The 55,912-nt window shown below is 68.8% G+C and carries 42 protein-coding genes and 9 pseudogenes; 15 read left to right on the top strand and 36 right to left on the bottom strand.

Annotated elements, in window-relative coordinates; genetic code table 11:
* The first annotated feature begins 94 nt into the window (after positions 1-94).
* Entirely contained in the window at positions 95-361 is a 267-nt protein-coding gene (locus tag ACFXKG_RS36945) for a hypothetical protein (RefSeq protein ID WP_384848596.1), read from the top strand.
* Positions 362-364: 3 nt separating this feature from the next.
* Here the strand turns inward: ACFXKG_RS36945 and ACFXKG_RS36940 are convergent, their stop codons facing one another.
* From ACFXKG_RS36940 to ACFXKG_RS36900, 9 genes and pseudogenes are all read right to left on the bottom strand, one after another.
* Positions 365-853, bottom strand: coding sequence for a hypothetical protein (locus ACFXKG_RS36940; RefSeq protein ID WP_384848593.1), 489 nt, complete (start codon positions 851-853; stop codon positions 365-367).
* A 533-nt stretch (positions 854-1,386) separates the two neighbouring features.
* On the bottom strand, positions 1,387-2,232 hold the full coding sequence (locus ACFXKG_RS36935; RefSeq protein ID WP_384848590.1) for a winged helix-turn-helix transcriptional regulator: 846 nt from the start codon (positions 2,230-2,232) through the stop codon (positions 1,387-1,389).
* A gap of 56 nt (positions 2,233-2,288) precedes the next feature.
* Complete coding sequence (locus ACFXKG_RS36930) at positions 2,289-2,831, bottom strand: hypothetical protein (protein WP_384848587.1); 543 nt, start codon at positions 2,829-2,831, stop codon at positions 2,289-2,291.
* Between the two features lie 107 nt (positions 2,832-2,938).
* Positions 2,939-3,607, bottom strand: a complete 669-nt coding sequence (locus ACFXKG_RS36925; protein ID WP_384848584.1) for a hypothetical protein — start codon at positions 3,605-3,607, stop codon at positions 2,939-2,941.
* The gene (locus ACFXKG_RS36920) at positions 3,604-4,080 is read right to left on the bottom strand and encodes a hypothetical protein (protein ID WP_384848581.1); all 477 of its coding nucleotides are present in this window, start codon (positions 4,078-4,080) and stop codon (positions 3,604-3,606) included. Before ACFXKG_RS36920 ends, ACFXKG_RS36925 begins: the two co-directional genes overlap by 4 nt.
* Entirely contained in the window at positions 4,077-4,952 is an 876-nt protein-coding gene (locus ACFXKG_RS36915) for a glycosyl hydrolase (RefSeq protein WP_384848578.1), read from the bottom strand. The genes ACFXKG_RS36920 and ACFXKG_RS36915 overlap by 4 nt, the downstream gene beginning before the upstream one ends.
* Positions 4,949-5,551 carry a DUF4913 domain-containing protein gene (locus ACFXKG_RS36910; protein WP_384848575.1) on the bottom strand — a complete coding sequence of 201 codons (603 nt, stop codon included), beginning with the start codon at positions 5,549-5,551 and terminating at the stop codon, positions 4,949-4,951. Before ACFXKG_RS36910 ends, ACFXKG_RS36915 begins: the two co-directional genes overlap by 4 nt.
* Before the next feature lie 93 nt (positions 5,552-5,644).
* Positions 5,645-6,547 (bottom strand): annotated as a pseudogene (locus tag ACFXKG_RS36905) (DNA cytosine methyltransferase); the annotation flags it as partial.
* 121 nt (positions 6,548-6,668) lie between these two features.
* Positions 6,669-6,776 (bottom strand): annotated as a pseudogene (locus ACFXKG_RS36900) (DNA methyltransferase); the annotation flags it as partial.
* Between ACFXKG_RS36900 and ACFXKG_RS36895 the strand changes: the two are divergent.
* A complete protein-coding gene (locus ACFXKG_RS36895) occupies positions 6,735-6,917 on the top strand; it encodes a hypothetical protein (RefSeq protein ID WP_384848605.1) in 183 nt (60 codons plus the stop codon). The pseudogene ACFXKG_RS36900 and the gene ACFXKG_RS36895 sit on opposite strands and share 42 nt — an antisense overlap.
* Before the next feature lie 437 nt (positions 6,918-7,354).
* Here ACFXKG_RS36895 and ACFXKG_RS36890 read toward each other — a convergent pair whose 3' ends face one another.
* The 5 genes and pseudogenes from ACFXKG_RS36890 to ACFXKG_RS36870 form a co-directional block, all read right to left on the bottom strand.
* On the bottom strand, positions 7,355-8,524 hold the full coding sequence (locus ACFXKG_RS36890) for a DnaB-like helicase N-terminal domain-containing protein (protein ID WP_384848572.1): 1,170 nt from the start codon (positions 8,522-8,524) through the stop codon (positions 7,355-7,357).
* Entirely contained in the window at positions 8,521-8,769 is a 249-nt protein-coding gene (locus ACFXKG_RS36885; protein WP_384848570.1) for a hypothetical protein, read from the bottom strand. Before ACFXKG_RS36885 ends, ACFXKG_RS36890 begins: the two co-directional genes overlap by 4 nt.
* A gap of 35 nt (positions 8,770-8,804) precedes the next feature.
* Positions 8,805-9,728: a hypothetical protein gene (locus ACFXKG_RS36880; protein WP_384848567.1), complete on the bottom strand. Its 924-nt coding sequence runs from the start codon at positions 9,726-9,728 to the stop codon at positions 8,805-8,807.
* Positions 9,725-11,513 (bottom strand): annotated as a pseudogene (locus ACFXKG_RS36875) (type IV secretory system conjugative DNA transfer family protein). Before ACFXKG_RS36875 ends, ACFXKG_RS36880 begins: the two are co-directional and overlap by 4 nt.
* Before the next feature lie 108 nt (positions 11,514-11,621).
* Positions 11,622-12,926, bottom strand: a complete 1,305-nt coding sequence (locus ACFXKG_RS36870) for a hypothetical protein (protein WP_384848564.1) — start codon at positions 12,924-12,926, stop codon at positions 11,622-11,624.
* Between the two features lie 300 nt (positions 12,927-13,226).
* Here ACFXKG_RS36870 and ACFXKG_RS36865 point away from each other — a divergent pair, with 300 nt between their 5' ends.
* On the top strand, positions 13,227-13,370 hold the full coding sequence (locus ACFXKG_RS36865; RefSeq protein WP_384848561.1) for a hypothetical protein: 144 nt from the start codon (positions 13,227-13,229) through the stop codon (positions 13,368-13,370).
* 586 nt (positions 13,371-13,956) lie between these two features.
* Here ACFXKG_RS36865 and ACFXKG_RS36860 read toward each other — a convergent pair.
* On the bottom strand, positions 13,957-14,940 hold the full coding sequence (locus ACFXKG_RS36860; RefSeq protein ID WP_384848558.1) for a GlxA family transcriptional regulator: 984 nt from the start codon (positions 14,938-14,940) through the stop codon (positions 13,957-13,959).
* Between the two features lie 69 nt (positions 14,941-15,009).
* On the opposite strand from ACFXKG_RS36860, the gene ACFXKG_RS36855 reads away from it, so the two are divergent.
* The gene (locus ACFXKG_RS36855) at positions 15,010-15,984 is read left to right on the top strand and encodes an NADP-dependent oxidoreductase (protein WP_384848555.1); all 975 of its coding nucleotides are present in this window, start codon (positions 15,010-15,012) and stop codon (positions 15,982-15,984) included.
* Positions 15,985-16,487: 503 nt separating this feature from the next.
* A pseudogene (locus ACFXKG_RS36850) lies at positions 16,488-16,709 on the top strand (NADP-dependent oxidoreductase); the annotation flags it as partial.
* Here the strand turns inward: ACFXKG_RS36850 and ACFXKG_RS36845 are convergent.
* Positions 16,710-16,964 (bottom strand): annotated as a pseudogene (locus ACFXKG_RS36845) (arsenic resistance protein); the annotation flags it as partial.
* A 554-nt stretch (positions 16,965-17,518) separates the two neighbouring features.
* On the opposite strand from ACFXKG_RS36845, the gene ACFXKG_RS36840 reads away from it, so the two are divergent.
* Positions 17,519-18,316, top strand: a complete 798-nt coding sequence (locus ACFXKG_RS36840; RefSeq protein WP_384848552.1) for an SDR family NAD(P)-dependent oxidoreductase — start codon at positions 17,519-17,521, stop codon at positions 18,314-18,316.
* 737 nt (positions 18,317-19,053) lie between these two features.
* Here the strand turns inward: ACFXKG_RS36840 and ACFXKG_RS36835 are convergent.
* The 4 genes from ACFXKG_RS36835 to ACFXKG_RS36820 form a co-directional block, all read right to left on the bottom strand.
* On the bottom strand, positions 19,054-20,430 hold the full coding sequence (locus ACFXKG_RS36835; protein WP_384848549.1) for an NtaA/DmoA family FMN-dependent monooxygenase: 1,377 nt from the start codon (positions 20,428-20,430) through the stop codon (positions 19,054-19,056).
* 75 nt (positions 20,431-20,505) lie between these two features.
* Positions 20,506-21,882 carry an MFS transporter gene (locus tag ACFXKG_RS36830; protein WP_384848546.1) on the bottom strand — a complete coding sequence of 459 codons (1,377 nt, stop codon included), beginning with the start codon at positions 21,880-21,882 and terminating at the stop codon, positions 20,506-20,508.
* A 493-nt stretch (positions 21,883-22,375) separates the two neighbouring features.
* Positions 22,376-22,882 (bottom strand): flavin reductase family protein, encoded by a 507-nt coding sequence (locus ACFXKG_RS36825; RefSeq protein WP_384848543.1) that lies wholly within the window; start codon positions 22,880-22,882, stop codon positions 22,376-22,378.
* Positions 22,883-23,000: 118 nt separating this feature from the next.
* Entirely contained in the window at positions 23,001-23,771 is a 771-nt protein-coding gene (locus ACFXKG_RS36820; protein WP_384848541.1) for an HpcH/HpaI aldolase/citrate lyase family protein, read from the bottom strand.
* A gap of 479 nt (positions 23,772-24,250) precedes the next feature.
* On the opposite strand from ACFXKG_RS36820, the gene ACFXKG_RS36815 reads away from it, so the two are divergent.
* The 5 genes and pseudogenes from ACFXKG_RS36815 to ACFXKG_RS36795 all read left to right on the top strand — a co-directional run bounded on the left by ACFXKG_RS36815 (position 24,251) and on the right by ACFXKG_RS36795 (position 30,195).
* Positions 24,251-25,117 carry an MBL fold metallo-hydrolase gene (locus ACFXKG_RS36815; protein WP_384848538.1) on the top strand — a complete coding sequence of 289 codons (867 nt, stop codon included), beginning with the start codon at positions 24,251-24,253 and terminating at the stop codon, positions 25,115-25,117.
* Between the two features lie 294 nt (positions 25,118-25,411).
* Positions 25,412-28,282, top strand: coding sequence for a BTAD domain-containing putative transcriptional regulator (locus tag ACFXKG_RS36810; protein ID WP_384848535.1), 2,871 nt, complete (start codon positions 25,412-25,414; stop codon positions 28,280-28,282).
* A gap of 152 nt (positions 28,283-28,434) precedes the next feature.
* A complete protein-coding gene (locus ACFXKG_RS36805; protein ID WP_384848532.1) occupies positions 28,435-28,881 on the top strand; it encodes a riboflavin kinase in 447 nt (148 codons plus the stop codon).
* A gap of 409 nt (positions 28,882-29,290) precedes the next feature.
* Positions 29,291-29,395: pseudogene (locus tag ACFXKG_RS36800) on the top strand (sulfite exporter TauE/SafE family protein); the annotation flags it as partial.
* A gap of 494 nt (positions 29,396-29,889) precedes the next feature.
* Entirely contained in the window at positions 29,890-30,195 is a 306-nt protein-coding gene (locus tag ACFXKG_RS36795; protein ID WP_384848529.1) for a hypothetical protein, read from the top strand.
* Between the two features lie 242 nt (positions 30,196-30,437).
* Here ACFXKG_RS36795 and ACFXKG_RS36790 read toward each other — a convergent pair whose 3' ends face one another.
* From ACFXKG_RS36790 to ACFXKG_RS36730, 13 genes are all read right to left on the bottom strand, one after another.
* Positions 30,438-32,237 (bottom strand): hypothetical protein, encoded by a 1,800-nt coding sequence (locus ACFXKG_RS36790; RefSeq protein WP_384848525.1) that lies wholly within the window; start codon positions 32,235-32,237, stop codon positions 30,438-30,440.
* Positions 32,234-33,376 carry an AAA family ATPase gene (locus ACFXKG_RS36785; RefSeq protein WP_384848602.1) on the bottom strand — a complete coding sequence of 381 codons (1,143 nt, stop codon included), beginning with the start codon at positions 33,374-33,376 and terminating at the stop codon, positions 32,234-32,236. The genes ACFXKG_RS36790 and ACFXKG_RS36785 overlap by 4 nt, the downstream gene beginning before the upstream one ends.
* 193 nt (positions 33,377-33,569) lie before the next feature.
* Positions 33,570-33,791: a hypothetical protein gene (locus ACFXKG_RS36780; protein WP_384848599.1), complete on the bottom strand. Its 222-nt coding sequence runs from the start codon at positions 33,789-33,791 to the stop codon at positions 33,570-33,572.
* 95 nt (positions 33,792-33,886) lie between these two features.
* A complete protein-coding gene (locus ACFXKG_RS36775) occupies positions 33,887-34,657 on the bottom strand; it encodes a hypothetical protein (protein ID WP_384848522.1) in 771 nt (256 codons plus the stop codon).
* Between the two features lie 97 nt (positions 34,658-34,754).
* Entirely contained in the window at positions 34,755-35,333 is a 579-nt protein-coding gene (locus ACFXKG_RS36770; RefSeq protein ID WP_384848519.1) for a hypothetical protein, read from the bottom strand.
* Positions 35,334-35,604: 271 nt separating this feature from the next.
* Positions 35,605-36,078: a hypothetical protein gene (locus tag ACFXKG_RS36765; RefSeq protein WP_384848516.1), complete on the bottom strand. Its 474-nt coding sequence runs from the start codon at positions 36,076-36,078 to the stop codon at positions 35,605-35,607.
* A gap of 13 nt (positions 36,079-36,091) precedes the next feature.
* Complete coding sequence (locus ACFXKG_RS36760; RefSeq protein WP_384848513.1) at positions 36,092-37,618, bottom strand: ATP-binding protein; 1,527 nt, start codon at positions 37,616-37,618, stop codon at positions 36,092-36,094.
* A gap of 26 nt (positions 37,619-37,644) precedes the next feature.
* A complete protein-coding gene (locus ACFXKG_RS36755) occupies positions 37,645-38,097 on the bottom strand; it encodes a DUF6238 family protein (protein WP_384848510.1) in 453 nt (150 codons plus the stop codon).
* A 34-nt stretch (positions 38,098-38,131) separates the two neighbouring features.
* The gene (locus tag ACFXKG_RS36750; RefSeq protein ID WP_384848507.1) at positions 38,132-39,604 is read right to left on the bottom strand and encodes an SCO6880 family protein; all 1,473 of its coding nucleotides are present in this window, start codon (positions 39,602-39,604) and stop codon (positions 38,132-38,134) included.
* 140 nt (positions 39,605-39,744) lie between these two features.
* Positions 39,745-41,133 carry an ATP-binding protein gene (locus ACFXKG_RS36745; protein ID WP_384848505.1) on the bottom strand — a complete coding sequence of 463 codons (1,389 nt, stop codon included), beginning with the start codon at positions 41,131-41,133 and terminating at the stop codon, positions 39,745-39,747.
* A gap of 28 nt (positions 41,134-41,161) precedes the next feature.
* Positions 41,162-41,851 (bottom strand): hypothetical protein, encoded by a 690-nt coding sequence (locus tag ACFXKG_RS36740; RefSeq protein ID WP_384848502.1) that lies wholly within the window; start codon positions 41,849-41,851, stop codon positions 41,162-41,164.
* Positions 41,851-42,159 carry a DUF6112 family protein gene (locus ACFXKG_RS36735; RefSeq protein WP_384848499.1) on the bottom strand — a complete coding sequence of 103 codons (309 nt, stop codon included), beginning with the start codon at positions 42,157-42,159 and terminating at the stop codon, positions 41,851-41,853. The genes ACFXKG_RS36740 and ACFXKG_RS36735 overlap by 1 nt, the downstream gene beginning before the upstream one ends.
* An 88-nt stretch (positions 42,160-42,247) precedes the next feature.
* Positions 42,248-43,393: a C40 family peptidase gene (locus ACFXKG_RS36730; RefSeq protein ID WP_384848496.1), complete on the bottom strand. Its 1,146-nt coding sequence runs from the start codon at positions 43,391-43,393 to the stop codon at positions 42,248-42,250.
* Between the two features lie 578 nt (positions 43,394-43,971).
* Between ACFXKG_RS36730 and ACFXKG_RS36725 the strand changes: the two genes are divergently transcribed.
* Complete coding sequence (locus tag ACFXKG_RS36725; protein WP_384848493.1) at positions 43,972-44,718, top strand: DNA-methyltransferase; 747 nt, start codon at positions 43,972-43,974, stop codon at positions 44,716-44,718.
* Between the two features lie 96 nt (positions 44,719-44,814).
* Here ACFXKG_RS36725 and ACFXKG_RS36720 read toward each other — a convergent pair.
* A pseudogene (locus ACFXKG_RS36720) lies at positions 44,815-45,734 on the bottom strand (DUF5655 domain-containing protein).
* A 616-nt stretch (positions 45,735-46,350) separates the two neighbouring features.
* Positions 46,351-47,241: pseudogene (locus tag ACFXKG_RS36715) on the bottom strand (transposase); the annotation flags it as partial.
* Positions 47,242-47,350: 109 nt separating this feature from the next.
* Here ACFXKG_RS36715 and ACFXKG_RS36710 point away from each other — a divergent pair.
* Both ACFXKG_RS36710 and ACFXKG_RS36705 read left to right on the top strand, forming a co-directional pair.
* Positions 47,351-48,440: pseudogene (locus ACFXKG_RS36710) on the top strand (IS3 family transposase).
* A gap of 1,938 nt (positions 48,441-50,378) precedes the next feature.
* Positions 50,379-54,263 (top strand): type I polyketide synthase, encoded by a 3,885-nt coding sequence (locus ACFXKG_RS36705; RefSeq protein WP_384848491.1) that lies wholly within the window; start codon positions 50,379-50,381, stop codon positions 54,261-54,263.
* 353 nt (positions 54,264-54,616) lie between these two features.
* On the opposite strand, the gene ACFXKG_RS36700 is transcribed toward ACFXKG_RS36705, so the two are convergent.
* Positions 54,617-55,434 (bottom strand): IS5 family transposase gene (locus ACFXKG_RS36700; protein WP_384848488.1). Its coding sequence is split into 2 segments (ribosomal slippage): positions 54,617-55,086 and positions 55,086-55,434, totalling 819 coding nucleotides; the frame shifts between segments, so codons are not numbered across the junction.
* 91 nt (positions 55,435-55,525) lie between these two features.
* On the opposite strand from ACFXKG_RS36700, the gene ACFXKG_RS36695 reads away from it, so the two are divergent.
* Positions 55,526-55,906: a transposase gene (locus ACFXKG_RS36695; RefSeq protein WP_384848485.1), complete on the top strand. Its 381-nt coding sequence runs from the start codon at positions 55,526-55,528 to the stop codon at positions 55,904-55,906.
* Positions 55,907-55,912: the final 6 nt, after the last annotated feature.

Genomic DNA, 55,912 nt, shown 5'->3' with positions numbered 1-55,912 from the left:
GGGGGGGACGCTGGCGCCGGGAATGGATCGGTCAACGCGGTTGTCCTAGTTGGGTTGCGGCGATGGGCCGCACAGGATCGAAGGGGGAGCAGGGATGACGGAGCCGAGCAGACACTGGGACGGGGCAGGGCTGGAACGCAAGATCCGCGCCGCCGGGCGACCCTGGACGGTGGGCGACGTCGCGATGGTCGCTGACGGCCAGTGGGCTGTCGGTGTCCAGTCCGACGGACGGCGAGACGAGGACGCCGTGGGGGAGGGGCGGAGCGCGGATGGACGTCGCGTCGAGTTGACGTTGGACGACCTGGCCCGCGCCGTGGGCTCCCGTATCTGGGACGCCCACCGTGACGAGGACCTCAGCTGACCATCAGCGGTGCGGCCCCAGCGCCGCCACCGACAGGCCGGAAGCGGCCGAAGGAGCGGGCTGATCGGGTGACTGGCCCAGGGCGCGCGAAGCGTGCCCCGAGCGGGCGACAGCGGCCTGGGCCAGCCGAGCTGCCGGGGCCCGGTCCGCGGTCGCGGCGGATTCACGCGCTTCGATCACATGGCTGATGGCCTGAAGAGAAGTCCGGCTCTCGGCTTGAGCGACGCGAAGGTCCGCCGCTGAGCCGGTGATCCGTTCCAGGTCGTAGAAGGCCGGCACACGGCCGGGCCGCGAGAGGGCGTGCAGACGGTCCTGGTGAACAGCCACGGCGGTGTCGGTGACGACCAAGGACGAGCGGATGTGCATCACCGAGCGCAAGAGGGGGTCCTCGCTGGGGCTACGGACCGCGATGGACTCCAGAACTTCAATCGGGCGGCCCCAGGTTTTCTCGATCATGGTCGTGGCCTGATCAAGCGTGGTGGCGTCAGGCATGGTGAACTCCCGGCATTCGAAGGGCGCTTCGGGCGGACGGGTTGTCGCAAAGGGCCGAAGCGGTCAGCGGCTTTGGCGTGAGGGCGTCGGGTTGGCGGGCGGCCTGAACCCGAGAGCGGGCGCAGGGCTGCTCGACGGTTCTGCGCCGAGGCCCCTGTACGACTGCGCGCGGCCATGACCCGCAGGTCGGCGGCTGTCCGAGGAAAACGTGCGGCCCGGTGGACGGCCTGCGTGACCGCGGTACGGCGCACGTCAAGAGGGGTGAGAGCCCGAGGAACCTGGGGGATGGGCGGGCTGACCGGGGTGAGCGAGACCGAGTGCGCGACCTCGCGATCCGTTCCCGTTGGAACCGGCGAGGTACATGGGGCTGACCAGTACCTCTTGGTAGCGGTACTTGTCATTGGGCTGGGGGTTCATGGGCCAGGCTCCGGGCGTGGGGGAACGCGCCCGCGTGCACAGCGGGAAGGGCTGCTCGGGAGCACGCGGGCGCCGTGGCAAAGAGGAGGCGTGTTCGGCTCTCAGCGCCACGTGGATCACCGGCCCCGTGAGGGCGTCGACTGGGCGGTGGCGGTTGCGGGCACCCGCGGTTGCGGCTGCGGCGCGTGGCTGAACAGGGCGCTCGGCGCGGCGGCGCTCCGGCGCAGGGCGGCTGCGGTTCGAGTGTTGTCCGACGCCAGCGGGACTCCGGTGTGGGTCCGGGTGGCCGCCGCAACAGGGGTCGGCGGTGCTGAGCGGTGCCGCGTGGTGACGGGGCCACTCCAGTGCTCGACGGCTGCGTAGACGGGGCCGAGCACCCGCCCGGCGTCGGTCAGGACGTACGGGTCGCCGTGGCGGGGCCCGGTACGGGCGACCAGGCCGTCGGCCTGAAGCCGGTTGAGTCGCTGCCTGGTCCAGCCGTTGTCCAGGCTGGCCTCCTCGGCGATGTGGACGAACCGCATGGGGCCGCCCGCGTGGAGAACCTGGATCACGGCGGTCGAATCCCGCAGGTGCAGACGCCGCACAGCGTCCTCAACGCGTTCGGCACCGGCTACTCGGCCGCCGAGCGAGAGGTTGGCCTGGGACCAGTCGGAAAGGGCGTCGTGCACCCGAGACAGCGATTCGCCGAAAGCGGTGAGCTGATACGGAGCCCCGTGGCGGTCGCCGACTCGGGTGACCAGCCCATCAGCGTGCATCTGGGCCAGCCGCTTGCTGACGAGCTGCTCGCTGACGAAGGGGAGCCTGGCGGCGACGTCGCGCACACGCATGGGGCTGCTCTGTTGCGCCAGGGTCTGCGCCGACCAGGTGGTCCACTTCGGTGCTATCAGGGAAAGAGCGTCCTCGACACGCTGGGCATCGACCGAGCCGATCGTGGTGGCGGAGGAGGAAGAGGTGGCGGACATGGGATGAACTCCATTGAGGCAGAGCGAATTGTGGGATCTGTGACTCGACCGGGTGGTCAGCGGAAGGCGCTCTCGGCTCGAAGCCTCTGGAGCACGACGCCGAGGCGGCGGTTGCTGACGGGGACACCGCGCTTGCGCAGGCCACGCCGCAGGGCCTCGCGGTTGAGGCGCTGCAGGCCGGCAGCGACCTCGCGGGCGATGTCCAGCAGCTCCCGATCGTCAGGAGCAGGGGCGACTCGATGGGCCGACGACCGCCGAGCGGAACTCCGGTCCAGGAGGAGGCGGACATCCAACAGGTCCCAGACCGCTTCCGCCTCGCTCTGTTCCTGGCGTTCGAGGTCGACGACTTCGGTCGCGTACAGGAGAACGAGATCCTTGAAGGCGGGTTCGCCGGAGCGGTGGCCCCTCCAGGCTGCTTCGAGGTTGCGGCGGGCTGACTGGGCATCGGCGCTGGTCTGAGCGAGTCCGTCGAGCCGTCGCAGCAGGATGGGCAGGACGGGGTCGTCGGACCGGCCGGAAGCGAGGCCGCGGTGCAGCTTCTCCAGCGGGTGGCCGTAGCGGTGTTCGACCAGACGGCGTGTGTAGATCACGGTGGACATGGGGGGCGCCCTTTCAACGGGTATCTAGCGGGAACGGAGCGGCCTGGCGGTCGGGCTTGTCGCAGGTGCGGGCGGCGCACCGGGCTGCGCAGTGGCGTTCTGCGCGTTCACTGAGTTGCCTCCATCCGCGCGAGCAGGGAGCGGACCAGGGTGGGCAGGCTCTCGGGTCCGTCGCCGATCGAGACCTGATCGGTCGCCTCGCCGAGGACGTATGCGGCGTCTTCCAGCAGGCCGCTGGATATCTCCATGCAGGCGTCGGTGATCCTGGAGGCGGAGAGCAGGGACTCGGAGAGCACCTCGACGTAGTCGACCGGCGCGAGGCCGGCGGCCTCAGCCGCGGTACGGATCGCCGCCAACTCCAGGGCGCTGAAGGTGAAGTCGAACTCGGCGTTCTGCTCAACACTGGCCCGTGCGGCGAAGGCCGGCTCCGGCGGCTGCGTGGGGATACCAACGCGCGTGCAGATGCGGTCGACCGAGGCGGTCAGCTCCGCGAGGGACTCGGTGAGCCATCCCAGCGCCGATGCGTATGAGGCCAGGGTGAACAGACCCGCTGGCGTGGTGGGAAGAGGATCGTCGGCCACGAAGCCTTCGAAGCGGTCGCTCAGCTCGCAGACGACCCGGGGCCCGGCGGACAGTGCACCGAGCACAGGGTGCAGGTAGGAACGACTGGCGGCCGTCGGGTACTCGGCAGTGAGGATGCTGGAGACGCTGTGCGCAGCCTCGGTGAGGAGGTCGGCCAGTTCGGTACGGGCCAGGGGGGTGCGGTCGGCGGTCATCGCTGGGGAGCCTTTCGAGGAGCGGCAGCAGCGGGTTGGACTGCTGCGGCAGGAGTTGCCGGGACCGCAGTCGGCTGGTCGACTGCGCGGGGCGAGCGGGATCGGGCGGCCCGCACACGCGCCTGGGAGGCGGAGGCTGCCTCGGCGTCCTGGTGGGGGCCGGTACGCAGGTGCGCCGCGCGGTAGACCGCATAGTCCTTCCTGCTGCCGGCGGCGACGAGGTATATCTCGCGCTTGTGGTGCGAGGTCGGCGGAGCCGGGCGGAACTGGATGACCATCCGGTAGGAGACGGACGGATCGACGTACACCTTGTGGAAGCCCGCGAGGCGTCCCTTCAACGGCAGGCAGTCATCGCTGCCGTGAACCAGGTTCTGCAGTTCCAGCAGAGCCAAGTCGCGCATGTCGTCGGGAAGTTCCCGGAGGTCCGCGATGGCATCGGGATGTGCGGCGAAGGCGAAACGGGCGCGGCTCACAGCAGCGGCCCCTGGCCGGGGCGCTGTGCTGGCCCCGGCGGTGGCGTACGGGAGGTGTCGAGTCCCGCCCCCCGCGTCGCGGAGGCACCTGTCGACCGGGCGAGGGCGATGCGGACGACACGGGCCCGGACGACGGCACCGTTGTGATCGCTGTACTCCGGCGGCTCCGGGAGCGGACCGCTGCGGTCGTCCAGCCAGGAGCGGGCGGCACCCTCATCGGCGAAGGCGCCCTCGCGCATCGTGTACGTGTGGGCGTCCGCGTCGCCCTCTTCGAGGAAGACTCGAATCGGTGCCTGGTCGGTGCTGGAGTCCCGGGTCAGGGTCCAGGTCTCGCACGGGTCGAAGTCCGAGGTCTCGCTGGCGAGGACCTCGTACCGGGCGCCCGACTCCCGTATCTGCTGCTCGATCTGGACGGTGAGGTCGTCGGCGGGCTTCATGAAGTTCCCGTCGACCTGAGCGATTGGCCCGGGTGGGCATCCGCGTTTGATCAGCCAGTTCTGCGCGAAGGCCACGGTGGCGTGGTAGGTCGACTCGAAGGTGAACGTGTCCAGGCTGAGATCTCGCGCGACCATGATCGCGACTACCTGCGGATCGCCCGGAATACCCCAGGTCATGGATCGGTCGTGGGCGACGACGAAGGTGTGAGAGCCGTGAGGAACGGTCTGGTGTTTGGCCATGACCGTCAGGTCGTCCGGCCAAAACGCCTCCGCCGCGAGCTTGGAGGCCGCGTCGGCAGGCTCGAAGTCGTCGAGACGGAAGTCGAGTTCGCTGGCCGCTGGGTCGGCGGGCCAAAACCACCCCAGCTCGGCGTTCGCGGAGTCCGCGTCGCCGAGCGCGGAATCGTAGGGGCCGAAGGCTGGTTCGTTGCTCATGCCGCCAGCCCCAGTTGCTCGGGCGCGGGGGTGGTCAGCACGCGGTGGTTGGGCCGGGTCGGGCTCGTCGTGCAGGCGGCGAAGGGGCCGTCGGGAGCGCGGAGATGGACGAGCGTCTGGTCGAGGTGGTCGCGGTGCCACACCGAGGGACCGGACAGGCCGGCCTCGGCGTCGGTGAGCTGCTGCCACGCGAGCCAGAGGGCGTGCAGTCGGGCGACGGCCTCGGGGTGTTCGTGCCACTGCGCGCACCACGGGCGGCTGGTGCTGATCTCCCGGCCGTACACCGGGAGGAACAGGTAGTTCACCCAGTCGCTGAGCGCGGCGATCTCGATCGCGTACGCCTCGCCGCCCAGGGCGAGGACGAACACCGAAGCGGGGCCATCGCCCTGCGCGAAGTCTGCCGGGGCGGCCGGAACGCCAACAGGTGAAGGAAGCTCGGCGGAGGCGGGGGCGGGCTCGGAGCCCAGGCGGTCGAGGATGACGCCGTGCTGCCTGACCTCGGCCATCGTCTTGGCGAGGGTGCTGGCGAGGTCGTCGAGGTCCCCGTCGGGGACGCGGAACGGCTCCGGGTCGGGGGCGGTCGTGCTGGTGTCGGACATGGGGGCGTGCTCCATCTGTGAGACGGCGACATGAGGAAGAGGATCCGGAGAAACCGCGATTTGGCCCGGCCGGGAAAACCCGGTAGTGGGGCGCTACGCCGTCGCGCAGCGAGGGCAGCGCGGGAAGGGCGCAGCCAGCAACTGCACTGCTCGGTGGGCCTGTTGAGGCACAACGCCGTTGCCCAGCGCGGTGAGTTGAGCCGGTCGTCCGAGCCCGGGGGTGGCGGTGACCCAGCCGGGCTCCAGGCCCTGCATCCACTCCACGAAGTCGGCGCGAAGGCGTCCGGCCGCATCGGTGGGCGGGGGCGCGGGGCGGGTGAGCATCTCCCATCGGGTGATGGCGGCTGCGTACGCTCCCCATCGCTGGTCGGTCCTCCGGGTTCCGGAGCCGATTCCGTCCAGAGCGGCAGAACCACTGCCGACAGCGGAGGGCGCCATCCCTTGCCCGGTCGGCGTCCCGGCGTGCCCGTGTCGCGGGCCCGCGGGGTGGACAGCAGCGACGCCGCCGCGCTCGGCAGGGTCATGTCCCCATTGCCGTGGCGCTGGTTGGGCGAGCCCTTGATTCCGTCCGACGCCTTTGGAGTAGGCAGGAGCCACTCCACCTCGTCGGTCAGGTTCGGGCCGTGTCCTCCGCTCTTCCTCTTTGAAGGGTGTTGCGAGCCGCCGTTCTTCGCGATGTTGCTGGTCGGCGTCTTGAACAGCGTGTTCGGCGGGCCAGGCGACGAGGAAAGTGCGCTCGCGCCGGTGCGGGGCTCCGATATCGGAGGCGCGAAGCACGAGCCACTTCGCGTCGTACCGGAGGTCGGCCAGGGATCCGAGTACGGCACCGAGTGCCCGCAGAGGAGGCTGGCCTGGGGTGTTTCCCAGACACCACGGGCAGAATTCCACGTCGCCAGGGGAACCGGCGGGTGAGGTGAGGAGGCCGCGCACATTCTCGATCACCACCAGGCAGGGTCGGAGGGCTTCGACCGCACGGGCGACGTGCAGCCATAGCCCGGAGCGGGTCTGGGCGTTGAGTCCGGCCCGACGGCCGGCGACCGAGACGTCTTTGACAGGGGAAGCCCGCCGTCAGGACGCACACCCGGGGCACGACGGCCCAGTTGACGGTCGTGATGTCGCCCAGGTTCGGAACGCCGGGCCAGTGGCGGGCCAGGATGCGCGAGGCGTTCGGATTGACCTCCGCGTGCCAGGCCAGCGTGCCGCCGAGCGCGGACTGGACGCCCAGGTCCAGCCCGCCGTACCCCGAGCAGAGCGAGCCGATCAGCGGAGGGCCCGCGGCGGTGGTCTGCATGTCACCGACCCCGAGCGATCTGGTCCGCAGGAGCTGCTGCTCCCGGGACGGCAGGCGAAGGCGAAGCGGATGTGAGACCCGCGGTCGCGGACCGGCTACGGGCTGTCTGCAGCCGATGGGACGGGGGCGAGACCGTCGCCGACGTGGCGTGAAGGGAATCGGCGGCTTCGCGTAGGGCCGTGTTCGCCAGGCCGAGCGCGTCATCCGTGACCCGCACAGCAGCCTCCCGCGTGTCCCGGGCATCGGGCTGGTCGCGAAGGTGCTTGGTCTGGTTCAGGAACGCAAGCTGGTGGGCCACTGTCCCGAGAGCGGATGCCGCTTCGCCGGCGGGTCCATGGGCGGCGGCGAAGCCGGTGATGACCCGCGCACTGTGGGGGTCTCCGGGGACCGGGAGCTTGCCGCGCTGGGCATCGAACGCGGAGGCGGTGGCGAGCAGGGCCAGGGCGTCGGAGACCGGGGTGTTGTTCATGGTGAATTCCAAGGGGAAGGACGAGCGACGTAAGGGGGGAGGGTCAGCCGTGTCCGCGAGATGGCGGTCGCACGGCGGCCGGGCTGGGGGCAGACTCCGGCCGTGCCGAGGATGGCGAGGTTGGGCGCGGTGCGCTGCGGGCGAGCGCCGCGTGCACCTGCGCAGGGGGCGGCCCGGTCGGCGAGCGGGCCGGGGCCGTCGGCGTCGGTGCGGGGTGGCCGTTCGCCGCCTGCCAGCGGGAGCGCACTTCATCGAGGGGACCGAGCGCGTGCAATGCGTGATTGATGAGCCGCCCGGGGGCCAGAGCTTCGTTCTCTGCCAGGGCCCGGATAGCACGTGCGGAGGTCGCCGCCGTGCGGGTGACCGACGAGCGCATCACCAGCTTGCCGAGCCATTCGGTGCTGCCTGGGCCCACTCCGTCGCAGATGTTGGTGAGCCGATCGCCGGAGAGCGTCCCGTCGGCCAGAAGCCCACGTCGCTGGGCCTCCCAGAGCAAGGTGACCCGATCGATGGGCTCACCTCGGTGGTGCAGCGCGCCGAGGCAGTGGTAGAGCTGCCCGTGGGCGGGGTCGGCGAAGTCGTCAGGCCGCAGCCAGCCGACGACCTCGTCCACGGCGTTTGGCTGCTCAGCGAGGACGGCGAGAAGGAACCGCTCGTCCTCGGCGACCTGGTCGGCCCGAACCGGCGGTGGCACGGCTGGGACGGTGGTCGGCGGAGCAGTCGGTGCGACCGGGCGTGGTTCGGTGCCCCAGCGCTGAGCGAGATCGCTGAGCACGCCGGTAAGGACATCCGCGTAATGCAGGGCTCCCTCGACTTCGCCCTGCAGGGCGTCGGCGCGAGCCGCCTGGTGAAGGCGGATCGCGTGTTCCGTGACGCTGCGATGGATCGCGCCCTCCAGCACCATGCGGCCGTACACCGGAGCGTGCGCGGGACGCGGGCAGGCCGAGATCAGGGAGTGGGCATACACCGCGGTCAGCCCCCGTACGTGGAGGCCGGCCTCGTTGACTGCATCGGTCACCCAGGAGAGCGGTACGGACTCTTCGGCCAGGGCGGGGTGGCCGTCGTCCCGGAGCTTGCGCAACGCGGCGAACAGCGCCCGGTGAATCGGCCGGTAGAAGTGATCCGGTGCGAGCCAGCCCAGGTGCGAGAGCTGATCCGGGTCGAGCAGCACGGAACCAAGCACCGCCTGCTCCGCACGGAGTAGCGGCGTCACCGCGCACCCTCGATCCAGACACCAGACGGCGTGAGGTATTGCTCGTCGAGCCGTGCGACGGCGTGGTCGGCGGCGGCCGTCAAGGTGGCGAAGCCGTCCAGCGTTCGGCTGAACTCCCCATCGTTGATGGGGACGGAGCCGATGCCGCTGCGCAGGCACCAGACGCCCTGTCGACGCAGGGCGGCCGAGCCAGCCAGCTCGACGTCGTTCGGTGGCTGAGGTGTTGGGTGATGGAAGGAAGACATGGGTGGTCCTGATCGGTGATAGGGGCGGAAAGGTTTCAGCTCGCGAGGTCGAGGTCGTCCCTGACCGGGGTGCCGGAGCGGCAGGACCAGGGTGAGCAGCCCTCGACGTCGCCGTTCTCCAGTTCCGTGTCCGTGATGGCGTCGAAGAGGTCGCCCTGGCGGCGGGACCACTCGTGCGCGGTGACGCGGTCGATGGGCGCCTGGCCGAGTGGCCGGCGGGAGCGGTGCAGGTACGCCTGACCGAGCAGCGGGTTGCCTTCGGCGGTCGCCCTGGCGTTGCCCGAGCGGATCGCGGCGTCGAAGGCGACGACGTCTTCCCATTCGTCGGGGGAGTCGTCCCGCAGCGCCCTCCACTGGGCGTTGCCGTGATACGGGCACCCCAGACATGCGCTCCGGGGAGTCGATGCGAGGCCGCGCGAGCGCAGCAGCCGTAGACAGTCCGCTCGGGAGAAGTTCTGCTCGATCAGGGGGAACCGGTTCTTCATGTAGGCGACGTCAGCGTCTTTCGCCCGGTGGAATTCGTCTACCGAGATGCCGATCCACTGCTCGACGAAGATCCCGGCGGGGATCCGCCGCGGATGCGGGTAGCCGAGCAGCTCGCGCACCTTCTCCTTGATGGGCCGGAGTTTGTACTGACCCGTGCACTGCCTACGCGACATCCCCTCAGTCCCTGCTGGGTTGAGGATGTGCAGCGGCATGGAAGCGAACCGCTTGGCCGGGTCCAGGGCGTCGGAGCGGATGTTGCCCGAAGACACCCGCAGGATCGGTATCCCGGCCGGCGCGGCGATCTCCCGGTCGATCCTGTCGAGGTGCTCGTAGACCGCGCGCGGCTCCCAGCCGGTGTCGGCGAAGACGGCCACGTCCAGTCCGGGCAGGTGCCCTTCGGTAGCCATCAGCAGCAGGCACGTCGACTGCACGCCGGCGCCGAGCGACAGCACCTGCAGGGCGGGGGCGCTCATGCCGACAGCCCGAAGTCGTCACGGCCGTGGGTCTTCGCGAGGGCCCGTTCGGTGATCGCCTTCGTCGCACGGGCCGAAGCCGGGCCGACCACCTTGGCGGACGGCTCCTTGTACCAGGGCCGGAGGTCGAGCATGGCGACCCGGATGCCTGTGGCCAGGAGCAGCGCCTTGCCCTTGGGCAGAGCGCGGATCGCGTCGGGCGGCAAGATCCGCTCGGTGCGCATGCTCACGGAGGTGGACTTGCCGCCGTCGCTGGTCGACACCGAGGTGGTCTGCACGTCGTGGTCACCGACCTGCCTGCTGAGCCGGTCGGCGAAGTCCGCGTCGTCGATACCCGAACCGATGATCTTGACGGTGGCGGCGGACCAGAGGGCGTCCATTCCGGCCTCGCCCCAGCAGCGCTGGCCCTGCCGGTAGGACTGCAGGATCGTCATCGGGATGACGCCCCGGCTGCCCAAGTGGCTGTACAGGTCGGGGAGATCGCTGATTTTGCACACGTTCGCGGCCTCGTCGAGGACGCACAGCGCGGGCGGGTCCAGCCGTCCGCCGGAGCGCTCGGCGACGACCACGGCCGCGCGCATCACGGCGTCGGCCGCTGCTGCGATGATCGCGCTCGCGCTTCCGCCGCCGTCCTTGCTCAACAGGTACAGGGTGTCGCGGGACGTGGCGAACGCGAAGGGCTTGAACTCGGGGAGGTCCTTGGCGGGGGTGACCCACGCTGCGACGTCCGGGTCGAGCAGGCAGCTCGCGTACTGCCGCGCCGTCTCGAAGATTCCGTCGCGGGTTTCCGTCGCGCCGGAGACGGTCCCCTGGAGCTGGGCCGCGACCGCGTCGTGGCCGGCATCGGTGAGCAGGTCGACCGGGGTCCGGTCGGCGGGGGACGCGAGCCAGGCCAGGACGTCGGTGATCGGGCGGTGGTGGCTGGCGGCGGCGAGGAACAGCGCGCCGAGCGTGTTGCTCGCGGCGGTGGACCAGAAGTCGGAGCCGTTCGACTCGTCCACGCTGGCGGCGACGAAGTGCCCGGCCAGACGTTTCGCCCCGGCGAGGTCGCGGGCGTCGGCCAGGATGTCCCACCACATCTCGCGCGGGTGGTGGGCGATCTGCTGCGGGTCGAGCGTCCAGATCGCACCGACCTCGCCCCGAGCGTCCACCGTCGCGGTGAAGGCGTCGTTCGCGGCCTTGTTACTGGTGAGCAGGACCGGGCCGGGCGCCGCGAGAATCGCGGGAATCGCGAGCCCGGAGGTCTTTCCGGAACGCGGAGCCATGATCGCGACGATCACGTCCTCCCAGGACGCGCGGACATGGGCCCGTCCCGGGGAAAGGGCGCCGAGAAGGATGCCGCGGTCGGCAGGGGCGACCTCTTTTACACTCCCGGCCGCTCAGGGACGGCCGCAGGCTCCTGGCCTTGGCGGTGCTCTCCTTGTCCAGCAGGGGGGCGAGGTCGGCCTTCCGGGCGAGGCCGTTCTTCGGGCCGCCGCGCAGGCGCGTCCACAGCACCAGGCCGAGGACGGTGAGGCAGAGGGACAGCAGGCCGGGGATGATCCGGGCGCCGACCAGCAGGGCGGTGGGGCTCAGGTTCGGCCACAGCGCTTCGGGATGAAGAAGTGCGTCAGTGGCCCTGTACGGAGACCAAGGCCCGCTCCCAAAGGAGGAGTTGGTGAGATTGCCGCTCAGCCAGGCCAGCGATCCGAAGGCGAGCGTGATGCCGAGTATGCCGAAGAGGGGGTAGAGGAGCGCGTCCGACCCGGTGGTGGTCGAGGGCGCGCTGGTGCGCGGTGCGGGCATGGTGAGTCCTGGAAGTGAGCGAAGGCGAGTAACGGTGGCGGGGCGCGCGGCGCTCTTCTGCTGGTCATCGAAAAAGCTCCTGTTCAGGAAGGGGGTCGGTGGTCTGGGCTATCGAGTGCGAGGGGCTCGGGGCGGCGGAGTGCTCGGAGCCGCGTCGGCGGAGCCGACCGGCGACCTCGTGCGCTGGGCGGCAGCCTTCGGTGAGGAGGTACGGGCAGCACGCTCCATGGCCGCTGCGGGCGAAGTGGCGAGAGCGGCGGCTTGGGGGCCGGGGAGCCCCGGAGACTGATTCCCTGCCTCGGTCTGGGGCTGCTGCGTGCCGCCGATACCGAGCAACTCGACGTGTGAATCATGGAGTTCCGACTGGGCCGAGCTGACGAACTCCGCAGCGAACCCAAACCGGTCGGCGAGTTGACACGCCTCGTCGTCGAGGTCGGTGATCTGTTCGCCTGCCGCCTCCAGCGCTTCCCGCACACGCTCCAGTGCGCCGTGTTCGGGGTGAAGAAGGTGGTCGACCGCCCGCCGAAGGTCGTCACCGTTCTCGGCTGACCTGATCTGGTCGGTGAGGCGGAGGAGTTCCGCTCCGGCGGTGTAGGGCGCGAGCGGGTTTGCCGGTGTGGCCGTGAGGCCGGAGTCGAGGGAGGGGTCGAGGTCGACTCCGTAGCGGGCGGCACGAAGCATCTCGGCCGCGTGGGTGGCGATGGCCGCGCGGTCGACGGCGGGGGTCGTGGTGGGCAGGCGGTGGCGGCGGCCGTACCAGTCCTGGATCTGCTGGAAGCCGGCGTGTTTGAGGAGGGTGGCGGAGAGGTCGTCGCTGGCGCCCTTCGCCGAGACGCTGCCGCTGGGCTCGGCGGTGATGGTGATGGAGGGGGCGGGCACGTGGGTCTCCAGGGCTTGGGATATCGGTTCTGGTGGGGTGGTGAGGTGACCCAGTTCGGTGGCGATTCGGCGGCACTCCGTTTGGAGGCGGAAGGCGTCGCGGTAGGCGTTGTGGAGGCTGCCGTCCTCACGAGCGAGGGTGGCCACGACATGCACCTGCCGGGGCTGGTTGCGCAGGGCGATCCACCGGCACGCGTCCGGATCGCCGGCCGGGGCGATGCCGGTGGCGGCCACCAGGCGGCGGGCGACAGCAGCCCACTGCGAATCGGTGAGGTCCGGCCGGCACGGGTCGGAACGGACCGAGCAGATCCACGTCGGCCGCTCGGGGGCACGGGCCCCCAGACGTTCGACGGGCGTGTCGAGCGCGTGGGCCAAGTAGGTCAGCGAGTCGGACTCGGCGAGCAGATCGACCGGTGCCCCGTGACCGTCCCCCGCGATCAGCCGGGGGTCGGAGTGCTGGCCGCGTTCGCCAGGCCCGTACAGGTGTGTGAGCAGGCCAGCGGTGTTGCTGGCGCGCTGCAGGCGAGCGATCACGGCATCCACCTCGGACGGGAGTAGCGAGAAAGACCCGAGTGCTCGGGCCGGCAGAGAGAGAATCCGCAGAATCCGCGATTTGGCTCGGCCGGAGATCGCTGGTAAAGACTGCCGCTCGCTTCGGGGCGCCGACGTCTAGGCCGACTACCGCTGGTTTGGCCCAGGAGTGATGTCCGGCGAACCGCATCAGGCAGGTGGGACCGGTGCGGCGCAGGTACCTGCGGGCGTACTCCAGCGCGGACGGGTGACCTGCGAGGGTGTCGCCGATCTGCCGGTCCTGGGGTGCGCGAGGCTCAGGTCATGACGAAGGAGAAGCCCCCAACGTCCGAGAGCCGACTCGACATCACCGCCCTGAATCTCTCGTTCGCCGATCTGCCTATCTCCACTGCGTGTACCAAAGTGGTGCGCGGGTGTGGCGGCGACTTGGCCGAACTTGAGGAATGACTAAAAGAGCGTTTTGTCCTGGCGGGGGTGTTTGGTAACTGGCGCGATGTCAGCGGCTTGGGGCGGCCCGTGCCGGCGTGTGAGGGATCCGCTTTGTGGAGTGTGATGTGTGTGGGCGGCCGATGTGGCGGTGGCCGGTGTCGCCGGCGGCCTGGGAAGAGGAGATCTGGTCCTGTTCCTGGTGCCATGCCGCCACTCATGTGGGCGGCGAGTGGTTCGAGATCTCGCGACCGCCGTACCTGCCCATGGAGATGCGCTGGGAGAGGGCTGTCGCGGATGGCCTTCCCTCTGGTGTCTCCCACGCCTTCGGCATCTTCGACAGGACGCTGTGCGGGATCCGGGAAACCGGCATGTCGCCGTCCGGCCACTGGTGGCTGCCGGAACGGGAGAATGCCTGTAGTGCCTGCCGGGAAGCGGCGGGTGTCTTGATGACCGCTGGCCGCAGGCGATCAGAGGTGAGGACGCGCGGGTCAGTGTGGCCCGGGAGCCATGAGTCCTTCCAGTTCGGATGGTCAGCGTCGGAGTGGCAGGTTGCGTCTCACTCCGACTCGGACGCGTCCGCCGTCCATGCTCGACCCCGTAGTGATCAAGCCGCCCCCTGGGTCTCCCCGGCATCCGTGGAGCGGTGGTCGGCGCGGAAGGTACGCCGGTAGGCGATAGGTGACACACCGATGGCGGCATGCAGGTGCTGCCGCAGGGACGCGCCGGTGCCAAAGCCCACACAGCGGGCGACCTCGTCCACCGGCAGATCCGTGGTCTCCAGCAGCCGGCAAGCCCTGTTGACACGCTGTTGGATGAGCCAGCGCCCAGGGCTCATACCGACCTCGTCGTTGAATCGGCGGGCGAAGGTCCGGAGACTCATCCGGGCGTGTCCGGCGAGGTCACCCAGCGTCAGTGGTTCGTCGAGGCGTTCGAGGGCCCACTGGCGGGTGGCGGCCGTCCCGTGCCCGGTGGCGGGGGGGACGGGCTGCTCGATGTACTGCGCCTGACCTCCGTCCCGCCACGGCGGGACCACGCACTGGCGCGCCACATGGTTGGCGAGCTCGCTGCCATGGTCCCTGCGCACGATGTGCATGCACACGTCCACACCGGACGCGGCACCGGCCGAGGTCAGGATGTCGCCGTCGTCCACGAACAGCACGCCGGGATCCAGTGCCACCTCGGGAAACCACTGCCGGAAGGTGTCGGCCACCGCCCAGTGCGTGGTGGCGGGACGCCCGTCGAGTAGTCCGGCCGAGGCGAGCACGAAGGCACCGGTGCAGATGGAGACGGTGCGGGCGCCCGACGGGATGAGGGCGAGTGCGGCCGACACCCGCTCGGGCAGCTCCCTGGCGATACGTGCCGGATCGAAGGGCGGGATCACCACGGTACCGGCCGTGGCCAGCACCTCGGGGCCGTGCGCCACATCGACCGAGAAGTCCGAGTGGGTTTGCACGCTCCGCCCGTCGACGGTGCAGGTCAGCACCTCATACCGGCCGTCGGCGGCTCCGAACACCCTGCTGGGGATGCCCAGTTCGAACGGATAGACACCGTCGAGCGCCAGGACCACCACCCGATGCGCAGCTCTCATGGCGCGATCCTATCGAATAATGGCATTCATGCCATTGCTGCGGTCGCTGTCATCCAGCAGTCTGGACGCATGAGCACATCAGCACCACACAGTGACTCCACGGCCGCACCGACCATGCGGGCCGTGCAGCAGCAGTCCTTCGGCGGCCCCGAGGTACTCCAGGAGGTGGAGCTACCCCGGCCGGAACCGGGCGTCAGCCAGATCCTTGTCGCCGTGCACGCGGCCGGGATCAACCCCACCGACTGGAAGAACCGCGCCGGCGGCCCCTCCCTCACCCCTCTGCCGCTCGTCCTGGGCTGGGACGTCTCCGGCGTCGTCCAGGCAGTCGGCTTCGGCGTCACCCTTTTCAAGCCGGGTGACGAGGTCTTCGGAATGCTGCCGTATCCGTACGGGGTCGGTTCGCACGCCGAGTACGTCACCGGTTCGGCCCGTGCCTTCACCCACAAGCCCTCGGGCGTCGACCACATCCAGGCGGGTGCGCTGCCACTCGCCGCACTCACCGCCTACCAGGCGCTCGTCGACACCGCCGACGTCCAGCCCGGGCAGCGGGTGCTCATCCACGCGGCCGCCGGTGGCGTCGGCCATCTCGCCGTACAGATCGCCAAGGCCCGAGGCGCCCATGTGATCGCCACGGCGAGTTCGGGCAAGCATGCCTTCCTGCGGGAGATCGGCGCCGACGAGGTCATCGACTACCGCGAGGTGGACTTCACCGAAGCGGCCCACGACATTGATGTGGTGCTGGACCCGCTCGGCGGCCGGACCCGGAGCCGGTCGCTCGACGTCCTGCGCAAGGGCGGCATCGTCGTCTCGGTGGTCCCCGGCGATCCCGGGGACGCGAAGAAGGCCGCCGACCTGGGCGTCCGGGAGGCGACCCTGCTCGTTGAACACGACCACGCCGGTATGCGCGCGATCGCCGGCCTCGTGGAGGCGGGAGAACTGCGCGCCCACATTGAGGCCACCTTCCCCCTCGCTGAAGCCGCCAAGGCACACGCGCTGGGCGAGACGAACCGCACCACTGGGAAGATCGTCCTCGTCATGAGGTGAACCGCAGGCCCTGAGCAAAGCAGTGGGTGGCAGTCCGGACCGGTTCGCTCAAGCGGCGGGCTCCGGGTTCCACCGCTGCCGCCGCCGCTCGTCGACTTGCTCTCCTTCCGGTCTTCACGCTGGTCGGACGGGCGGATCTGGCGGAGGTGATCGGGTCAGCCCTGGCTGCTGAGCCCCGCTGACCAGCACATCGCCGGTCGCGGCGCTCCAAGGACGAGTCGTACACCGCCGCGGCCTCCTCGCCGGGCAGAACGCCTGCAGGTCCGCGGCGCCCGCTGGGTCGGCCAGATCGGCCTCGGGCGACCCGCGCTCACCGGCTCAGCCAGGCCGATCTGGCTGTGGAAGGCCTGGTTGTCCCAGAACAGGAACTCCTCGTCCATGGTGCCCTGGCGGTTCCAGATGCCGACCGTGGCCATGTTGATGGCGTACTTCTTGCCGGTCGGCTGGATGAAACCGCCGTTCCCGTCCGGCATGGGGCGGGTGAAGGTGCCGTGCATCACGCGGTCTTCGGAATGCTCCCCTACCCCGGCGGGGTCGGTTCGCACCCCGGGTACGTGACCGGGGCCGCCCGCGCGTTCACCCACAAGCCCGCCGGTCTCGACCACATCCAGGCAGGGGCTCTGCCCCTCGCTGTGCTCACCGCCTACCAGGCACTCGTGGACACCGCCCACGTCCAGCCCGGGCAGCGCGTCCTCATCCACGCGGCGGCCGGCGGGGTGGGCCATCAGGGCCAGGGGGAGGACGACAAGGGAGTTGCGGGTCGCGCCGGTGAAGACGATTGCCCGGCCGGCGGGGGCATCGAGGCGGAACAGGCGGGCCACGGCCTTGCCAGCGAACGCCATGACGACGAGGAACATGGCGTAGAAGGGGACGACGGCGGCGATGTCGGCCAGGCTGTCGCCGAGCTTGGGGACCGGGGAGGCGACCACGACCAGCAGGGTCGCGGCCATCAGAGGCACCATCGTGGTGGTCGTCGCGTCAGGGGGATTATGAGGTGAGCCAAGAAGCCACCAGTTACTGATCTTTGGATCCGGCTGGCTCGTTACGGGGTCTCGCCTGTGAGGGCGCTGACGCTGGTCGTGTATTCGCGGGGGGCCTTGCGGTGGGGCGTCGCTGATCGAGCATCGTCTGTTAGCCTGCTCGCGGTCGTCACCACGGCGATGTTGGTCGCTCTGCGCGCAGCGGGCGGTCCGAGGCTCGAAACCTCCGTAAGGGTTCTTCCCACGGAGGTTGACCAATGCCGGTGTCGAGCGTGGCTCCCCCGATGGATTCGACTGCTGACGGCCGCTCTCCCACATCTGGGCATCATCCGGGTCGTGCGCCTTTGGCCAGCCCGGAAGCAGCCACGGCTTCCCGGTTCTCCTCCTCGTCTCAAGGCCCGCCCGGGCGTCTTTGGATGACGGGTTTCGGTGCCTGTTGCCGCGCCCCGCCGACCTGGGAGTGCGTTGCGTGACACTCCCAAAAGACTTCCGTCAGGCGCCCATCTCCCTGCTTCTGCGCCTGCCCCACCTGCCTGCAGACAACAAGGAATGCAATGACTTCGCTCGACATTATGCGCACGACACATCTCCCGACGGCGCGACCGCTGGACGGGATGGTGGTGATCGTCACCGGCGGCGGCCGCGGTCTTGGCGCGGCCATCAGCACGGATGCGGCGCACGCCGGCGCTGATGTGGTACTCGTCGGCCGCGATCGCGGCTCGCTGGAGAGCCATGCCCGCGGCCTGCAAGGCTCCCCGTTCGTATGCAACGCCGACCTGACCGAGGCCGGGTCGGCGGACTCGATCGTCAGCGCGGTGATGGGGCGCTTCGGCCGCATCGACGGACTCGTCAACAACGCAGGGTCCGCCCATTTCGGCCCGGCGGCGACCATCAGCGAGGCTGAGTACGACGCGATCCTCGCTCTCGACGTCCGTGCTCCGCTGATGCTCGCCGGGAGGGCGGCAGCAGCGATGGCGCATGGCGGGAGCATCGTGAACATCTCGTCTGCGATGGCGTCAGTCGGCCAGCCCGGGACGACCCTGTACGCGGCGAGCAAGGGGGCCATCGATGCAGCGACACGGTCTCTGGCCGCCGAACTGGGGGCGACGAACGTACGGGTCAACGGGGTGCGCCCGGGGCTCACGCGTACTGACGCCACCGCGTACGCCTACCAGGACAGCGCATTGCTGAATTCCTACCATCGCAGCGTTCCACTCGGACGGACCGGAACAGCGCACGAAGTTGCCGAACTCACCACTTTCTTGCTCTCGTCGGCGGCATCGTTCATCACCGGCCAGACGGTCACAGTTGACGGCGGGTACACCACATCCAAACTGATGAACCCTATGTGATGCATGGTCCCGGCTTGGGGCCCATCCTGCCTCGCGCGGCCCGTGAAGCACGCTTCACGGGCCGCGGGGCATCACCGATCTGACCGCCGCGCCGCGGGACCTCCTGCCGCTCGTCGACATCGACGTCCGACCGGCACGACGCAGAGGACCCCGGCGTGGCTGACCGCCGGAGTCCTCTGCCGTTCAACCCGATCGAGGGCTACCGCAGTTCTGCGGTGGCCAGTGCGTCGCGAAGGTCGGCGGGAAGCGTGGGGTGGTCCTGCCAGACGACGCAGGTGTTCAGCATGCTCCGCCAGATTGAGCGGGACGCTTCGGATCGGCTGCGCGGAGCTGTTCCAGGGTGGCGGCCTGGCCGCGAAGCGGCGCGGTGAGAGGGACCTGTCTCACCGGTCCGGTTCCCAGGGCGGTGATCTTGTTGATTACCAGGAGCAGGGCCGAGGGCGTTTCCCGGCACGGAGGCGGCCGGTGCCCAGGAGCTGCAGGCGTCCTGCGCCCGTGCCGAGGATGCGTGCCCGCTCCTCTTGTCGAACTGACCGTGCGACGAAGCGGGCTTGGATCGTGTCCGCCCAGGGCGCCCCCGTTACCAAGAGCTGGTCGGTCAGATGACGACGGGCAACCCGGTGTGCGCGGCCGTGGGAGAGCTGGCTTGCCGAGAGTCCGGAGGTGGCACACGCCGCAGAGCGGAGCAGGGCGCCCCTTTGCGACGGCAGCAGCCGCAAAGGGGCGCCCTTGGGGGGTCAGCTGCCGTTGTGCGGACGGCGCTGACGGGCTGCGGGGTGCCGGTCGTTGAGGCGGGGGCCGGTGGTGCCGTCGAACATCTTCTCGCGGAAGGTGCCGGGGCCGTACTCGGACTGCATGAGGCCGCGTTCCTGGAGGACGGGCACGGCGTGCTCGAGGAAGGCGTAGGTGTCGTCCGGGCCGGTGATGCTGCCGACGTTGATGCCGCGGACGCCGGCGTCTCGCCACTGTTCGAGTTCGTCGGCGATCTGCTCGGGGGTGCCGACGATCCGGTTGGTAGTCATCGCCATGACGACCTCGCGGAAGGTCCAGCTCTTGTCGGGAGCGGCTTCGGCGAGGGCCCGGAACTGGCCCTGGAGCGCGTTGGTCTCGAAGTTGCCCACGGGGGAGTCGAGGTCGATCTGGGAGAGGTCGGTGCCCATGGTCGAGCTGCTGAAGGCGAGCAGTGCCTCGGAGCTGAGGTACTCGTCGGCTTCGGCGCTCTTGCGTTTGGCCTCTTCCTCGGTGGAGCCGACGACGATGTTGTGGTGGACGAAGAAGAGCACGTCCTCAGTGCGGCGGCCGAGTTCCTGGAAGCGGGAGCGGACGTCGGTGATGACGGAGCGGGCCGCGTTCGGGTTGTGGGCGAAGATGAACAGCGCCTCGGCGTTGCGGGCGGCGAAGGCGCGGCCGTCCTTGGAGGTGCCGGCCTGGAAGAGGAACGGCACGCGCTGCGCGGACGGTTCGTTGGTGTGAATGCCCGGCACGTTGTAGTACTTGCCCTGGTGCTGGATGGGGTGCACCTTGGCGGGGTCGGCGTAGATGCGCTCTTCGAGGTCACGGACGACCGCGTCGTCCTCCCACGATCCTTCGAGGAGTTTGTAGAGCACGGTGAGGTACTCCTCCGCCTGCTCGTAGCGGGCGGAGTGGCCGCCGACCTGGTCGTGTCCCAGGTTGCGCCAGGCCGAGGGCTGGAAGGAGGTGACGACGTTCCAGCCGATGCGGCCGCGGGTGATGTGGTCCAGCGTGGACAGGCGGCGGGCGAAGGCGTAGGGGTGGTCCTGGATGATGTTCGCGCTGAAGGCGAAGCCCAGGTCCTTGGTCGACGTCGCCAGTGCGGCGGTGAGGGAGAGCGGGTCGCCGAGGGGGAACTGCATCGCCTCGCGCACGGCCGTGGTGTAGGAGCTCTGGTAGACGTCGTGGACGCTGCTGTGGTCGGCCCAGAAGAAGCCGTCGAACTTCGCTGCCTCCAAGGCCTGGGCGAGCTTCACCCAGTGGTCGATGTTGAGGTAGTCGAAGTCGCGGGCCTTGGGGTGGTCCCACATCGGCCCGGGAGGGCCGGCCGGCGCGAAGCTGGTGAAGTGGGTGAAGCGCAGACGTTCGGGGGTCACGGTCATTTCTTGTCCTTGTTGCTGGTGTACGGATTTGAGGGGTGCCGGGCCGGCGGTGCCAGGGCATGGCCGGCGGTCGGGTCAGGGCTGTGCGACCTCGACGGCAGGGGCAGCGTGCTCGTCGACGAGGTGCTTGGGCGCGAGGAAGAACCACAGCGCCCCGAGCCCGAGCATGATCACTCCGCCGGTGGCCAGTCCGGAGGTGATGACGTGGTGCGGGATGGCGCCCGAGGCGTCGGGCACGAGCATGGCCAGGACGACGGCGGTGGAGATGGAGATGACGATGTTGCCGCCCGCGTACTGCAGTCCCACGGTGATCGCGATGTTGTCCTGACGGCCGGAGGCCGTGGTCAGGGCGAAGCCGGCCACGTAACAGGCAAGCAGTCCCAGGGCGTAGACGAACACCCAGGCGGTTACCAGGAGGATGCTGCCGTGGAAGAAGGCTTGGCCGAAGAAGCCTGCCGCGCCGAACACGGCCCCTCCCCCAAGCACCCACCGGGGGCCGACTTGCGCGAGGACGCGTCCGAGGGAGAGCTGGATGACGGCGGCCGCGGGAATGAGCATGGTCAGCGGCAGTGACGAGGCTAGGACGTCCAGGCCGAATCCGTAGCCGGTGGACGCGGGTGCCTGAAGCAGGATGGGCACGAAGGTGTACATGAACGTGGCAGCGATGTAGATGGACCAGACACTCGTGTAGCCGGACACCATCTGGCGCAGTTCACTGCGGCGGAAGGCCATCAGGCGGTCGGGAGTGCGGATCTGCTGAACCGTCCACAGGGCGAAGACCACGACAGACACGGTGAGCGAACCGGCGACCCGGGCTGACGTCCAGCCGTAGGAGGGTCCGTACGACAGGCCGAGGAGCAGAGCGACCAGCCACAGGGCCAGTCCGATACCGCCGTACCAGTCGATGCTCACCGCGCGGGAGGAGACCCTGGGTGCTTCGGGAACCGTCCAAGTGATGGCGAAGGCAGTCAGGAGCAGCACGGCGCTGATCCAGAAGAGTGCCTGCCAGGGAGCACCGAGGCGCAGGAGCCATCCGCCGAGGACCAGAGCGAGTGCGACGCCGGCCGCGGCGGAGGTGCCCAGCAAGAACGACAGCCGACGGTTCTCGTCCTGGGTTGCCCGGGGCCGGATCAGGCCCCAGATCAGGGCTACCGAGGGCACGATGAATCCGATCAGGACGCGGCCCACGATGAGCAGCAGGAAGCTCGACGCGAGCGCGCAGATGACCGATCCCACCAGGGAGACGCACAGGACTGGCAGGAGCACGCGCCGCGGCCCGGCGGCGTCGCCGAGCCGGGACAGGATGCCAGCGCAGGCGGCGCCCATGAGTGTGTATCCGTTCAGGATCCAGCTCACCTGCGCCGCCGTCAGGTGCAGATCGGTGCTGATGGTCACGACCAGGGGGTTGAAGGCCGTGCCCTGTACGTCGGTGAGGATGACCGTGACGATCATGAGAGCTGCCAGGGTGCGCAGCAGGTGGGGAGTATGGACGGCTGGACCGGTTTCGGCTGCGATCCGGGCGTCGGCTGTCACTGCTGAGGCCGTTGTTCGTCTCTCGCTGTCCATGGCGGATCTCTTCTCTGTGACCGGGGACTGCGGGCTGCGCGCAGCGGGGTGCCGCTGGATCAGTGCGGCCCCACGCGGCTGGCGTCGGGATGTGATTCGCCCGGAGTGGTGCGCCCTGCTGTTGGCGCCGCGCAGTGGAGTGCGCTGTGAGCGTGCTGCACTGGCGAGTTGCGGCTTCTGAGCCGGTTCGGCTCAGATGGGGCCGGCACGGTAAGAGGAGGGGAGATGCGGGCGGGCAGCGAGGCGCTGTTCGTCGCGCCTGCTCTTACGGTGCGGGCCGCAGACGCTTCGGTGTACGCGCCCGTGCCTGGTCCACGCGGTCGGCGGCCTCGGGACGGGTATGGTGTGCCGGCGCTCTGGTCGCCTCTGCTCCGGCAGGTCAGCCGGCGAGCGGCAGGCTGTGGAAGCCCCGGCGGAAGTAGACGGCGGGGAGCGAGTCTCCCAGGGCCGTCTTCTCGACTTGGCCGATGAGGATGCTGTGGTCGCCGCCGTCGCTGCGGGCGTACATGGTGCAGTTCAGGGTCACGCAGGCATCGCGCAGCACGGGGTTGCCGCGGTGGTCGGCCTCGAAGGCTTCATCGGTGAACTTGTCGGCTCCCCGGGTGGCGAAGCGGTAGGCGAGTTCGGTGTCTTCGGGGCGGATCACATGGATGGTGAAGTGCTCGGCGCGTTCGAAGACGGGGTGGCACTCTGCGTTGCGTGCGAGGCAGACGAGGACGAGCGGTGGGTCCATGGACACCGAGCAGAACGAGGATGCGGTGAAGCCCCACCACTTTCCGTCGTCGTCGCTGGTGGTGACGATAGTGACGCCGCTGGGGAACGAGGCCATGCCCTGCTTGAAGGCCAGGGACGGGTCGTAGGTGGCGGCGCTGGCGGTCGCGTTCATTGTGGTGCCTTCCATCTTGCTGGACGGGGCGGGCGACGCCCTGGGCCGCCCCGCCGTTGTTCGGTGCGCGGGCTGGCGCCGTGGATGCCGTCCGGCCGCTGGAGGGAGCCGTCAGCTGTCAGGCGGACTGCAGGCTCTCGATGGCCTTCGTGCGGCCGGTCAGGGCCGCGGACTTGAGGAGGTTGAAGTCGCTCTCCACCGACCCGAAGTCCGCGTTCTCGAAGCCGTAGCCGAGGGGGGCTCCGATGTAGGCGCCCGCGCTGTGCACGACCTCGACGGCCTTGTTCCAGATCTCGACGAGCTGGTCGGCGTCGTCGTACATGTCGATGCCGAGGTCCTGGGAAAGGTCGGCCAGGCCGAAGAAGACAAAGTCGATGCCGTCGACCGCGACGATGTCGCGGAGGTTGTCGATGCCAGCCTTCGTCTCGATCAGCGGGATGAGGATGACGTTCTCGTTGGAGCTGGCGCGGTGCGTCGTCCAGGTGCTGCCGCTGGCCCATCGGGCGCCCTCGACGGCCGGGCACATGCCCCGGCCCCCGGGCTGGTAGCGCGTGGCGTTCAGGGCGGCGGTGGCTTCGGCGGCGGAACCGATCTTGGGGACGATGATGCCGTGGGCGCCGGCGTCGAGGGACGCCTGGATCTGCGAGGCGTTGTGCTCCAGGACCCGCACGATGGGGATCGTGCGGTTCGCCTCGGCCGCACGGATGTGACCGAGCGTGGACTGGATGTCGTTGGGTCCGTGCTCGCGGTCGATCACGACGAAGTCGTATCCGGCGGAGGCGATCGTGGCGGTCACGGCTGCGTCGGTGGACATCACGAACGAGCCCACGGGGCCGCGCCCATCGGCGATCATGGACGTGAAGGTGCTGCGGGCGATAACTCGGGACACAGGCCGTTCCTTGTCTGTCGCGGGGTCCTCTGGAAGGGGACCCCTCCTGAGTGCGGCGACACCACGGCCAGCGCCAGGGTCGCCTTCGACTCTGCTTCGAAGTCTGCAAGTGGCATGGTGAACGGCCCGTGATCACGCATGCCGTCGGACCGCTGGGGCACCTCGTGGTGCCGGTCCACGGTCAGGCGAGGTGTGCGCGGGTCACGCTCGGTTCACGCAGAGGCGCCGACACTGCAGGACACCGCCCTTCCCGGGACTCACACGTACCTGCGTCACCGGTGGCGTCGGTTCGCCAAAAGGACAGCCGGGCTGCCCCAACGCCTACCTTGCGGCATCCGACAACCGGCTGCGGCGCAGGCGGGCAGGACGGAGCCCGGGCCACCGTGCGGCGGCAGACCGACCGCTTACGGCCTGCCGCCGCACCCGGTGTGTGACACGGCGCAGCCGCGCGCCGTGAGCTGCAGAGTAAGGAAAAGATCATGAAGACTCCGAGCTGGACCATCGGCAACGTCCACGTGGGCCAGGTAGTGGAGAGCGTCACCGCGCTGCCGGTGGATGCCGTCTTCCCGGCAGGCACGCCGCAGAAAGTGGACAAGCACCGGGACTGGCTGCGGCCGCACTTCATCGACGGCGACGGCCAGCTGCTGATGACGATCCGCTCGATCCTGATCGAGTCCGACGGCAAGAAGATCGTCGTCGACACCTGCATGGGCAACGAACCGCCGGCGGCGTTCGCCGTGGGGGCCGTCCCAGGCACGCAGTACCTCGACGACCTGGCGGCGGCCGGATTCGACCGGGAGTCGGTCGACTACGTCCTGTGCACCCACCTGCACGTGGACCACGTCGGCTGGAACACGATGCGGACCGCGTCCGGCCGTCAGGCGACGTTCCCTCACGCCCGGTACCTGTTCACTGAGCCGGCGGTCGCCGCGTGGCGGGACCAGGACCCGACCGAGATCGCGGCCCACGGGGACCGCGAGGCGATCCAGCCGCTGCTGGACGCCGGACTCGTCGATCCGGTGCCGCTCAACCACCGCATCACCGACAGCGTCCGGCTCATCTCCACCCCTGGCCACACCCGCGGTCACGTGTCGGTGCTCATCGACTCCGAGGGCCAGCAGGCACTGGTCACCGGAGACATGACGCACCACCCCGTGCAGTGGGCCGAGACCCATTGGGGACAGGCCACCGACGTCGATGTCACCGTCTCCACCGCGACCCGCCGCCGGATTCTCGACGACTACGCCGACACCGACGTCCTGATCATCGGGACACACTACGCCGGACCGGCCGCCGGGAAGCTGACCCGCAACAACGGCGGCCGCTTCATCCCCCTCGCCCAGTGAACGGAACCGCAGCCGCCCTCTGGGCACCCAGCCCATCAGGCCGTCATTTCAAGCCTGCCAATGGCTCGTTTTCTATGTGAGAATTTACTTCCTTACCCGCGTCCCCCGGCCGGCGGCCCGAGGCACTTCGGCTGGGGGACGCGCCCGAGGGATGGTGAAACGGTGAAAGCGACCCCTCTTCCCGAGCGGCCCCTCATAACCTCCAAGCTGATGGCGCCCGCAGCCGACGAGTCTCACCTGCCGCGCCCCCGCCTCCAGACACAGCTGTGCACTCTCCTCGCACAACACCGCCTCGTGTCCGTCATCGCGGAGGCGGGAGCCGGCAAGACCACGGCCGTCGCCGACGCGGTCCGAGCACTGGACCGTCCCACCGCCTGGCTCAGCCTGGAGCATTCGGACACCGACGCGGACCGGTTGCTGTCCTACCTCGAAGCGTCCCTCGCCCGGGCCGTCCCCGCAGCTGCGGGCATCGCCGTAGACGCCCTGGCCCAGGGCATCGCCCAGCCGGAGGCGGCGGGACTGCTCGCCGAGGCAGCCAGCGCCCACCGTCCCATCGTGATCCTGGACGCCGTCGAGCGATTGGGCCAGTCCGCACAGGCCTGGGCTGTCATCGACTCCTTCGCCCGATATGCACAGCACTCGACGCTGGTGCTCGTGAGCCGCACACCGATACCCGGCCACCTTCTCGATCCCCCCGGCGGGCTGATAGCCGCCCGTCTTGGCCCACGCGATCTCGCCCTGACCGATAACGAGGCGGCCGACGTGCTGCACCGTCTCGGACGCAGTCCGGGCGACACGGAGCGTCTCGTCGCATCCACCGGCGGCTGGGTCGCCGGCATCCTGCTCGGCGACCTCGACTCCGGCGCCACCCAGACCTCCCCCCTGGACCAGTACCTCACCGACCAGGTCTTCGAGCGCCTCCCGGCCCCCTTGCGCACCTTCCTCGTCACCACCGCCCTGCTTCCCGAGATCGACACCGACGCCGCCACAGCCCTGGGCGTGACCGACGCACCCCAGCAGATGGCCGCCCTGCGCACCGTGTGCGTGCCGGGCACCTGGCAAGCCCGTCAGCACGCGTTCCGCTGCCACCCCGCCTTCCGGGCCTTCCTCCTCGACCATCTGGAACGACGCCCGTCCAGCGAACGCGCAGCCCTTCTGCTCGCCCACGGCAGCCTGCTACTGGCCAGCGGCGACAGCGAATCGGCCGTCGACGCCTTCCTCCGGGCAGGCGCCCCCGAACACGCCCTCACCGCAGCCCGGCACGCCATAGCCGCCGTCATCGACCGCGCCGATCTCGACATCGCCGAACACTGGCTCGACGCCCTGGCAGACGCCGAGTCCCCCACCAGTCCGGGAGAACTCACCGTCGCACGTCTCGCCGTCGCCCTCGGCAAAGGCGACTACCGAAAGGGCGTCGCCCTCTGCGACACACTCCGGGACGCCGACACCCTCCGCCAACTCGCGTACGATTCCGAGCGGGCAGCCGGACTCATGGCCTGGCTGTACGGCCTGTCCGCGCGCTGTGACGACGTCGACGCAGTGGTACAAGCATCACGCCCCGAACTCGCGATCACCTACGGCCTGGAACTGAGCGACCCGCAACGACCCTGCGCGCGGCCCAACCTCACAGGCGGCCTGATCGACGCCTACGTCCTCGAATGCGACTACTTCCACGGCCGACTCACCGAACTCATCAGCCCCTCCGCGTCCTCCTGGGCACGCACCGTCACCGGCCCGTACGGCATCGCCGCCCTGCGCGCCCGCGGACACACCGCCCAGGCACTGGAGGCCTACCGCAACTACGCCTCCCCGTTCGGCCAGCTCTCGATGCAGGCCTTCATCGGCCCCGAAGTCCTGATCGACGCGGGCCACACCGACGAGGCACGTCACCTGCTCGTCACCGGACGCCGCAACGCCGCCGAGGCCGGCGCCCGCCTCTACGAACTGCTCAGCCTGGTGACAGAGCTCAAGCTCGCTGCCCGGCACGACCGTGACACCGCCGCCGTCCAGACCGCCCTCGACCAGATCAACGCCTCCGGTGTCATCGACCAGTACTGGTGCATCCGCGAAATGGCCACCGTCTGGCACAGCCTCGCCCTGCTCCACGGCGGCCAGGATGAGGAAGCGGCCAGCCTGCTGCGGCACACCGTCACCACCATGCGCTCCAGCGGCGGCGCCCTGGAACTGCCCACCGCCGCCGTGTACCTCGCCGAGGCCGAGTGGAGACTCGGCAACGAGGAAGCCGCGGACACCGCCGCCGACATCGCACTGGAAGCAGCCCACCAGCAAGGCTCCAACCACCTGCTCCTACAGGCCCTGGCAGACTTCCCCCTGGTCGCCTCCCGGCGTCTGGACGCCGAGCCCGCAGCCGAAGCGCCCTGGCACGTCCTGGGCCGATCCCTGAACCTCCAGAGCAGGTACAACCCCGCGTCCCTCTCACCCGCCACGGACATCGTCTTCCACGACCTGGGCAAGCCCCTGGTCACCGTCAACGGCGAAGCAGTCCGGCCCCGCATCGCCAAGGCCTACGAACTGCTCGCTTTCCTGCTGACCCAGCCCGGCCGCACCGCGACACGAGACGTCCTGCTCACCGTGCTCTTCGACGGACGGGCCGACGGCGCCAGCCGGGCCTACCTGCGCCAGGCCACACGATGGCTCAAGGTACTGATCCCCGGCGACGACACCGTTCGAGCCGACCGCTCCTCGGTCTCCCTGGCCCCCCACGTCGCCGTGCTCAGCGACTCCGCCTCCTTCGAATCCACCGTCGCCGAAGCCAGCCGGCTCGGTGAAGGCCGCCTCTTCCAGCCACTCGGCCAGGCCCTGCAACTCACCCAGCGCGGAACCTATCTGGACGGAACAGGATCGGCCTGGGCGGCCCGCCGCCGCCAAGAACTACGCAGCCTGGAAGCGGAGACACGGTTCACCCTCGCCACCCACCTCTACCGCGACGGCCACCTCACCGAGTCACGCCAACAGATCGAAGCAGCCCTCGCCTGCGAGCCCCTCAAAGAATCAGGCTGGCGCCTGCTCATGCGCATCGTGTCCGAACTCGGTGACCCCGACGGCGTGATCCTCACCTTCCAGCAGTGCGAGGAAGCACTCGAAGTCATCGGCGTGAGCGCATCCCCCGCCACCCGCCAACTCCTGGACAACCTGCTGGCCTGACCGCCCTCCAGCAGCACCCCCCGCGAAACACCGCAGACGCTTACCAAAAGGCCGCCTGACCCGGGTCACGCCGTGTTCACGCACCCCGGCCAAAACTGTGACACCAGCCACGGCCCACCCCGAATGCCCCTCCGGGCAGACAAGAGACCTCCATGCCCCTCAGCACTGGCATTGCCGCACCCCCTGCCCCCGCAGAACCCCACCTGATCGTGACCGGCATCGTCCAGCACGGCGACGCACGAGGACGCCTCCTCGGCTTCCCCACTGCCAACCTCGCCATCGACGACACCCCGGACCTGGACGGCGTGTGGGCCGCACTCGTCACCACACCCGCCATAGCCTCCCCCTGGCCCGCAGCCGTCTCCATCGGCCGCCGCACCACCTTCTACGCCCGCGGCGGCACACGCCTCCTCGAAGCCCACCTCATCGACACTCAACTCGACCTCTACGACCAGCACATCACCGTCCTCCTGGTCAAACGGCTCCGCCACCAGCGCCGCTACCCCGACGCAGCCCACCTCATCAAACAACTCCAACACGACATCGACGACGTCCGCACCTGGGCCACCTCCCTCACCAGCCCCGCCACCACGGCATGAGCGCCCCAAAACCGCCCCGATGGGCCCAGCTACGCGTAGCCCAAGCCGTAGCAGCACAGCACCGCGCAGGAAACACCGTCATCGACATCCGCCGCATTGCGCAGCAGGTCGGGCTCAGCCGAAGCCTGACAACTGCCTGCCTCACTGCGGTCAAGACCCAAGCCCCTTGAAAGAGTGCCCCTACCTGCCCTGCTGTGACAGACAGTGTCAACGGACGCCTGACCGACACGGCACCCGCGCACGCTCAGGATGTGGCTGACGAAGGTGAGCGGATCGTGGTGCTGCTCGTGAATATCTCGTTGCCGCTTCTTCCTCCTGCCACCGGCTCCGCCGATACTGACCGGGCGATCAAGGAGCGGTGGAGTGGACGGTCTGGGCCGGGTTCGCGGGCGGCCTGTTGATCTCGACGATGACTGCTCCGGTCGGCGTTTCCGGGGCGGTCTTCCTCCTGCCGGTCCAGCTCAGCTTCCTCGACGTGCCGAGTCCCGCAGTCACGCCGACGAACCTGCTGTTCTTATCTGGACAGTTTTGGGTACCGTGGCGGGAAGTTCCTCCCTTCGGGTGTCATTCGTTGGGTGTGCCGTTCAGGCTTCATCGTCCAGCGCTTCGTGGGGCTCGCCGAGGTCGTCGAGCATGTTCCGTAGAGGATCGGCGATGCGCTGGTGGCGCTCGATCTCGCGCTCCGGTGCTGGACCGCTGGCCGGACGGGACGCCCTGCCTGTTCCCCCGCCAACGCGCCAACGTCTCGGGGAATCTCCCGCTGGCGGACGGCGCTTAAGGAGCGTTTTGTCCTGCCAAGTGTGTTTCTTTGTATTTCAGGTGGCGGAGCGGTTCGGGTCGGCTGAGGTGGTGGACGTCTGTTGTGGCGGGTGGGGTGTGTGACGGCCGTGGAGAGTCCGCTTCGGTCTCTTCGCTCCTGTCTGATCCCCACACGCCCCCGGTCACACCCGTTTGGACCGCAGAAACCAGGCACGCGAATCCTGCCTCCAAGGCGAAGATCTGCGTGCGGTGGCGGCCAAGCACGGGGCCGGGGGCGTCGACCAGCTGGTCCGCCACCATCGGGCTCAGCTCGCCGAGTGGTACGACGCCATGGACGAGCTGCTCCGTGCGGTCCAGACCGCTCCGAACCTCGCCAAGTGGGCGAATGCGGTGGCCAAGGACGAATTGCTGGACTGGCACCGAACCCGTGAGTACCTGACGAGCGCCGTGCTCCAATACCACCACGGTGACGCCGGGCCACGCCCCGAAACCGTACGGGGCAATCTGCGCTTCGACTTCTCGACGGTCTCGATGGAGCTGGTGCCCGATCTCTAACTCGTCAACGGCCACGACAACACGGACTGTGCCCTTCCGCCGCTGTTATGTGTGAAGTGGATCAGCCTGCCGTCGCTGGCCGAGCCCCGCCAAGGGCAGCGCGGACCGAGGCGGGGCATCGAATCGTCAGAAGTGAGGGTTCTCGGTCGGCCGGTCGGCCTCGCTGGCTGCCTGGAGCAGTTCGGTGAGGTCGTCGGGTTCGGAGGAGCGGTGTCTCGGGGACTTCCGTCTTCTGTGTCGTCTCAGCGTGTCCTGCGGATGGCGTTTGTGGCCGCCGTGGCGATGGCGGCGGGAGCGCTGGAGGGCTGGGTCAGGTGCAGCAAGGTGGTCCCCGGCAAGTGGTGGGACGCGGCTGTGAGGGTGAGCTGGAGTACGGCGCAGCCGGCGGTCGTGAGCTGCTTGACGCGGGTGAGGGCTTGAGCGGTTTCGTCGGGGGTGTAGATGGCGTCGGTGACGATCACGAGGAGGCGGCCGGCGCCGGGGCGGCTGAGTTCGAGGCCGTGGTCGAGCGCGTCCAGGGCGTTGGCGAGGTTGTGACTGCTGCCGTTGGCGCCGAACGTTGTCACGCGCTCCGGTGCCCGGTGGGTGGGTCGGGTCAATGCGGTCAGGTGCGTGTCGTAGGCGATGGTGGCGGTGAGGGAGTCGGGGTCGGTCAGGGCTGCTGCGCGGGCCACGATCCAGGCAGCGGACGCGACGGGCGCGCAGGCGGCACGCATGGAGCCGGAGACGTCGACGGCGATACCCACACGCAGGGGTGGGGTGGGGGTATTCCGGCGGCGGGTGCGGGTGAACGGTTCCGCGGTGGGGACCGACCCGGCCGCGCGCTGAGCGTCGCGGGCGAGGGCCGCGCGCATGTTGAGGCGGCCGGGCGGGGTGGGGCTGGTGGTCCGCTCCTCGGTCCGCTCGCGGTAGGCGGCGGCGCGCAGCGCGCGGCTCAGGCGCGCGGCGGCGCTCTGCTCGGCGGCGGTGGGCCTGCGGGTGCCGGTGACCGGGTTGCCGTAGGGCGCAGGTGTGCCGTCGGGGGTGACGGTGGTGCCACGCTTGTTGAAGACCGACTTGGCGGTGGCGGCGGCTTTGCGTCGCCGGCCGGCCCGCTGGGCGCGGTCCTGAGCCTGTGCATTGGACTGCGCGGCGATGGCGTTGGTCGCCGCGGCCTGTGCCGCGAGGTCGGCGGCGTCGGTGGCGGCCGTGCTGTCCATGACGACCCCCACGGCGCCGGACAGCAGATCGGCGAGGTTCTCCGGCACGGGCAGGGCGGGGGCCGCGGCGTCCAGAGCGTCGCACCATTCTTGAGCGTGCGCGAGCATGCTCTGGGCGTCGTGGTCGGCGCACTGATGGGCTGCGGTCCAGATGCGGGTGAGGGTGGCCAGCAGGTCAGCGCCCAGCACCTTTTCGCACAGATCGGCGACTGCCCGGGTCTCGCCGGCATCCAGGATGCCGACGTCACGGCGGCCGAGGATCAGGGCCGCCACGCCGGCGGCGTGCTCGATGCCCTGGAGGGTGGGGCGGGCGATATCGGGCATGACCAGGGTTCGGGCACTGGTGCGCAGGTACGTGCGGTCCGTGGGCCGCCTGATCAGGTGTGCGCCTTCGACACGGCTCTCCTCCAGCAGGAGCGCGGCCTCGACGACACGGGGGTCCGCTCCGGCAGGCGGTGTCCAGACGGAGTGGGCCGCGTGCGCGGCCTCGTGGACGAACACTCCCCAGGCCGCGGGATACCGCTCCTCGTCGCCCACGATCCGCGGATTGATCTCGTGGGGCTGGAGCGGGGCGAACAGGCGGGCGTCGAACTCGACCTCGCCCAGCGTGGGGAAGAACGCGGCCGGTGCGCCGCTGCGCGTGCCGGGGCGGCAGGTGACGAGGAGGTCTGGGCGGCCGGAGAGGTCGACCAGCCGGTCGCCGAGTTCGGCTCCCACGCGCAGCCACGCGTCCGGGGAGGAACGGGGCTGCGCGGGCGGGGCGCCGTCGTCGTCCCAGCGCGCGAGGTCGGCGTCGTCGTCCCGGGTGGTGGCGGGGGACTGGACGTGGTGGTGGGCGCTCATCGCGCGTGGCCCCGGTGCGCGGAGCCGGTGCTGCCCGGGGGCTGCCGGGCAGCACCGGCGGGGAGCTGCTTGCCGAGGGTGAGGGGCGCGATCTTCTTGACGCCGGCAGCCTTGATGACGGCGGCGGCGACGGCGTCGCGATCCTCCACAGGAGCGATGCCGACCAGGTTCGCGAGCGCGGCATTGGTGCCCAGGACGGCCTCGGTCTTCTGGTAGCTGAGCAGTTCCCGCAGCTGGGGCGCCCAGCCCAGCTCACCGAGTTCGACCTGGTGGGCGAGGTGTCGGGCGACCCGGACAACCCGTGCATCGATCCTCAAGGCCAGGGCGAGGTCGTAGTCCGTGCCGATCTGGATCTGCACGCTGAACCGGGACGACAGCGCCTCCGTCAACACCGCGCCGTGGACGCCGGGATTGTGGCCCGCCACCACGTAGAAGCCCGGCTCGGCCTTGATGGTCTCGCCCTTGTGGGCCTTGACCTGGATCTGCCTGCGCCCGTCCATCGCGGGATACAGCGCCGCCAGGACCTTCGGTGAGATCAAGGTGGCATCGTCGATCAGCAGGGCGCGGCCCTCGGTCATCGCGGTGACCAGCGGACCGTACTGGAAGACGTAGGCTCCCGCGTCGTCCTGCGTGTACTCGCCGATCAGGTCGCCGACCGTGGTGTCGCCGTCGCCGGCGACGGTGAGCAGGTCCGGGAACGCCGCCTCGACCAGACTCGTCTTGCCGGTGCCCGGAGGGCCGTAGAGCAGCACCGGCACGTCGGCGTCGCGCAGACGGTTCAGCGCCTCGACGTCGGGCAGATCGGCCAGCTCCCGGGGGTGGTAGAGCTGACCCCCCGCGCGGCGGATCGGGCCGGTCTGCTTCGGCGTGGCTGCGGCGGTGATGGTCGTGCGGGCCGTGGCCGCCTGGACGCGCGGAGAGTGGGTGCCCGGTGGACTGATCACAGCGGTCTGCGCGGCTGCGGTGGTCTTCGCGTTCGCGCGGAACTCCGGCTGTCCGGTTCCGCCTTGGTCGGCCTCGCCGCGTCGCACCAGGGTGAGGGCGGCGTTGCGGACGGCGCCGTGGGAGTGGCCCAGCTGCCTGGCCATGTCCCCGATGGTGAGCGTGTCCGCCGGCCGGTCGGCCAGCAGTCGGGCCACCTTGGCCCGTAGTTCGCCGCCCTTGGTGCGCGCTGGACTGGTAGGCCGTCCGGGTGTGGTCACAACGAGGGTCCTTCAACAGGTCTGGGTGCGGGCGGGGTTGGTGATGCGTGGGAGAGGCTGGCCGCTCTCGGAGGGATCACGGACTGTGCCGGCATCGGCGACCGGGCCAACTGGTGCGTACCGTCGGCGCTCACCGGCCGACCCCCGGCTCGGTCCAGGTGCAGGGGATGGCCGGCGACGAGCAGCTCGCCGGCTGCCGAGCAGGCCCGTGCGTCCGCTCCGTACCGGGTTCCGTCGCCCGGCAGGCGCAGACGGGCGCCTCTTCGAAGCCGGCCTGGAGCAGGATCCGCCGGGCGGCGGCGTTATAGCCGGTGGTCGTGATCTCCCCGGTGATGGCGTGCCGGATCGCCATGAACGGCTCCGCTGGAGCTTCGGGCACGGCGGATCTCCTATCGGAGGTGGCGGGAAAGCGGTGGGGTGTTGGGCGAAGGCGAGGCGGGCCTTGGGTCAGCGGTTGCGGGAGAACGCGACGCGCGGGTCGACCGGCCGGGCCGCAGGAGCAGACGCGGCGGGAGTGGGAACCGGAGCCCTGCCCGGGACGCCGGCGCGGGCAGGGCTGGCGGCGAGCGCGGCGGCGCTGACGGGGAACTTGCGGGTGGCCAGACCCTGACCGCGCTCGTGACGTGTGGCTGGCGCGGGCGCAGGAGGGCGCCGGGCCGCAACGTCCTGGGCGAGGCGCGGCTGCACCGCGACCTGAAGGTCGGATCGGTGCATCGACACCGTGGCGTTGGCGACCTTCTCCAGGGCCTCGCTGCGGTCGACGGTGGCGGGCAGCGTGTAGATGTCCAGATCCGGGTTCAGCCGCCAGCCGTGTTCCTCCAGGACAAGTCGACCGCTCAGTGAGGAGGAGTGGTCGCTGGTAGCGGCGACGATGCCGAGTTGCGGGTGCTCGGCGATGGCGACATCAGGTTCACCATTGGGGCCCCGGCTGGGGACCGGTGCTGCATCGTGCACCAGAGAGGGGTCGAGCGCGGCGTCCACGTCGACTCGGTAGCCGGCCCTGCGTAGCAGCTCGACTGCTCGGGTCGTACGACCTTCACCGTCACGGTTCTGATTGGCCAGCGTGTACAGCGTCGGCTGGTCTGGGACGGGCTGGAAGTCGAAGCCCTTCAGCATCCATGTGCTGGCTGCGAGGTTCTTCGGGTTCGCGGCGACGATGCCGTAGACGGGGTGGCGGCCGAAGGCCAGGTCGGGCAACACGTCGTAGTGGCTGGGCATGGCAGATCCATCCCGTGGAAGCTCGGTGGCCGGGGCGGTCGAGGGTCGGGATGGTTCTGGTGGGGCGGGCCATGGTGGACTCCGAGGCGGGAAGCGGTCAGCGACCGGGGGCGGACGAGGGGCGGTTGGGCGGCAGCGCCGGGCGCATGGCCGACGCGGCTGGCTGTGGTGCCGGTATCGTGCGCTGGGCGGTCGGCGAGAGCGCGTGAGCGGCGTTCGCCCGTGGCGAGGCAGTGTCCGCCCGGGGAGTCACGCCGAGTTGATCAAGGCGCGAGTCGATCGCGGCGAGCAGACTCGGAACACTGCCGCCGTGCCGGGCGTGGGGGCCGTCCGGCTCCGAGTCGTAGATCACTTTGTGGACTGCGGAGTCGTCGGGGTGCCCACGGGTCACCAACCAGCTCTCCGGATGGCCGGGTGGATGCTCGGTGGACGGCTCCTGGGGTGGCGAGATGATCAGCGCGCTGCCGTCGGGCAGTCCGACGTGGACGATGTAGTCGCTGAGGCCGTATTCGACGGTGCACTCCAGGCCGCGCTGCCGAAGGGGGGCGGTTACGTGTCCGTACCCGTGCTCCCGTTCCACGGATGCCGCTGCGAAGCGCAGCGGAGGATCGCTGACGTGCGCGGTGACGTGAGTGCCCTCGGTATCGAGGGAGACCAAAGGCTGGTCAGATTGCATGGACCTCTCCTTGACCGGGTGCCCCAGCGGTCGACGGCGCGAACCGACGGCCGAGGGACGGTGAAGGTGTTGGCGTTCCACGAGGATCTGGAGATCGGCCGGTTTGGTGGTGCCGGAACTCTGTGTTACCAGCGTCAGCGGGAGCGACGCGGGGGTGACTGATTGGACGCAGGCGGTGCAGGAAGCGAAGCGGCGGGAGTGCCGCGGTTGCCTGGTCTTCGTTGGGTGCGGAGATTTCGGGCACGGTAGATCCTTCTTCCTGCGCCTTTGCTTACCGCGAGCGCGGTTGTGAGCGGACGGCAGAGGGCGAGATGAGGTCGGGGGCCGGGGCTTGCCGACCCATGGGGTGGCCGCTGACTGCCACGGCTGGGGAGACGCGAGCTGCTGCTGCCGTTCGACGGGAGCGGGAGTGGATCTCGTGGTCGAGGCTCTCCCCCCCCACGAGGTGCAGCTCTTCGCCGAGATCGGTCAGGCGGTCGGTCAGGGTGTCCAACTCGGAGGCGCTGCCCCGGACCCCGTGCGTGCGACACCACTCCGACGCCGCTTCGAGCATCTGGTGCAGCCGGGCCACCGCGCCGAAGTCGTCCGTGAGGGCCCGGTGGAACACCGAGGCGAACTCATCAGGTCGGGCGGCGGCAAGGCGGTCGGCCCAGCCGTCGGCCGGTGCCGTGCTGCGCGGACTCGGGCCCGAGTCCGCGCCCTCTACGTGGACTCGGTCGCCCCGTCGCGGTACGGTCGACGACATGTCTCAACTCCGTTTATTTAATGACTAGTTGAGCTATGTCAGACATCCGGGCATCGGTGTCGAACAGCTCTCGCTCGGCGGGGTGCAGGATGTGCTGGGTGATGAAGCTGCGGCCTGCGACCTTCCACAGGCCCCGGCCCTTGGTCAGGGCGGACACGGCCTGGGTCTCGACGCCGGTCAGGCCGAGCAGGGAAGCGGCAGCAGTGAGCTGGTCGGGTTCCTGCCGGTAGATGATGCGGGTCGAGCAGTCGGCCAGCAGGCCCTCGGCGAGTACCCGCCCTCGCGAGCCGGCATCGCCTGCGCTGAGCAGGTCGCTGAGGCGGTGGATGACCATGAGGTTCGCGATGCCGAGGCCACGCGACAGCTTCCACTGCGACTGCATGCGCTCCAGCAGGCCGACGTGCCGCATCACCCGCCATGCCTCGTCGTAGATCACCCAGCGCCTGCCTCCGTCCGGGTCGGCGAGGGCGGACTCCATCCACGCCGAGGCGCAGGTCATGGCCAGGACCAAGGCGGTGTCGTCGCCGGAGCCGCCGAGGCGGGAGAGGTCGATGGACAGCATCGGGGTGGTCGGGTCGAAGGCCACCGTCGAGGGGGCGTCGAACATGCCGCTCAGGTCGCCGTGCACCAGTCGGCGAAGGGCGTGGGCGAGGTCCTGTGAGGCGGGTCCCATACGTCCGGCCTGGTCGCCGAGGGCCCGGTCGAGGCGCTCGGGCGATCCGAGGGCGTGCGCGATCTCGCCGAGCAGCGGCACGGTTCCCCTGGCGTCGGCCTCGGCGACCACCAGGTCGAGCGCGAGGTCCAGGGCGGTGTGTTCCATCGGCAGGAGGTCGCGCTTCAGCACGGTGCGCGCCAGGCCGGCAAGGAGAAGGAGGCGGCGCTTTCGGACCTCGGTCGACCAGTCGCCCTCGCTCACGGAAGAGGGTCGGGCCGGAGCGTCCAGGGGGTTCAGCCGGCCTGGAAGCCCCGGTCCGAGCGCGATGCTGTAGCCGCCGAGGGCATGTGCGACGGCCGTCCACTCTCCCTTGGGATCGCAAGGCACGTAAACCCGGTAGCCATGGGCGATCGCCCGGGTGGCTATCGACTTGGCCAGCGCGGACTTGCCCATGCCGATGATCCCGGCAAGGACGGCGTTCGGGTTCGTGAAGCCCTCGATCCGTCCGCTGCTGTACAGCGAGAACGGGTCGTAGCAGAACGCGGCCTCCGCGTGTACGTCACGTCCGATGAAGATTCCTTCGGCACCCAGGCCGCCTTCGGCGAGAAACGGATAGGCGCCGCTGACGGTGGCCGTGGTCATGCGGTGGGAGGGGAGGCTGAGCTTGCCGCCCCGAGCCGAGGAGGAGCCGGGGCGTCCGGAGGGCGGATACGTCGGACGCAGCTCCGGGGCGAGGTGCTCCTCGGCGCGGTGCTTCGGCGGTGCTCCGGCGCGGCGGGCCTGGCGGCGGGCTTCGGCGAAGCCTGCGCGGGCGGCACGCTGCTCGGCGCGTGATGCCTTGCGGGGGACGAACAGGTGGGAGGCGCTGGCGCGGGTACGGGGCATGAACGTTTCTCCAGATGGAAGGCGGGTCAGCGGCGGACGAGACCCGTGAATGGGGAGTGCAGGTCGGCCGGGGTGGTGCGGCGGCGCACCAGGTGCGCGGTGCGCTGGTGGCGCTGGCAGATGGTCAGTTCTGGTGCACCCTCGGGAAGGCCGGCCTGGCATGCCTCGCGTTCGGGCACCTCGCCGGAGTCCGGCCGGGGTGCCGCGTGGTACGCGGCGTGGACGTGGTCGGCTGCCTGCCAGATCCGGGTGCGGGTGGCCCGGAGCTGGTCGCCTTCGACCGGCACGAGCTGGCCGGTGCGGGCGGCGTGGGCGTCGAGCAGGCCGTGCAGCGATACGAGGTGGGCGTGCAGGGCGTCAAGCTCGGCGCGGGCGGTGACGAGGGGGCCGCCCGGAATGTTGAGCGCGCGGTGGAAGTCGAGCGCGGCAGTGGCGAAGGGCACGAAGTCCTGCGCGGGCGGGCTGGCGGTGCGGGACATGGGGGTGCTCTTTCGGGGGGAGGGAGGGCCGGCATCAGGCGGCGAGGGCGAGCGGCATGGCGGCGACGGTGAACGCTTCGGCCTGCTGCCAGGTGAGCGGCCGGAGGTCGAGCTGGGCTCCGACGGCCGCGGTCTCCACGACGGCGCAGGCGGAGCGGAGTTCGTCCTCCGAGTCGGCCGAAACCGTCAGCAGGCCGGTCAGGGCGACATCCGCGTGGCCCGCGATGAGCTGGCGCTCCCGGGACTTGATGTCCTGGTACTCGATCGAGTCCGCCTCGGAGTCGACCTGGCCCCGCCGGGCTCGCTCGGCGGCATCGGCGATCACGCTGGACTTCTTCCGCTGGACGTCGCGCAGGGCTGCGTCCAGCCCCTTCGGCTCGTAGGAGAGCGAGAGGGTGCGCCGGACCCCGGCGGTGAACAGGAGCTGGTGCAGGAAGCCGGCCGAGGTTTCGGTGCGGGGCCAGTTCTCCACCCAGTACGTGGCGTGGACGGCCGAGTCGGTCGCGATGTGGTCAGCCTTCTCGACGACCACGACCGGACCGGCAGCAGCGGGCTCGGCCTCGGGATGCCCTGCTGTGGACCAGCGGTCAAGCGTCGCGAGGGCCTTGGGGTCGTACGCGGTTCGCACGACGGTCGCGATCTCGCGGGCGGTGAGCCAGCCGGTGGGGTTGAGCCCTGCGGTTCGCGCGGCCTGATCGAAGGTCGAGGTCAGCTGTGCAAGGACGCTGAAGGACCCGGTGAGGCCGCCTCCGGCCTGGTTGATCAGCCGCCGTGCGGCCTTGGCGTCCAGGGACACCGCGACGTACGCCTCGTGCGGCGCCGCCGCCGGGCCGGCGCTCTGGATCAGCTCGCTGTAGATCGCACCCGCCATGGGGGCATGGGGCTGGCCGTGCTCCTCCCAGTACCGGCGCAGCGCGTCACCCGAGTCCGGGACGGTGCGCTCGATCACCTGGATCCGGGCGACCTGGCCCGTGCGGGCGAGCGCGGCCAGCGCGCGACCCCATCCGTTCACGTTGGCGTTCTGGGTGCCCGGGTCGAGCAGCGCGTAGGCGCGCGAGGAGACCTTGACCACGGCGGTCAGGGTGCCGGTGTGGGGGTTGTGGACCGCTCCGTACCGGCGGTCGGGCGCGGTGACCACGCGCAGGCTCGCCGCCGTGCCGGGCAGGTGGAGCAGACCTTCGCGGATCGGGCGGCGGGAAGGCCGGGTGAGCCAGACCAACTGGCCCCGCATTCGGCGCAGGGTGTACCGAGTGACGATCGGAGCCCAGTCGGCCAGGGCGCGGCTCCGGTGGCGGACGAAGACGAGGAGGGCGATGGTGGCCCAGACCGGGATGAGTTCGAGGGCGCCGACCACGCCGCGGGTGAGGATCACGGCGAGCAGGAGCAGGCCGGTGAGGCTGACGACGATCAGCTGCGAGGCGGTCAGGCCGAGCAGGATGCCGCGCCGCGAGCGGTGCGGGAACTTCACGGTGGCCGTGGTGGCTTCGGCCTGGTGCTTGTTGGACATGGTGGTTCCAGACGGTGGGAGCGGGCGGGGGCGGGGCGCGGGGCGTTCTTCTGGAGGTCATGGGGCTCCGTTTCTGGTGATCGGTGGTGCGGGGCGTTGGGGGCGGGCTGCGGGTGCAGCCCGCCCCCGGAGGTGATGGGTCAGGAACCCGAAGGCGGCTGGCTGGGATGCACCCAGTTCTTCGGCGTCGGGGAACCGGTTGCCGAAGGCCCCGTGGAGGACGGCGGTGCTGCGGCGGGGGCCGCCGGTGGCGCGGCGCCAGCGCGGTTCATGCTGTTGCCCCCAGCCGGAGCGGCAACGAACTGGCCGCCCGCTTCTCCTTCGACGCCCCCCGATTCGCCCTCACCGGGTCGGGTGATGAGCGGCGGGATGCCGGGGCGCTGGATCAGGGCCCGGCCCTTGTCGCCGGAGGCGTTCGGGTCCTCGCCGTACCGGAAGCTGGTCTGCTGCTTGGGCGGTCCGGCGTCGATGCCTTCCTTGCTGAGGTTGCCGCCGGTGGGGTTGATGCCGGAGGCGACACCGTCGCTGCCCGCGCCGGGGACCTGGCTCGGCCCCTGCGGTGCAGGGGTACCGGTACTGGCCTGCATCGCCAGACTGCCCGCGGTCTTCGCGGCACCTGCGGCGACCGCCATGCCGGCGACGCCGGTACGGTGCACGTCGTCGTGCCCGCCTCCGTCGCTCGCCCAGTGGACGAACTTGTACGTCGCGTACGGGCAGAGCAGGACCAGGATCATCACGACGATGCCCGCCATCGCGTCGGACAGCGCGGCCATGCCGTCGGTGGCATCGGACTTGCCCATCGCCGAAACGCCGATGAGGAAGACGATGGTCATCAGGAGTTTGGAGACGACCAGAGTGGCGGTGGCCTCGATCCAGCCTCGGCGCCAGCGTTTGGCGACTTCCCAGCCGCCGCCGGCTCCGGCGAAGACGGCGAGGGAGACCATGATCAGGACGCCGACCTTGCGGGCGACCATGACGCCCCAGTACAGGAACGCGCCGATCGCGCATCCTAGGGCGACCAAGGCTGGGACGCCCCAGCCCAGGCCGTACATCGCCCCCAGTTCGGTGACCTTGATGACGCGGCGGATCGCGTCCTCCACCGAACTGTTGGCCGCCTGGAACAGCCCGTCGGACAAGGCGTCGACCACGGTGATGGCGACGGAAGTGAAGGCGATGGCGCAGAAGCTGAACAGGACGCCGGTCATGGTGCCGATCGCGGCCTGGGCCAGGGCGCGTTCGTCCCGCCGCCAGGCCGCGAACATCAACTGGATGCAGAACGTGCCGACGGTCAGTGCGAGCCCGATGGGCAGCAGCAGTTCGTAGTTGTCCCTGAACCATCCGGCGTTGAGATCGATGGCGGTGGTCTCGTTGACGGCCTTCGCGGCGAGATCCGCAGCGGTGGCGGCCAGTTCGCCTGCGGACTTCGCGATCCATGCTCCGATGCCGTCGGTGACGGCCCCGCCGGGGTTGGTGGCGAAATCGACAGCACCGCACACCTGGTCCATGAGCGGTAGGTCGCAGACAGCCATGGCGATACCTCCTTTCTGGATGGAACGGTCAGGGCGCGACGGACGGCATGACACCGGCCAGGGCGCAGGGGCGGGAGGGGCGGCACTGGACCGCGAGGGTGGTGACGCGGTTCTCCGCACCACCGGCAGGCGAGCCCTTCCAGGCGATCGACTGTTTCCCGGAGACGGTCACGGCGTAGACGTACGCCTGCGTGATCGTTCCGGGATTCGCCTGGAGGGCCTGGGTGAACGAGTCGGGGAAGTGGCCCTCGTTGACCTTGGCGGTGGCGAACTGATCGTTGGCGGCCATTTCCTTCCACAGAGCGGCGGAAGGAACGACCGCGTCGACCGAGTCAGGATCGGCGTACTTGACCTCGGCGGTCAGCCACCCGTGCAGAGCGGTCCGCAGCTCCGCCTGGGAGTACGCGCGGGTGTCGTAGGACCACAGGGCGTCGGCGGCGGCCTTCCCGAACGCGATCGGGTCGTGGGTGTCCGGTGGAGCCGGGAGGGACCAAGGGTCTGACCTCGGCGGGGGAGACCCGGACGGGGAGGCGCTCGGCGAGGAAGCCGAGGGCGAACTCGCGGGTGGAGCATCGGCTTCCGAGGAGCCCCTGCCATCGCGGGTGAGGTAGGCAGCCAGGCCGGCGAGGGCGACGAGCACCATCAGTACGGCGGTGCCGAGCAGCGCCCGGCGGCGCACGCGAGATGCGCCGCCGGGGTTCGAGGAGTGGGAGGGCATCAGTGGACCTGCGTCCCGAGCGTGCTGAAGAACGCGACCACGCCGTTCGCGGCGCCCAGCAGGAGGGCCGCACCAGCGCTGACCAGTACACCCTTCTTGCCGTTGGCCTCGGCCTGGTGGCCACCGGAGTGGTGGCCCCACGCCCACACGCCCGCGCTGACGGCGAGCGCGCCCACCACGGCGATGATGCCGAAGAGGTTGACGGAGCCGATCACCTGCTTGAGGACCGCGAGGCCCGGCAGGCCGCCCTCGTTCGGCTTGATCCCGGGATCGTAGGCGAGCTGGATGACCTTGTCGGCGAGAAACATTACGAACTCCAGTTCGATTTAATGCACGTTGAAGCCCGAGAGGGCGGAGCGGGCGGTGCAAGAAGAAGGGGGAAAGGAGAAGCGCCGGTCAGACGACTCGGCGGACCGCGAGAATCTGCGACTTCCACGACGCGCGGGTCGCGATACGGACCACGTCACCGGTGCGCGGGGCGTGGACGATCAGGCCCTGGCCGATGAACATGCCGACGTGCTCAGGGACGTCGGCCGTTCCTTCGGTGAAGACGAGATCACCTGGCTTGAGGGCATCGGCCGAAGCCGCCTTGCCCTCCTTGACCTGGGTGTACGTCGTCCGCGTCAAGGTGACCCCGGCGGCCTTGTACGCCTGCTGCATCAGGGAGGAGCAGTCGCACCGGCCCATGGGGTCGGGTCCGTGGGAGTCGGTGCAGCTCCCGCCCCACTGGTACGGCGTCTTGAGCTGGCCGAGCGCCCAGCGAATCGCCGTCTGGACCTTCGCCGGCGCATCGGCCGGGATCTTGTACCCGTCCGGTACCGCGCCCGGAGGGATGATTCCGAAGTCGGTTCCGTCCCCGCCGGCCGTACAACCGCCCGCAGTGTCCGACGGAGCGGTTTCGGTGTCAGCAGAGCCAGACGGAGACGGGCTCGGCGCCGCGCCGTCGGACTTCGGCAGCAGGGGCGCGATGGCCTTCTGCAAGGCGGTGGCCAGCGGCTCCCACTTGGCGTACGCCTCCGGGAACCCGGACCTCTGTACGGCCTGAGCGGCCTGGGTGATGGACAGGGACTCCCAGCCCGAGACCTTCCGCAGCCCCTCGTAGAACTTGGTCGAGGCGTGGACCGGATCGAGAATCTCGTTCGCCGTGCCCCACCCCTGCGAGGGACGCTGTTGGAACAAGCCCAGGCTGTCGCGGTCACCGTAGGTCAGGTTCCGCAGGCCGCTCTCCTGCAGGGCGGTCGCCAGGGCGACGACCTGCCCCCGCGCCGGAATGTGCATCGCGACCCCGGTGGCCTGGATCGTCTTGGCGTTGGGCACCTGGTCGGCCGGGGCGTCCAAGCCAGGCACGGAGACCGAGCCCTTCTCGCCGCCGTCCAGGATGGCCTTCACCTGCGAGGCGACGGCGGCGGTATCCACAGACTGTGTACCGTCGGTTGAGCAGGAAGCTGAAGCCGTCCCGGCACCGACGGCGAGGATGGGCACGGCCAGCAGAAGCGGGCCGGACGCGAAGAGACCGAAGACGGCTCCGGTGGTCTTCTTCATCGCCGCTGCCGTTCACCGGTACGGCGGTGCCCGCCGGACAGCGGTGTTGGGTCGGGGCGCGGGGGTGTCAGGGCATGCTGCATCGCAGCGGCTCCTCGTGGTTCGTAGGAGGCGCGGTGCCGACTTCTCGTGCAAAGCCGTCGGCACCGCGCCGAGGTGAATCCGCCTCTCAGGGCGGGCCCGGTTCAGAGGAGTTGGTAGCTCCTGGACAACGGTCTTGGGTCAAGCGCGGCAGCCAGCCGCGCTCCTAATCTCAGGCGGTACACCGGGTCTCCTCACGGTTGTTCGGACGGGGCGCCAATGTGCCTATCGCGCTGCTCATTTGGACGAAGCAGCACGGATAAGCACAGGTCATCAGGGGTGGAGCGCTGCTCTGCCCCGGTGATATGGCGAGACAGTAGACCGGGAATCCGGCCGCACCAAACGGCCCTCGGCAGCGGCCTCGGCCAGCGACACGGTTGTTAGGCGCGGCCGGATTTCGCGGCTAACCTCCGGCGCAACCCCGCTCGACGCGACCGCTGTTGAGCGACATCCGGAACGGGTCCAGTCCCCGCCGTGCCCTGAAAGAGGCCCCGCACATGAGCTACACGCTGCACCGAGGCGATGCCCTCACCGTACTGAAGACCCTGCCGGACGAGAGCGTCAACGCCGTGATCACCGACCCGCCGTACAACTCCGGCGGACGTACCAGCTCAGACCGCACCGGTCGTACCGCACGAGCCAAGTACGTCACCAGCAACTCGGCACACGACCTCCAGAACTTCCCCGGAGAGAACCGCGACCAGAGGAGCTATCGGAGCTGGCTGACCGCGCTGCTCACCGAGGCATACCGGGCCTCTACCGAGCACTCGGTCGCCATCGTCTTCTCGGACTGGCGCCAGGAGCCGACCACGTCCGACGCCCTGCAGATGGCGGGCTGGACCTGGAGCGGCACGATCCCGTGGATCAAGCCCGCCAGCCGGCCTCGCAAGGGAGGGTTCAAGCAGTCGGCCGAATTCATCACCTGGGGCGTCAAGGGAAGCCTGGCCAAGGACCGGGACCTGTACCTGCCGGGCCACTTCATCGCCTCGCAGCCGCGCAAGGACCGGGTGCACATCACGCAGAAGCCGGTCGAGATCATGCAGCAGCTCGTGCAGATCTGCCCTGAGGACGGGACCGTCCTCGACCCCTTCACCGGCAGCGGTTCCACGGGGATCGCGGCCCTCCGCGAGGGACGCCGGTTCGTAGGGGTCGAGCTGTCCTCGCACTACGCCGACGTGGCGGAGCAGCGGCTCCGCGCGGAACTGACGCAGCACGACTTCGTCCTGGCGGGACCGGAAGAGTGATCACGAGAGCGCAGAGCCCGGGGCCCGGGAACCACAGACGCCAAAGGGCGGCTGGCGCATCGAGTAACCGATGCACCAGCCGCCCTTCTGTCTGCGTCACGCCGCCTCGAACGCACGCCGGATGAGAGGGGCAGCCTTCTCCAGGTCGGCCGCCGAGGCGAGGCGGACCTCCAGGTCCCCGGTTCCGAGGTGTCCGATGCCGCGCATGTCCCGGGTGAAGCCCTCCTCCAATGCGACGGTCTCCGGGGCGAGTCTGAGGTAGACGAGGATCGCCTCGTGCTTCGGACGGAAGATCACGGAGGCGACGTTCGCCAGCCGCCGGTAAGCGATGTAGTGCCTGAGCGGCGCCACCTCGACCTCGCCCCACGCCGTGAGTGCGTCGTCCAACTCTGAGTACAGGTCCCGCAGGCACGCCGGGACGAGACCCGCGCCCGACGCTGCGGAAGGCACCGGGACTGACGGCACGCTGACGGCCGCCGTCTCCCGTTCCCGGTTTCGCCGAGACGAAGCAGCGTTCGCCGAGCCGGGTGAGGAGTCCACGAGCAACAGGCCCAGCAGATTGCCCTCGAAGATGCGGTAGCGCACCAGGTCGATCCGCTCGCCACGCGGTCGTGGTGAGAGAAGCCGGCCGCGATGCAGACCATCCGCGGTCGACGCCAGTCGATCGACTCGGCGGCCTCCGCGCCCAGCACCTTCCGCACGAGCGCCTCGAACTCGTGGTGCGCCGACTCCAGCCAGGACAGATAGGAGACGGCCTGCGACAGCACCCCGCTGTCGGAGCCCTTCTTGAACTCGATAACCACAGGGGTGTTGTTCTCGTCAAGACCGAGCGTGTCGATCCGACCCCGGTGCCACGGCCCCGTCGGGTACTCGGAAGCCAGAAGACGGATGCCGAGCATGGACTTCAGCCCCGCCTCGATACGACGCTGGAGTTCCACCTCCAGTGCCACCGTGGAGCCCCGAAGCTCGACATCCCGGCCATCGGTGTCCAGCCGGAACAGCTTCAGATCGGTCACCAGCGTCCCCTCCCGTGATCGCTACAGGAGTAGCAATGGAACTCGGCCTGTGGTTATTCCGTCGCGTCGAAGCTGAGGATGGGAGCTTCGTACGGGTCGGACAGTGAGTGACTGCGCCTGCGGTGCCCGTTGTGCGAGGGGCGATCTGACAGGGGGTTCACCTATGGGACTGATCAGCGTCTCTGTGGCTCGCCGGAGATCGTTCCCGTGTGCGTGATGAACGTTCCGCGAGGCTGGGGCTGTTCATTCAATTGCTGCGGTACTCAGCGTCGGGGCCCTCTGGGCCCGTACCTGGTACCCAGCCGTGTACTGGGCTCTTCTCGACCTTCCGCCGTCTGCCGTAGGTGTGCTGACTCGTACGGGTCTGTGATGGACGCCTGCGCACCGTTGCACCTCCCGTCTCCGGGCCCTGGCCGTACGGGCCGCCGCTCGGTGGGAGATACACCCGTCCATCCAGGCGGGGGTTCATCCGGCCCACCTCGACCGGCAGCGGTTCTGGCTCCGCCTCGCGTCCGTCAGGAACCGGCTGATTTCGTTGCCTGGGCATGGCGGAGTCTCGGCGCGTGGTCGGGTTCTCCAAGGTCTTTCGGGTCGTGGGCGGTCGGGGGGTTGCTGGTCAGTCAGCGGGGCGGGGCAGTGCCGCGAGGTGATGGAAGGCCGTGGCCAGTTCGTGTCTCCAGGGCCAGGTCGCCGATATCCGCAAGCGCAGACGCCGACCGCCGCGGGTGAGGCGGGCGGCGACGTGCAGCAGCCGATATCGGAGCTTCTTCGGCTCGGCGGTGGCCAGTTCCCTGTCCAGCAGCAGGAAACGGGTCCAGGCCAGCAGGTCGATCGCCGTGAGGCTGAGTTCGAGCCAGACGGTATTGACGCCGAAGTCGCAGGAGGGGAAGCGGCCGAAGCCGGTGCTCTTGCCACAACGGATGCGGTCCCCGACGCATGCGTGCCCGCGGTGGCGGATCTCCAGGAACTGGGCGGATCCGCCCCCGGAGTATGGGGTGTCGGTGAGGAACACCTGATGTCGCATGCCCTCGTCCTGGTCGAACAGGGACAGCTGGGCTCCGAGGTGTGGCCGCTTGCGGCGCACGATGATGCGGGTGTCGGCCGGGTAGCCGTCCAGATCAATCACGCCGGTCAGCTCGGCGACCTCGGCGCCGTCACGCAGTATTCCGTCCTGGTCCAGGGCGGGATGCCAGAGGTCCTCGGGCATGGCCCGGATAGCGCGGCAGACCGGCTCGGTGATGGCGTATCCAACCGAGAAGAAGGTACGGATCCCTCGTTTCCCCGTATCATGGACGTGAGCGAGGAAGGCTTTCGCGGATCCGGCGCTGTCGGTGCGGACCAGGATGTCGGTGCCGTGCCGGTGGGCGTCGGGGATCTGCGCGAGTGCCTGGTCGAACACCGCGATGTGGTCGGTGGCGGTGTTGGCGCCAACGTTGCCTGGCCGCAGCCGCTCGGACAGCGCCTCGCCGGTGTTGGCCAGGAAGCACAGCAGCGGGTGGAACCCGAAACGGGCCCTCTACCTTGATCGTGGACACCTCGACACTGGATCTTGAGTCCAGGGAGAGGAGTCCCGTGTGGGGACCTAGAAGTACTCGGCGGAGTTCCGGGCGGACGCGGTGGCGCTGGCCCGTTTGTCGTCCGGCCCGTCTTGCGCACCGCCGCCGAGCTCGGCGTGAACCACGAGACGCTGCGGCAGTGGATCAAGACCGCGGAGAACGAGGCGCTCGCGGAGTCCACCAAGGACGCGGAGATCGCTGCCTTGCGTAAGCAGGTCCGCGAGCTGGAGATGGAACGTGACATCCTGCGCCGGGCGGCGGGCGAGACGAACTGGCGAGCCGTTTCACGTTCGTTGCCGACCATCGCGACGCCTTTGGCGTGAAGCGGCTCTGCACCGTGCTGAATCTGTCCCGGTCCGGGTTCTACCGGTGGCTGAAGACCGCCCCGGCGCGGGCCGCGAAGAAGGCCGCCGACGCCGCGCTCACCCGGCGGATACGCGAGATCCATACGGAGTCCGGGAAGACGTTCGGTGCCAAGCGGATCACCGCCGAGCTCCGTGAGGGCGGTGCGATGGTGAACCGCAAGCGCGTCGAGCGCCTCATGCGCCAACACGGTATCCAGGGACAGAGGTTGAAGCGGCAACACCGCACCATGGTCCCGGACTCCGCCGCCCAGGCGGTGCCCGATCTGCTGCGGCGCAACTTCACCGCATCCGCCCCCGACCGGGCCTGGGTCGGCGACATCACCTACCTGCCGATCGACGGCGGGAAGTTCCTGTACCTGGCTACCGTCATCGACGTGCTCTCCCGTCGCCTGCTGGGCTGGTCGATGGCCGATCACATGCAAGCCGAACTCGTCAACGACGCGCTCAACGCGGCCGTCCGCACTCGCGGCGGCCGGGTGGACGGCGTCATCTTCCACAGCGATCACGGGGCTCAGTACGGGTCGAAGAGGTTCGCCGACGCCTGCCACCACGCCGGGATCTTCCGATCTATGGGAGCGGTCGGCACCTCCGCGGAGTCGTTCTTCGCCTCGCTCAAGCGGGAGATCCTTCCAGGCCGGCGTGGCTGGCCGACCGCACGAGCCGCCCGCCTCGCAGTCTTCGGCTGGCTCGGCTTCTACAACCACCAGCGCAGGCACTCCACGATCGGCTACCTCGCGCCGGTCGCATTCGAACAGAGATCAACTACGCTGGCCATCGCTGCATGACAACCGGTGTCCACGAGCAAGGTGGAAGCCCCGGTGTCCAGTTCCTTCCTGCTGCCACGGTCCGTCCGTGATGAAGTGCGCGGCCAGGGACGCAGGGTACCTGTGCCCGCAGGATCGAGGGGGCTGAAGGAGTCGACATTCAAGCATAGTCAAGCGAGCGGGACACTCGGCTGGCGTGCCCGAATAGAGTCCTCTCCTCGCGCCATTGCTCTGGTAGGTGGGGTCAACCGCGGACAGTTGATCCCACCCACCAGAGCAAAGGCCTGAGTGAACACTCAGACACTGGTCATGTTTCTGCTGCTCGGCACCTCGGTCTCGCTGAATGCCGCTCTGATGCTCCTCTGCCATGAACGTTGCCTGATACGGGAAGACCACTCGTCTACGGAACGCGTTGCAACTACTCCTCTGGCGTACCTCAGAGAAGGTGCTGGCGGAGAGTGGGAAGTCACTGGGAGGGCAGCGCCTGGTGCTCCCGGAAGACTGCTGCGAGTGCAGTGACGGACATCGTCTGAAGGTCGCGGGCTCGTGCGTCCTGCCATGCACCTGTGAGCCTGTCGAAGAGTCTCAAGCGCCAGGGTCGGCTGTACCCAATGGTGTTTGCTCAACAACGTTGTATGCGCTCTCGTGCACCCTCGGCTTCGGAGAATCAAGGATGCAAAGTGGAGTCGCCGGGCGCCATGGCACCCTCCGTCGTTTGTTCGCCATTTCGACGCGACTCATCACAGCCATGCCGCGCGTGACTCCAGCCAGGCCGGCACCGACCACGGTCGTCCAGCCCCTGAAGGGCCGCGCGGCGGTGATCGCAGAACGAGTCGACGGCGTCATCGGCGTCGAAACCCATCACGACACCCTCGCCGCAGTCGCCGTCAGCCCATCGGCGCGGTCTTCTCCAGTACCGATGTTCCTGCGAACACACGCAGCTGCCGGCGCCCGTTGGACTTCGCCCGCCAGTACATCCCGGGCAGCCGCTGTTGGGCATTGGAACGAAACAAGCAGCACGCCAGTACGGCACAGCCATGCGAGGTGGAGAAGGGGGCGTGGATCCATAGGGCCAACTCAACGGGTTGACAAGCAAGTTAACGGCACTTAGCGTCGACGGTCATGTATCGCCTGCTGCGGCGCGGTAGCACCTGATCGGTGAATTACCATGCTGACGCCCACGCTGAGCACGATTGAGCCCGTACATTACTACCCGACAGCGGTGCCCCTCCGCCTCAGGGAGAAGAGGTTTCGACATTCCGACTTGGATGAGCGTTACCGCATTGCTATGGGTTCCCTGCTAATGGAGCACTCGAACGGGCGGTTGATGGTAAAGGGCAAGGCGATCTGCGCAATCGGTACGACCTGATGATGACGGAGTCCAACGACAACGTCCGCATCGAGCCGCCAGGCATCGGCATCCGAACTCTGCAAGTGCTGAGCGGCTTTTGGGTGGAATCTATCGATCAAGTCAGCGTCGTTTGCTCTGTTTGTGCAGGTTCCTCCGAACGGCAGGGCTCATGGCGGCGACCGGTTCGGCTGAGCTCTGCCGGGGTGATCGTCGGCAGAGAGGCATCGACGGGCTCACGGAGTCGCGGGACCGGCTGCTCGTGCTGCACGGGACTTCGGTACAACGTGGCGGCCGAGGGGATGGAAGCGCCTCAGCGAGTTGCACCGTTGCGAACCGCAGACTGGCCATCGCCGATCTGGACGACCGCTTCGGCAGCTCCACTCCCAGCCGCAACATGCCGGGTCACCTGCGCTTCGCCGGCGATGTATCCCAGTTGCTGCGGTTCAAGCCCTTCAGCGCACCGCGTCCGTGCCGGCCCTTAGTAGTTCCACCACTACGGCCTCTATCGAGCACGGGCCAGTTATGCCCGCCGCGCAGCTGCACCTGCGGAATGCCCTTCAGTACTTATAGGTTGCGTAAGAATATCGTGATTGAATGGAATGGCACTCATGCTTGACCAAGAATCAGTCGCCATCATTGGCATTGGATGCCGATTTCCTGGCGGAATTGATTCGCCAGAATCGTTCTGGCAGTTCATCTCCCAGGGGAAGGTCGCGGTCGGGCCAACGCCGGAAGACCGCTGGCGCTCGTACACGAAGATCAACCCGGAGTTCACTGAAGCGCTGCGTCGAGCCGAGCGGCCAGGCAACTTTCTGGGGGACGTCGACGGATTCGACGCGGAGTTTTTCGGTATCGCCCCACGCGAGGCCGAGTTCATGGATCCGCAACAACGTCTGGTTCTAGAAATCGTATGGGAAGCTTTGGAGCACGCCGGTATCGCGCCTGGCTCCGTGGGTGGGTCCGACGCGGGTGTGTACATCGGAACCTGTTCGGACGACTATGGCAGGCGGCTGCTGGAGGATCTGCCCCGTATTGAACCGTGGACCGGCATCGGTGCCCAACTGACCGGCATCGCAAACCGTGTATCCCATTCTCTGGACCTGCATGGTCCCAGCTTTGTGCTCGACTCCGCATGCTCCGCCTCCCTGGTAGCGGTACATCTGGCCTGTCAGGCTCTTCTCAATGGCGAGACGTCATTGGCGCTGGCTGGCGGCGTCAACATAATTCTGTCGCCTGCGTACACGCTGACGTTGGAAGCGGCGGGAGCGCTCTCCTCAGATGGTCGCAGCAAGCCGTTTGATGCAGAAGCGGACGGGTACGGACGCGCTGAGGGCTGCGGGGTACTGGTGCTCAAGCGGCTTTCGGAGGCGCGCCGGGACGGGGACCGGGTCGTAGCTGTGATCAAGGGTTCTGCGGTGGCGCAGGACGGGTACACCAGCGGGATCATGGCTCCCAATCCGGAAGCACAGCGCAATCTTCTTCGCCTGGCCTGGGAGCGCGCCGGCCTAGATCCGGCGACCGCGGATTACATCGAGGCCCATGGGACAGGCACGCGCCTGGGTGACCCGATGGAAGCTTCGGCTCTACATGATGTGTTCGGCCAGAAGCGCTCTAAGGAGGATCCCTGCTGGATTGGCTCGGTGAAGTCGAACATCGGGCATGCCGAACCGGCGTCGGGTGTCGCGGGCATCATCAAGGCGACTCTTATGCTCAGCAAGGCCGAGATGGCAGCGACCATACTGGCAAGCGAGCCGAATCCGGTCATACCGTGGGAGGAGTGGGGGCTTCGGCTGGTGACCCGACATCGGGCATGGTCTAAGGGAGAGCAGCCGCGCCGGACAGGCGTGTCGGGCTATGGGTATGGTGGCACGATTTGCCATGTAGTCCTGGAAGAGAACCTGCTCGAAACAGCAGAAATATCCCCGAACAGGGGGAGAAAAGGGGGCGCCTGGCGGCAGGAATCAGACGTTCCGACCGTATACCCGCTCTCCTACCGATCTCGTGCGGGTATTTTCGCGTACGCCAAGAAGCTGACGGCCTGGCTCGAGCGCCACCCTGACACTCCGCTGACGGCGGTTGGTGCCACCCTCGCCCTGCGCCGCACCCACCTGGAGCACCGAGCGGTTCTTGTGGCAGCCGGCCGAGCCGAGTTGGTAGCCGGGCTGCGCGACCTGGCTGCGGGCACGGACGGACTTTCGGACGGGGCCTTCGAGGGGAAGGCGATCGGAGAGACGAACAAGGGGACTCTCTGGGTTTTCTCCGGACACGGCTCTCAGTGGGCTGGAATGGCCGCCGAACTTATCCATAGCAGTGTGGAGTTCGCCGCGGCGATCGACGGACTGGAACCCGTCTTCACCGAAGAGCTCGGTTTCTCCCCACGCCAGGCGATCGTAGAGGGTGGTGCTTTCGACAGAGTGGACCGCGCCCAGTCCATGATCTTCGCGGTCCAGCTCGGCCTGGCCGACGTCTGGCGCTCCTATGGTCATCAGCCAGCCGCCGTCGTCGGGCACTCCGTAGGCGAGATTGCTGCGGCGGTAGTCGCCGGAGCCCTCAGCGTCGAAGACGGCGCCAGGCTGAGTGCACGCCGATCTGCCCTACTGCAGCGTGTCGATGGGAAGGGTCGCATGGCGATGGTCGCCCTTCCCTTCGAAGAGGTCGCGGCCCGGGTCGGCGACAACCCGTTGCTCTGCGCTGCGATCGAATCCTCCCCCTCCTCCACCGTGGTGTCTGGTGACCCCGAGGCTGTCGCGGGACTTGTCCAGGATTTGGCTGGCGAAGGTGTACTGACTCAACCGGTCAATTCCAATGTTGCCTTCCACAGCTCCCACATGGATCAACTTATTGGCGACCTCAGGCAGAGCCTGCGCGAACTGACCCCACGAGTTCCCCATACCCGCTTGTACACCACGGCATTGGAGGACGCGCGTACGAAGGCATTGCGAGATGCGGACTACTGGGCGGCCAACCTCCGCGGTCCGGTTCGGCTAGCCAAGGCCATCACAGCTGCCGTCGAAGACGGCTACCTGCGTTTCCTGGAGGTATCCCCGCACCCAGTCGTCGCCCAGTCAATCAGTGAGACTCTCGCCCAGCTCAAGGCAACGGGCGCTCACGTTGGACACTCTCTGCGCAGGAACAAGCCTGAACTGCGCACGCTCCTCGCCAATCTAAGCGCCCTGCATGTCCATGGCGAAAGCCTTGACTGGACCCGGATTTACCCGACGAAGCAACTGGCAGAACTTCCAGTGATCGCCTGGCAGCACCGCCGCCACTGGCTGGACGCACAGTTGCCGGCGGCCGCCGTGCTGGCCCAGGGGCACGACGTGACTGGTCACACCTTGCTCGGACCGCCCCTCGACCTGGCGACGCATTCCCCAATACGGGTGTGGAACACCCGCCTTGATGATGCCAACCGTCCCTTCCCTGGTGGCCATGCGCTGCACGGCACGTCGATCGTCCCGGCCTCCTCCATCATCCATACATTCCTTGAGGCCGTCCCCGGCCACGACGGCAGCAAAGCGCTGTTCGACGTGGCTTTGAAGTTCCCGATCGCACTCGGCACACCGCGTGAAGTCCAGATCGTAGAGGAGGGCCAGACCCTACGCTTGAGCACCCGGACGATTGGGGGCGTACACAATCCACACGACTGGCTCTTGCACACCACTTCCTCGACGATGGGCCAAAGCGCCGCGCCGTTCCCCCCAGGCTTGTTCGCATTCACGGTGTCGCGGGACCTGGAAGCCGTAGACCCGTCCATCGTCATGGGCCGCTTGGATGCCATCGGCGTTGAAGGTATCGCATGGCCATGGTCCGTGAAGGAACTCATGACTGCCGAAGGATCCCTCCGTGCCCGAATCCACGCCCCGGTGGTGCCTGGAGATCAGGTAACCTGGGCCCCGCTGCTGGACGCGGCGCTTGGCGTCGCGCCGGTCATCTTCGGTGGCCCCCCGACTGTCCGTATGCCCGCCCATATCCGCGAAGTGCGCGTGGCCGACGACGCTCCCGAAACCTCCTACGTCGACATCCAGCTGGTCGACCCGGCGACGAACACCGTCGACATAACGATCAGTGATGAGGAAGGGCACCTTCGTGCCTGGCTGCTGGGTGCGCGGTTCGGGGCTCTCCACAACTTCGAGCAGCTCGGAGCCGCGGCGGACAAGGGGCTAGCCGACGCGCATGAGCCCGCCACCACCGGGACGCTCTCCCGGGAAACGTGGCAGTCGATGTCGGGGGATGCCCTCGCCGCACGCGTCACTGAAGAGGTCGTGACATGCCTGGCGCGGGAAATGAAGCTTTCCGCGGAGGAACTGGATCGCCGTCGACCGCTTACTGACCTGGGCCTCGACTCGGTCATGTCCACGATCGTCTTCGCACGCCTAGAGAAGGCATTCGAACTCAGGCTGCCAGTCACCGTCTTGTGGAACTACCCGACGGCGGACGGGCTGGCCGCACACGTGACCCTGCTGCTGAGCCAGCAGGAGGGGACCGGCCCGTAGGGCCTGTCGTCCAACGATCTCGCGTGGTGGACTACGGCAGTGAACTGCTGTAAGTCAACTGGGAGTTCGTCCGTCATTAGCTGTCTGGGTCGGAGCGGGGGCACAACGGGATCGTCGGAGCCTTCCCCGGACGGACACGGCCTGGCTGGACGTGCCAGAGAGGCACGGACCCTGGGCTATCCTGCGCACCCGCTTCTGCCGATGAGACAGGAATGGCATCTTTGGGCGGATGCTCCAGGAAGCCATGCGAGGGAGGCGGGGCCGGTGAGGTCGACCGGCTGGTGTCGATCGACTCCACTGTCCGAGCCCGCCAGCATGGGGCATGGCCGAAAATGGGCTTCTAAAACCGTGTCCTATGTGGTGAGGCGGATGAGTCGTTTGTAGCAGCAGAGGGCGGCGGCGAGGCCGAGGAAGGCCAGGTAGTTGCGGGATTGGCGTTCGTAGCGGTGGTTGAGTCTGCGGTAGCCGGTCAGCCACGACATGGTCCGCTCGATCACCCAACGACGACGCCCTAATCGTTCGCTGGATTCGATGCCTTTGCGGGCGATGCGCACGCCGATGCGTTTACGGCGAAGCCATTTTCGCAGTTCAGGGATGTCGTATGCCTTGTCCGCGTGCAGCTTGCCGGGCTGATAATGCCAGCCGTTGCCGGGGTCGTGTCTCGTGTGGAGACCGGCCACCATGGGTTTCAGTCCCTGGCTGTCGTGGGTGTTGGCGGCGGAGAGGCCGACGACCAGGGGCAGTCCGGCCGCGTCCGACAGGATGTGCATCTTGGAACCGGGCTTGCCCCAGTCCACGGGGCTCGGACCTATGAGTTCGCCCCTTTTTTCGCCCGTACGTGCGCGGAGTCGAGGACCACGCGGGAGAGGTCGAGCAGGCCGCACTCGTGGATGCGGTCGACGACGGCCTCGTGCAACCGACCCCAGAGGCCGGCTCTGGACCAGATCACGAAGCGGCGGTGAGCGGTGGACTTCGAGATCCCGAAGCACGGCGGCAGAGCCCGCCAGGCACAGCCGCTCACCAGCACGTAGACGATCGCCGCGAACAGCGTCTCATCAGGCGTGTCCTGCGTCCCGCCACCCTGCGCACGCACCTTCGACGGCGGGATCAACGGCTTCGCGATCTCCCACAGTCCGTCCGGAACAATCCAACTCCACGTATCCCGCCCCATGTGCAGCTCAACGAGCGATCACCACATAGGACACGGTCTAATACTCCAGTGAGATTTCGTGTCCTGAGCTGCTGGTTGTCGTTGTTCGGGTATGACCGTGATATCTGAAGTCGAAGGCTGGAAGGCTGAGTTGGAGTCGGTTTTCGCTCGTGTGGGTGGTCGGTTCGGGCGGGTGGATCTGCGGTGGCGGATGCGTGACTACGTGCGAGGGCTGCTGGCGCCGGTCGGGCGGAAGAATGGGTGGCAGCTGGCCGAATGGGCCGGCCACCGTGATCCGGCGGGCTTGCAGCACCTGTTGAATGGTGCCCGCTGGGACGCCGATGCCGTTCGCGATGACGTGCGGGACTACGTCGCCGAGCGTCTCGGTCCGGGTGGGGTACTGATCATCGATGACACCGGGTGTGCGCCACGAGGCGCTGAGGAATCGAGCGGGAGGGAGAACCCGCCGCTGGTCATCGCAGTGACTGGCTGAAGCTGG

The organism is Streptomyces sp. NPDC059255 (assembly GCF_042752355.1).
Classification (GTDB): domain Bacteria; phylum Actinomycetota; class Actinomycetes; order Streptomycetales; family Streptomycetaceae; genus Streptomyces.
Note: the sequence above shows the minus strand (reverse complement) of the source record. Positions and strands in the feature narration are given on the sequence as shown.

Excerpts from the sequence above, each read along its gene's own strand:
- ACFXKG_RS36770 (WP_384848519.1), bottom strand. The coding sequence starts at position 35,333 with ATGCAATCTGACCAGCCTTTGGTCTCCCTCGATACCGAGGGCACTCAC.
- ACFXKG_RS36695 (WP_384848485.1), top strand. The coding sequence starts at position 55,526 with ATGACCGTGATATCTGAAGTCGAAGGCTGGAAGGCTGAGTTGGAGTCG.
- ACFXKG_RS36885 (WP_384848570.1), bottom strand. The coding sequence starts at position 8,769 with ATGTCTTCCTTCCATCACCCAACACCTCAGCCACCGAACGACGTCGAG.
- ACFXKG_RS36780 (WP_384848599.1), bottom strand. The coding sequence starts at position 33,791 with ATGGCGATCCGGCACGCCATCACCGGGGAGATCACGACCACCGGCTAT.
- ACFXKG_RS36750 (WP_384848507.1), bottom strand. The coding sequence starts at position 39,604 with ATGTCCAACAAGCACCAGGCCGAAGCCACCACGGCCACCGTGAAGTTC.
- ACFXKG_RS36930 (WP_384848587.1), bottom strand. The coding sequence starts at position 2,831 with ATGTCCACCGTGATCTACACACGCCGTCTGGTCGAACACCGCTACGGC.
- ACFXKG_RS36725 (WP_384848493.1), top strand. The coding sequence starts at position 43,972 with ATGAGCTACACGCTGCACCGAGGCGATGCCCTCACCGTACTGAAGACC.
- ACFXKG_RS36945 (WP_384848596.1), top strand. The coding sequence starts at position 95 with ATGACGGAGCCGAGCAGACACTGGGACGGGGCAGGGCTGGAACGCAAG.
- ACFXKG_RS36940 (WP_384848593.1), bottom strand. The coding sequence starts at position 853 with ATGCCTGACGCCACCACGCTTGATCAGGCCACGACCATGATCGAGAAA.
- ACFXKG_RS36805 (WP_384848532.1), top strand. The coding sequence starts at position 28,435 with ATGCCCCTCAGCACTGGCATTGCCGCACCCCCTGCCCCCGCAGAACCC.
- ACFXKG_RS36765 (WP_384848516.1), bottom strand. The coding sequence starts at position 36,078 with ATGTCGTCGACCGTACCGCGACGGGGCGACCGAGTCCACGTAGAGGGC.
- ACFXKG_RS36865 (WP_384848561.1), top strand. The coding sequence starts at position 13,227 with ATGACGAAGGAGAAGCCCCCAACGTCCGAGAGCCGACTCGACATCACC.
- ACFXKG_RS36745 (WP_384848505.1), bottom strand. The coding sequence starts at position 41,133 with ATGGCTGTCTGCGACCTACCGCTCATGGACCAGGTGTGCGGTGCTGTC.
- ACFXKG_RS36705 (WP_384848491.1), top strand. The coding sequence starts at position 50,379 with ATGCTTGACCAAGAATCAGTCGCCATCATTGGCATTGGATGCCGATTT.
- ACFXKG_RS36860 (WP_384848558.1), bottom strand. The coding sequence starts at position 14,940 with ATGAGAGCTGCGCATCGGGTGGTGGTCCTGGCGCTCGACGGTGTCTAT.
- ACFXKG_RS36790 (WP_384848525.1), bottom strand. The coding sequence starts at position 32,237 with ATGAGCGCCCACCACCACGTCCAGTCCCCCGCCACCACCCGGGACGAC.
- ACFXKG_RS36825 (WP_384848543.1), bottom strand. The coding sequence starts at position 22,882 with ATGAACGCGACCGCCAGCGCCGCCACCTACGACCCGTCCCTGGCCTTC.
- ACFXKG_RS36755 (WP_384848510.1), bottom strand. The coding sequence starts at position 38,097 with ATGTCCCGCACCGCCAGCCCGCCCGCGCAGGACTTCGTGCCCTTCGCC.
- ACFXKG_RS36935 (WP_384848590.1), bottom strand. The coding sequence starts at position 2,232 with ATGTCCGCCACCTCTTCCTCCTCCGCCACCACGATCGGCTCGGTCGAT.
- ACFXKG_RS36730 (WP_384848496.1), bottom strand. The coding sequence starts at position 43,393 with ATGAAGAAGACCACCGGAGCCGTCTTCGGTCTCTTCGCGTCCGGCCCG.
- ACFXKG_RS36915 (WP_384848578.1), bottom strand. The coding sequence starts at position 4,952 with ATGAGCAACGAACCAGCCTTCGGCCCCTACGATTCCGCGCTCGGCGAC.
- ACFXKG_RS36740 (WP_384848502.1), bottom strand. The coding sequence starts at position 41,851 with ATGCCCTCCCACTCCTCGAACCCCGGCGGCGCATCTCGCGTGCGCCGC.
- ACFXKG_RS36880 (WP_384848567.1), bottom strand. The coding sequence starts at position 9,728 with ATGAGCGCCCCCGCCCTGCAGGTGCTGTCGCTCGGCGCCGGCGTGCAG.
- ACFXKG_RS36760 (WP_384848513.1), bottom strand. The coding sequence starts at position 37,618 with ATGCCCCGTACCCGCGCCAGCGCCTCCCACCTGTTCGTCCCCCGCAAG.
- ACFXKG_RS36855 (WP_384848555.1), top strand. The coding sequence starts at position 15,010 with ATGAGCACATCAGCACCACACAGTGACTCCACGGCCGCACCGACCATG.
- ACFXKG_RS36835 (WP_384848549.1), bottom strand. The coding sequence starts at position 20,430 with ATGACCGTGACCCCCGAACGTCTGCGCTTCACCCACTTCACCAGCTTC.
- ACFXKG_RS36815 (WP_384848538.1), top strand. The coding sequence starts at position 24,251 with ATGAAGACTCCGAGCTGGACCATCGGCAACGTCCACGTGGGCCAGGTA.
- ACFXKG_RS36830 (WP_384848546.1), bottom strand. The coding sequence starts at position 21,882 with ATGATCGTCACGGTCATCCTCACCGACGTACAGGGCACGGCCTTCAAC.
- ACFXKG_RS36925 (WP_384848584.1), bottom strand. The coding sequence starts at position 3,607 with ATGACCGCCGACCGCACCCCCCTGGCCCGTACCGAACTGGCCGACCTC.
- ACFXKG_RS36735 (WP_384848499.1), bottom strand. The coding sequence starts at position 42,159 with ATGTTTCTCGCCGACAAGGTCATCCAGCTCGCCTACGATCCCGGGATC.
- ACFXKG_RS36775 (WP_384848522.1), bottom strand. The coding sequence starts at position 34,657 with ATGCCCAGCCACTACGACGTGTTGCCCGACCTGGCCTTCGGCCGCCAC.
- ACFXKG_RS36910 (WP_384848575.1), bottom strand. The coding sequence starts at position 5,551 with ATGTCCGACACCAGCACGACCGCCCCCGACCCGGAGCCGTTCCGCGTC.
- ACFXKG_RS36840 (WP_384848552.1), top strand. The coding sequence starts at position 17,519 with ATGACTTCGCTCGACATTATGCGCACGACACATCTCCCGACGGCGCGA.